This window comes from Stenotrophomonas sp. STEN038 (assembly GCF_056759895.1).
In genome coordinates this window covers 57672-111585 of record NZ_JBRRDW010000011.1, presented here as the reverse complement: position 1 = coordinate 111585, position 53914 = coordinate 57672, and the positions used below count along the sequence as shown (strand labels likewise).

The 53914-nt window shown below is 63.8% G+C and carries 57 protein-coding genes and 3 tRNA genes (1 of these 60 running past the window's edge); 18 read left to right on the top strand and 42 right to left on the bottom strand.

Annotation, left to right across the window (positions count from 1 at the left end; translation table 11 throughout):
* Positions 1-87: 87 nt before the first annotated feature.
* From ACVOLS_RS07005 to ispG, 3 genes are all read right to left on the bottom strand, one after another.
* Positions 88-741: a response regulator gene (locus ACVOLS_RS07005; RefSeq protein ID WP_481545005.1), complete on the bottom strand. Its 654-nt coding sequence runs from the start codon at positions 739-741 to the stop codon at positions 88-90.
* Between the two features lie 316 nt (positions 742-1057).
* On the bottom strand, positions 1058-1747 hold the full coding sequence (locus ACVOLS_RS07000; protein WP_481545004.1) for a phosphatase PAP2 family protein: 690 nt from the start codon (positions 1745-1747) through the stop codon (positions 1058-1060).
* The gene (gene ispG, locus ACVOLS_RS06995; RefSeq protein ID WP_481545003.1) at positions 1728-2993 is read right to left on the bottom strand and encodes a flavodoxin-dependent (E)-4-hydroxy-3-methylbut-2-enyl-diphosphate synthase; all 1266 of its coding nucleotides are present in this window, start codon (positions 2991-2993) and stop codon (positions 1728-1730) included. Before ispG ends, ACVOLS_RS07000 begins: the two co-directional genes overlap by 20 nt.
* Before the next feature lie 82 nt (positions 2994-3075).
* Here ispG and ACVOLS_RS06990 point away from each other — a divergent pair, with 82 nt between their 5' ends.
* Complete coding sequence (locus ACVOLS_RS06990; RefSeq protein ID WP_481529391.1) at positions 3076-4302, top strand: ATP-binding protein; 1227 nt, start codon at positions 3076-3078, stop codon at positions 4300-4302.
* A complete protein-coding gene (locus ACVOLS_RS06985; RefSeq protein ID WP_481545002.1) occupies positions 4299-4865 on the top strand; it encodes a response regulator transcription factor in 567 nt (188 codons plus the stop codon). The genes ACVOLS_RS06990 and ACVOLS_RS06985 overlap by 4 nt, the downstream gene beginning before the upstream one ends.
* Positions 4866-5025: 160 nt before the next feature.
* Here the strand turns inward: ACVOLS_RS06985 and pgi are convergent, their stop codons facing one another.
* The 6 genes from pgi to pcnB form a co-directional block, all read right to left on the bottom strand.
* On the bottom strand, positions 5026-6537 hold the full coding sequence (gene pgi, locus ACVOLS_RS06980; protein ID WP_481545001.1) for a glucose-6-phosphate isomerase: 1512 nt from the start codon (positions 6535-6537) through the stop codon (positions 5026-5028).
* Positions 6534-6914, bottom strand: a complete 381-nt coding sequence (gene panD, locus ACVOLS_RS06975) for an aspartate 1-decarboxylase (protein WP_282268181.1) — start codon at positions 6912-6914, stop codon at positions 6534-6536. Before panD ends, pgi begins: the two co-directional genes overlap by 4 nt.
* Positions 6915-7109: 195 nt before the next feature.
* Complete coding sequence (panC, locus tag ACVOLS_RS06970) at positions 7110-7952, bottom strand: pantoate--beta-alanine ligase (RefSeq protein WP_481534954.1); 843 nt, start codon at positions 7950-7952, stop codon at positions 7110-7112.
* Complete coding sequence (gene panB, locus ACVOLS_RS06965; protein WP_481545000.1) at positions 7949-8764, bottom strand: 3-methyl-2-oxobutanoate hydroxymethyltransferase; 816 nt, start codon at positions 8762-8764, stop codon at positions 7949-7951. Before panB ends, panC begins: the two co-directional genes overlap by 4 nt.
* 31 nt (positions 8765-8795) lie before the next feature.
* Positions 8796-9284, bottom strand: coding sequence for a 2-amino-4-hydroxy-6-hydroxymethyldihydropteridine diphosphokinase (folK, locus tag ACVOLS_RS06960; protein WP_481544999.1), 489 nt, complete (start codon positions 9282-9284; stop codon positions 8796-8798).
* Between the two features lie 6 nt (positions 9285-9290).
* Positions 9291-10673, bottom strand: a complete 1383-nt coding sequence (gene pcnB, locus ACVOLS_RS06955) for a polynucleotide adenylyltransferase PcnB (protein ID WP_481544998.1) — start codon at positions 10671-10673, stop codon at positions 9291-9293.
* Between the two features lie 41 nt (positions 10674-10714).
* Between pcnB and ACVOLS_RS06950 the strand changes: the two genes are divergently transcribed.
* Both ACVOLS_RS06950 and fdxA read left to right on the top strand, forming a co-directional pair.
* Positions 10715-10789, top strand: a tRNA-Glu gene (locus ACVOLS_RS06950).
* Positions 10790-10970: 181 nt separating this feature from the next.
* The gene (fdxA, locus tag ACVOLS_RS06945; RefSeq protein WP_481509654.1) at positions 10971-11294 is read left to right on the top strand and encodes a ferredoxin FdxA; all 324 of its coding nucleotides are present in this window, start codon (positions 10971-10973) and stop codon (positions 11292-11294) included.
* 87 nt (positions 11295-11381) lie between these two features.
* Here fdxA and ACVOLS_RS06940 read toward each other — a convergent pair whose 3' ends face one another.
* Both ACVOLS_RS06940 and dapA read right to left on the bottom strand, forming a co-directional pair.
* Complete coding sequence (locus ACVOLS_RS06940) at positions 11382-11897, bottom strand: hypothetical protein (RefSeq protein ID WP_481544997.1); 516 nt, start codon at positions 11895-11897, stop codon at positions 11382-11384.
* Positions 11898-11929: 32 nt separating this feature from the next.
* Positions 11930-12823 (bottom strand): 4-hydroxy-tetrahydrodipicolinate synthase, encoded by an 894-nt coding sequence (gene dapA / locus ACVOLS_RS06935; RefSeq protein WP_481544996.1) that lies wholly within the window; start codon positions 12821-12823, stop codon positions 11930-11932.
* Between the two features lie 95 nt (positions 12824-12918).
* Between dapA and ACVOLS_RS06930 the strand changes: the two genes are divergently transcribed.
* The 8 genes from ACVOLS_RS06930 (at position 12919) to ACVOLS_RS06895 (ending at position 18609) form a co-directional block, all read left to right on the top strand.
* The gene (locus ACVOLS_RS06930; RefSeq protein WP_481514875.1) at positions 12919-13545 is read left to right on the top strand and encodes a glycine cleavage system transcriptional repressor; all 627 of its coding nucleotides are present in this window, start codon (positions 12919-12921) and stop codon (positions 13543-13545) included.
* 77 nt (positions 13546-13622) lie between these two features.
* Positions 13623-14102, top strand: a complete 480-nt coding sequence (locus ACVOLS_RS06925) for a peroxiredoxin (RefSeq protein ID WP_481544995.1) — start codon at positions 13623-13625, stop codon at positions 14100-14102.
* 82 nt (positions 14103-14184) lie between these two features.
* Complete coding sequence (locus ACVOLS_RS06920; protein ID WP_282267591.1) at positions 14185-15585, top strand: PhoH family protein; 1401 nt, start codon at positions 14185-14187, stop codon at positions 15583-15585.
* Positions 15586-15590: 5 nt separating this feature from the next.
* Complete coding sequence (locus ACVOLS_RS06915) at positions 15591-16082, top strand: hypothetical protein (protein WP_282267607.1); 492 nt, start codon at positions 15591-15593, stop codon at positions 16080-16082.
* Positions 16083-16094: 12 nt separating this feature from the next.
* Positions 16095-16766 carry a YoaK family protein gene (locus tag ACVOLS_RS06910; RefSeq protein WP_481544994.1) on the top strand — a complete coding sequence of 224 codons (672 nt, stop codon included), beginning with the start codon at positions 16095-16097 and terminating at the stop codon, positions 16764-16766.
* A gap of 34 nt (positions 16767-16800) precedes the next feature.
* The gene (gene thiD / locus ACVOLS_RS06905) at positions 16801-17610 is read left to right on the top strand and encodes a bifunctional hydroxymethylpyrimidine kinase/phosphomethylpyrimidine kinase (RefSeq protein ID WP_481544993.1); all 810 of its coding nucleotides are present in this window, start codon (positions 16801-16803) and stop codon (positions 17608-17610) included.
* The gene (locus ACVOLS_RS06900; protein WP_481544992.1) at positions 17607-18467 is read left to right on the top strand and encodes an alpha/beta hydrolase family protein; all 861 of its coding nucleotides are present in this window, start codon (positions 17607-17609) and stop codon (positions 18465-18467) included. The genes thiD and ACVOLS_RS06900 overlap by 4 nt, the downstream gene beginning before the upstream one ends.
* A 65-nt stretch (positions 18468-18532) precedes the next feature.
* Positions 18533-18609: transfer RNA gene (locus tag ACVOLS_RS06895), tRNA-Arg, on the top strand.
* A 527-nt stretch (positions 18610-19136) separates the two neighbouring features.
* Here the strand turns inward: ACVOLS_RS06895 and ACVOLS_RS06890 are convergent.
* The 15 genes from ACVOLS_RS06890 to rlmE all read right to left on the bottom strand — a co-directional run bounded on the left by ACVOLS_RS06890 (position 19137) and on the right by rlmE (position 34098).
* Positions 19137-19229: transfer RNA gene (locus tag ACVOLS_RS06890), tRNA-Ser, on the bottom strand.
* 75 nt (positions 19230-19304) lie between these two features.
* On the bottom strand, positions 19305-19508 hold the full coding sequence (gene csrA, locus ACVOLS_RS06885; RefSeq protein ID WP_057628248.1) for a carbon storage regulator CsrA: 204 nt from the start codon (positions 19506-19508) through the stop codon (positions 19305-19307).
* A 139-nt stretch (positions 19509-19647) separates the two neighbouring features.
* The gene (gene alaS / locus ACVOLS_RS06880) at positions 19648-22299 is read right to left on the bottom strand and encodes an alanine--tRNA ligase (protein WP_481544991.1); all 2652 of its coding nucleotides are present in this window, start codon (positions 22297-22299) and stop codon (positions 19648-19650) included.
* A gap of 109 nt (positions 22300-22408) precedes the next feature.
* Positions 22409-22900: a recombination regulator RecX gene (gene recX, locus ACVOLS_RS06875; RefSeq protein ID WP_481544990.1), complete on the bottom strand. Its 492-nt coding sequence runs from the start codon at positions 22898-22900 to the stop codon at positions 22409-22411.
* A 203-nt stretch (positions 22901-23103) separates the two neighbouring features.
* Complete coding sequence (gene recA / locus ACVOLS_RS06870; protein ID WP_282271203.1) at positions 23104-24141, bottom strand: recombinase RecA; 1038 nt, start codon at positions 24139-24141, stop codon at positions 23104-23106.
* Positions 24142-24373: 232 nt separating this feature from the next.
* Positions 24374-25027 (bottom strand): transcriptional repressor LexA, encoded by a 654-nt coding sequence (gene lexA / locus ACVOLS_RS06865; RefSeq protein ID WP_481544989.1) that lies wholly within the window; start codon positions 25025-25027, stop codon positions 24374-24376.
* A gap of 51 nt (positions 25028-25078) precedes the next feature.
* Complete coding sequence (ubiB, locus tag ACVOLS_RS06860; RefSeq protein ID WP_481544988.1) at positions 25079-26758, bottom strand: 2-polyprenylphenol 6-hydroxylase; 1680 nt, start codon at positions 26756-26758, stop codon at positions 25079-25081.
* A gap of 35 nt (positions 26759-26793) precedes the next feature.
* Complete coding sequence (locus ACVOLS_RS06855; RefSeq protein ID WP_481544987.1) at positions 26794-27288, bottom strand: CinA family protein; 495 nt, start codon at positions 27286-27288, stop codon at positions 26794-26796.
* Between the two features lie 209 nt (positions 27289-27497).
* Positions 27498-28808: a ribosome rescue GTPase HflX gene (gene hflX / locus ACVOLS_RS06850; RefSeq protein WP_303749674.1), complete on the bottom strand. Its 1311-nt coding sequence runs from the start codon at positions 28806-28808 to the stop codon at positions 27498-27500.
* 14 nt (positions 28809-28822) lie between these two features.
* Complete coding sequence (hfq, locus tag ACVOLS_RS06845) at positions 28823-29110, bottom strand: RNA chaperone Hfq (protein ID WP_057628256.1); 288 nt, start codon at positions 29108-29110, stop codon at positions 28823-28825.
* A gap of 91 nt (positions 29111-29201) precedes the next feature.
* Positions 29202-30155 (bottom strand): tRNA (adenosine(37)-N6)-dimethylallyltransferase MiaA, encoded by a 954-nt coding sequence (gene miaA, locus ACVOLS_RS06840; RefSeq protein WP_481544986.1) that lies wholly within the window; start codon positions 30153-30155, stop codon positions 29202-29204.
* Complete coding sequence (gene folP / locus ACVOLS_RS06835; protein ID WP_481544985.1) at positions 30155-31051, bottom strand: dihydropteroate synthase; 897 nt, start codon at positions 31049-31051, stop codon at positions 30155-30157. Before folP ends, miaA begins: the two co-directional genes overlap by 1 nt.
* 125 nt (positions 31052-31176) lie before the next feature.
* The gene (locus tag ACVOLS_RS06830; RefSeq protein WP_481544984.1) at positions 31177-31368 is read right to left on the bottom strand and encodes a hypothetical protein; all 192 of its coding nucleotides are present in this window, start codon (positions 31366-31368) and stop codon (positions 31177-31179) included.
* Positions 31369-31481: 113 nt separating this feature from the next.
* Positions 31482-33407, bottom strand: a complete 1926-nt coding sequence (gene ftsH / locus ACVOLS_RS06825) for an ATP-dependent zinc metalloprotease FtsH (protein ID WP_481544983.1) — start codon at positions 33405-33407, stop codon at positions 31482-31484.
* A gap of 58 nt (positions 33408-33465) precedes the next feature.
* Positions 33466-34098 (bottom strand): 23S rRNA (uridine(2552)-2'-O)-methyltransferase RlmE, encoded by a 633-nt coding sequence (gene rlmE, locus ACVOLS_RS06820; RefSeq protein WP_481544982.1) that lies wholly within the window; start codon positions 34096-34098, stop codon positions 33466-33468.
* A gap of 64 nt (positions 34099-34162) precedes the next feature.
* Between rlmE and yhbY the strand changes: the two genes are divergently transcribed.
* Positions 34163-34468, top strand: coding sequence for a ribosome assembly RNA-binding protein YhbY (gene yhbY / locus ACVOLS_RS06815; RefSeq protein WP_481544981.1), 306 nt, complete (start codon positions 34163-34165; stop codon positions 34466-34468).
* 16 nt (positions 34469-34484) lie between these two features.
* Positions 34485-34865, top strand: a complete 381-nt coding sequence (locus ACVOLS_RS06810) for an Mth938-like domain-containing protein (RefSeq protein WP_481544980.1) — start codon at positions 34485-34487, stop codon at positions 34863-34865.
* 378 nt (positions 34866-35243) lie between these two features.
* Here the strand turns inward: ACVOLS_RS06810 and ACVOLS_RS06805 are convergent, their stop codons facing one another.
* The 5 genes from ACVOLS_RS06805 to surE all read right to left on the bottom strand — a co-directional run bounded on the left by ACVOLS_RS06805 (position 35244) and on the right by surE (position 38463).
* On the bottom strand, positions 35244-35474 hold the full coding sequence (locus ACVOLS_RS06805) for a hypothetical protein (RefSeq protein WP_481544979.1): 231 nt from the start codon (positions 35472-35474) through the stop codon (positions 35244-35246).
* Between the two features lie 125 nt (positions 35475-35599).
* A complete protein-coding gene (locus ACVOLS_RS06800; protein ID WP_481544978.1) occupies positions 35600-36379 on the bottom strand; it encodes a peptidoglycan DD-metalloendopeptidase family protein in 780 nt (259 codons plus the stop codon).
* A complete protein-coding gene (locus ACVOLS_RS06795) occupies positions 36376-36990 on the bottom strand; it encodes a YqaA family protein (protein ID WP_481544977.1) in 615 nt (204 codons plus the stop codon). The genes ACVOLS_RS06800 and ACVOLS_RS06795 overlap by 4 nt, the downstream gene beginning before the upstream one ends.
* A gap of 19 nt (positions 36991-37009) precedes the next feature.
* A complete protein-coding gene (locus tag ACVOLS_RS06790) occupies positions 37010-37687 on the bottom strand; it encodes a protein-L-isoaspartate(D-aspartate) O-methyltransferase (protein ID WP_481544976.1) in 678 nt (225 codons plus the stop codon).
* Positions 37684-38463 (bottom strand): 5'/3'-nucleotidase SurE, encoded by a 780-nt coding sequence (gene surE / locus ACVOLS_RS06785; RefSeq protein ID WP_481544975.1) that lies wholly within the window; start codon positions 38461-38463, stop codon positions 37684-37686. The genes ACVOLS_RS06790 and surE overlap by 4 nt, the downstream gene beginning before the upstream one ends.
* 181 nt (positions 38464-38644) lie before the next feature.
* Here surE and ACVOLS_RS06780 point away from each other — a divergent pair, with 181 nt between their 5' ends.
* Positions 38645-39184 (top strand): Smr/MutS family protein, encoded by a 540-nt coding sequence (locus ACVOLS_RS06780; protein ID WP_481544974.1) that lies wholly within the window; start codon positions 38645-38647, stop codon positions 39182-39184.
* Positions 39185-39302: 118 nt separating this feature from the next.
* Here the strand turns inward: ACVOLS_RS06780 and truD are convergent, their stop codons facing one another.
* The 7 genes from truD to ACVOLS_RS06745 all read right to left on the bottom strand — a co-directional run bounded on the left by truD (position 39303) and on the right by ACVOLS_RS06745 (position 45646).
* Positions 39303-40394, bottom strand: a complete 1092-nt coding sequence (gene truD, locus ACVOLS_RS06775; protein ID WP_481544973.1) for a tRNA pseudouridine(13) synthase TruD — start codon at positions 40392-40394, stop codon at positions 39303-39305.
* Positions 40391-40891 carry a 2-C-methyl-D-erythritol 2,4-cyclodiphosphate synthase gene (gene ispF, locus ACVOLS_RS06770; RefSeq protein ID WP_481544972.1) on the bottom strand — a complete coding sequence of 167 codons (501 nt, stop codon included), beginning with the start codon at positions 40889-40891 and terminating at the stop codon, positions 40391-40393. The genes truD and ispF overlap by 4 nt, the downstream gene beginning before the upstream one ends.
* Positions 40892-40936: 45 nt before the next feature.
* Positions 40937-41635: a 2-C-methyl-D-erythritol 4-phosphate cytidylyltransferase gene (gene ispD / locus ACVOLS_RS06765; protein WP_481544971.1), complete on the bottom strand. Its 699-nt coding sequence runs from the start codon at positions 41633-41635 to the stop codon at positions 40937-40939.
* Positions 41632-42009, bottom strand: coding sequence for a cell division protein FtsB (gene ftsB / locus ACVOLS_RS06760; protein ID WP_481544970.1), 378 nt, complete (start codon positions 42007-42009; stop codon positions 41632-41634). The genes ispD and ftsB overlap by 4 nt, the downstream gene beginning before the upstream one ends.
* A 5-nt stretch (positions 42010-42014) precedes the next feature.
* Positions 42015-43307: a phosphopyruvate hydratase gene (gene eno, locus ACVOLS_RS06755; RefSeq protein ID WP_481544969.1), complete on the bottom strand. Its 1293-nt coding sequence runs from the start codon at positions 43305-43307 to the stop codon at positions 42015-42017.
* A 292-nt stretch (positions 43308-43599) separates the two neighbouring features.
* Positions 43600-45264: a CTP synthase gene (locus tag ACVOLS_RS06750; protein ID WP_481544968.1), complete on the bottom strand. Its 1665-nt coding sequence runs from the start codon at positions 45262-45264 to the stop codon at positions 43600-43602.
* Between the two features lie 130 nt (positions 45265-45394).
* Positions 45395-45646, bottom strand: coding sequence for a hypothetical protein (locus ACVOLS_RS06745; RefSeq protein ID WP_282273021.1), 252 nt, complete (start codon positions 45644-45646; stop codon positions 45395-45397).
* A 158-nt stretch (positions 45647-45804) separates the two neighbouring features.
* Between ACVOLS_RS06745 and parE the strand changes: the two genes are divergently transcribed.
* On the top strand, positions 45805-47694 hold the full coding sequence (gene parE, locus ACVOLS_RS06740; protein ID WP_481544967.1) for a DNA topoisomerase IV subunit B: 1890 nt from the start codon (positions 45805-45807) through the stop codon (positions 47692-47694).
* Positions 47695-47937: 243 nt separating this feature from the next.
* On the opposite strand, the gene ACVOLS_RS06735 is transcribed toward parE, so the two are convergent.
* Both ACVOLS_RS06735 and ACVOLS_RS06730 read right to left on the bottom strand, forming a co-directional pair.
* On the bottom strand, positions 47938-49059 hold the full coding sequence (locus ACVOLS_RS06735; protein WP_481544966.1) for an inorganic phosphate transporter: 1122 nt from the start codon (positions 49057-49059) through the stop codon (positions 47938-47940).
* Between the two features lie 12 nt (positions 49060-49071).
* Entirely contained in the window at positions 49072-49698 is a 627-nt protein-coding gene (locus ACVOLS_RS06730; protein WP_057628278.1) for a DUF47 domain-containing protein, read from the bottom strand.
* A 276-nt stretch (positions 49699-49974) separates the two neighbouring features.
* Between ACVOLS_RS06730 and ACVOLS_RS06725 the strand changes: the two genes are divergently transcribed.
* Positions 49975-51318 carry a hemolysin family protein gene (locus tag ACVOLS_RS06725; RefSeq protein ID WP_481544965.1) on the top strand — a complete coding sequence of 448 codons (1344 nt, stop codon included), beginning with the start codon at positions 49975-49977 and terminating at the stop codon, positions 51316-51318.
* Positions 51302-51976 (top strand): exopolysaccharide biosynthesis protein, encoded by a 675-nt coding sequence (locus tag ACVOLS_RS06720; protein WP_481544964.1) that lies wholly within the window; start codon positions 51302-51304, stop codon positions 51974-51976. Before ACVOLS_RS06725 ends, ACVOLS_RS06720 begins: the two co-directional genes overlap by 17 nt.
* Positions 51977-52088: 112 nt before the next feature.
* Here the strand turns inward: ACVOLS_RS06720 and ACVOLS_RS06715 are convergent, their stop codons facing one another.
* Both ACVOLS_RS06715 and ACVOLS_RS06710 read right to left on the bottom strand, forming a co-directional pair.
* Positions 52089-53084 carry an LLM class flavin-dependent oxidoreductase gene (locus ACVOLS_RS06715; RefSeq protein WP_481544963.1) on the bottom strand — a complete coding sequence of 332 codons (996 nt, stop codon included), beginning with the start codon at positions 53082-53084 and terminating at the stop codon, positions 52089-52091.
* A gap of 128 nt (positions 53085-53212) precedes the next feature.
* Positions 53213-53914, bottom strand: partial view of a sulfurtransferase gene (locus ACVOLS_RS06710; RefSeq protein ID WP_481545007.1) — the 3' portion only. It continues 54 nt past the right edge of the window; 702 of the gene's 756 nt are visible here — the last part of the coding sequence; the start codon falls outside the window, past its right edge — the gene reads right to left on this strand; its stop codon occupies positions 53213-53215.

Genomic DNA, 53914 nt, shown 5'->3' with positions numbered 1-53914 from the left:
CCTTCGGCAGATCAATGGCCGGCGTGACCACCGGCGTCTTCTTCTTGCGTGGCATACATGCTCCTTGGCAGCATCATGGTATGCCTCTCACACAAAATTTCTGACACCCTCATCACCAACACCGTACTGAGCGGCCAACCGGGCCAAAGCAATGTTGTCCTGCACGCCGAGCTTCTGGAACAGCCGCGCTTTATGGGTATTCACCGTCTTTGCGCTGAGGCTCAGACGACGGGCGATCTCCTCCTGGCGGTGCCCCTGGATCAACAACAAGGCCACCTCCAGTTCGCGCGGCGAAAGCAGGTCGAACGGCGATTCGCCGCCTTCCAGATTGGACAGCGCCAGATTCTGCGCAATGCTGGTCGCCAGGTAGCGCTTGCCGATGGCAACGTCATGCACGGCACGAATCAGCTCTTTCGAATCCCCGCCCTTGCCCACATAGCCGGATGCTCCCGCCTCCAGCAAACGCTTGGGCATCGGCCCGTCTTCCAGCACGGAGACGATGATTACCTTGGTGCCGTGATCGCCTTTGACGATGCGCTCGGTGATCTCCAGGCCACTCAGGCCCGGCAGGTGCAGATCGCAAAGCACGACGTCTGGTTTCAGACGACGGATCTGCGGCAGCGCGACATCTCCGCTGTCCGCTTCACCGATGACTTCAATCCCGGTTTGCCCCGAAAGAATCATCCGAATGCCCGTGCGCACTAACGCGTGGTCATCGATAAGAAAAACGCTGATGGTCATGAAGGATTCCTCGCGGCGAGGTGACAGTTGAAGCCTTGGGCGCGGCAAAATCCGAGCATGCGAGGCGACGGCCCTCCCCCGTCCCTCATGGCAAGGCCATGTGTATTATCAAGCAGAAGTGGCCCAACTGGGCTGTATCGGACACCCGCTCGCAGGAAATGTGTCTGTAGTTTTGAGCATCAGGATGATGCGGTTTATGCGCCTGCGGCTGGCGAGCTCACTATGCCGTTGCAGCCAATACTGTATCCATCAGGTCAATTCGTCCAATGACTTAGGACTTCTCTTACCTTTTCGACAATCCCAATTGCAGTGCGCCTCATGGCGTCGGCAGCGACCAGCGGCGGCGGAACATCACCGTATAGACCCCTGTCACCCAGATCATTGCGGCACACCAGCCACCGAGAATGTCCGAGGGGTAATGCACCCCCAGGTAGACCCGGGACAAGCCTACCGAGACGACAAAACCGCTGACCAGCGCTACCACTGGCCAGCGCCAGCGCGTGCGCCAGGTCAAGAAAACCAGGGTCAGCGCCAGGGTCATCGACCCCATCGCGTGCCCGCTGGGGAAGCTGAACGTGCTCTCCGGCGCAATCGATTCCCACAAGCTCGGGCGTTCACGCTGGAAGATCTGCTTGCTGCCCAGGTTCAATAGCGCCGAACCGATGAAGGCCGTCGCCGCAAATGCGGCCTTGCGCCAATGCCGCCGCAACAGCAGCGCCGCCACGATCAGGATATCCAGGGGGATGACGCCCCATTGATAACCGAGCTTGGACATCAGCACGAAGAAGCCGTTCAGGCCTGGCGTGGCCATCGCATGCATGCGCAGCAACAGGGCTGCATCGAAGTGGAAAGCCTCGGCTTCGTGGATTTCGTCGGCCAGGGCCACGAAACCCGCCAACGGCAGCAGCACACCGATGAACAACACCACCAGCCGCCACGCATTGTGGGCGAGCCAGCGGCGCAGACCGGCAGCTTCGCTCCGGGAATCAACCGGAGCTTCGGGCATAGCGGGTCTCGACATAGTCATCAATCAAGGCGACGAACTCGTGGGCGATGTTGTCACCGCGCAGGGTGATCTTCTTCTCGCCGTCAACGAACACCGGCGCGGCCGGGGTTTCGCCGGTCCCCGGCAGCGAAATGCCGATATTGGCGTGACGCGATTCACCCGGGCCGTTGACGATGCATCCCATCACCGCAAGCGTCATGTTCTCCGCACCGGGATGGCTGACGCGCCATACCGGCATCTTTTCGCGCACGTGATTCTGCACCACCTTGGCCAGCTCCTGGAAGAACTCGGAGGTGGTACGACCGCAGCCGGGGCAAGCGGTGACCATCGGCGTGAAAGCGCGCTGACCGGTGGTCTGCAGCAGTTCCTGGGCGACGATGACTTCCTGCGTGCGCGACTGGCCTGGCTCGGGCGTCAACGAAATGCGGATGGTATCGCCGATGCCTTCCTGCATCAGTACTGCCAGCGCCGCCGACGAAGCGACGATGCCCTTGCTGCCGATGCCGGCTTCGGTCAGGCCCAGGTGCAGGGCGAAGTCCGAGCGCTGCGCCAGATCGCGGTACACCGCGATCAGTTCCTGCACGCCACTGACCTTGGCCGACAACACGATGCGATCGCGCGGCAGGCCCAGTTCAACCGCGGTCTCGGCCGAATCCAACGCCGAGCGGATCAAGGCCTCGCGCAGCACGCGCCCTGCATCCCAAGGCTGCGCACGCTGGCTGTTCTCATCCATCAACTTGGCCGCAAGTGCCTGGTCCAACGAGCCCCAGTTGGCACCGATACGCACCGGCTTGTTGTACTTGATGGCGAATTCGATCAGCTGCGCGAACTGGGTGTCTTTCTTCTTGCCGAAGCCGACGTTGCCCGGATTGATGCGGTACTTGGCCAGCGCCTCGGCGCAGGCCGGTTCAGCGGTCAACAGCTGGTGACCGTTGTAATGGAAGTCGCCGATCAGCGGCACATCGATGCCCATCATCGCCAGCTTCTCGACGATGCGCGGAATGGCCGCAGCCGATTCGGGATTATTGACGGTCAGTCGCACCATCTCCGAGCCCGCGCGCCAGAGTTCAGCCACCTGCTTGACGCTGGCAGCCACATCGGCGGTATCGGTATTGGTCATCGACTGCACCACCACGGGATTGCCTCCGCCCACCTTTACCCCGCCGATGGCGACGGATTGGGTGATACGGCGGGGCCACGCGGTAGCGTCGGTGGGCGGTGTTGGGCGGGTCACGGCGTCATGCATTGCCCATTTTAGCGCGCCAGCCGCCCCCACGGCATGAACCTTGGATTGCGTGGTAGCCACCGCGACAGCATACGATTGCGCCATGGAAACCCGAGATACCTCTTTTCTTCGCACCCTGTGCAGCCTGCGCTGGCTGGCCACCGCAGGCCAGGCCGCCACCATCCTTGTGGCCACCTGGCTGTTGGGCCTTGAACTGCCCCAGGAGCCGCTGTGGGCCGGCGTCGCTGTACTGGCCTTGTTCAACCTGTACGTGCAGCTGCGTGTGCATGACACCGACCCGGCACCGGTTACGGCTTTCGGCCATATCCTTGTCGATGTCACGGTATTGACCTGGATGGTGGGCTGGAGCGGCGGCATCGCCAATCCGTTCGGCTCGCTGTTCCTGATCCTGATCGCACTGGCTGCGCTGGCGCTGCCGCTGCGCTGGACACATGCGGTAGCTGCGGCCTGCGTCGGTGGGTATGCGCTGAGCGCGGTGTTCGGGCTGCCACTGAAGGGGGGCTACTTCGACACGATGAGCCTTCACCTGTGGGGGGCCGCAGCCAATTTCCTGTTGTCCAGCGTGGTGGTACTGGTGTTCTCGACCCGCTTGGCCGCGGCCTTGCGCGAGCGCGAGAACCAGCTGGCGATGTTGCGCGAGCGCTTCGTCCGCAACGAAGGCATTGTCGCCTTGGCCACGCATGCCGCCTCTGTCGCCCATGAACTCAACACGCCGCTGGCGACCATGACCCTGCTCACCGACGACATCGTCGAGCAAGGCGCCGCCACCCCGGAAATGCGCGACGATCTGGAAACCCTGCGTGAGTTGCTGGTGCAGTGCCGGGAGAAAGTGCTGGCATTGGCAGCACCAGCTGAAGGTGCCGGCAGCCGCGCACCGGTATCCATCGCCAGCGTGCTGGAACAATGGCGACTGGTGCGCCCCACCATCCAGTTGCGCCGCAACCCCGACGCCCCGCTGCATCTGAAGCTGGACCCCGGCATCGGCCATCTGCTGCAGGTACTGCTGAACAATGCCGCCGATGCCGGCGAACATGCTGGGCGTGCACAGATCGACTTGGACATCCGCATCCACGAAGGTCAGCTGTATGGCGAAGTACGCGACTACGGCCCCGGCTTCAACGCCAATGATGCCGCCCTGCCCGGCACCTTGTTCAACAGCGGCAAAAGCAATGGCATGGGTGTCGGTCTGGCACTGTCGCATGCCACCATTGAGCGTCTGCACGGCGAATTGTGGATGCGCCCGGCCGAAGGCCAGGGAGCACGCGTCGGCTTTCGCCTGCCGTTGAACAACATCGAGGTAAGTCCATGAATGCTGCTGCCACCCACGGCCTGCTGGTCGATGACGACCCGCTCTACCTGCGCACCTTGCAGCGCACCCTGGCCCGCCGTGGCATCGAAGCAATCACCGCCACCGACATCTCCAGCGCCATGCAACTGGCGACGCAGACACCACCGGCATTCGCACTGATCGACCTGAAGCTGGGCAGCGAATCGGGTTTGAATCTGATCCAGCCGCTGCGCGAGCTGCGCCAGGACATGCGCATTCTGCTGGTCACCGGCTATGCCTCCATCGCTACCGCGGTTGAAGCGATCAAGCTGGGTGCCGATGACTATCTGCCGAAACCGGCGACGGTGCAGATGATCCTGCGCGCGTTGGGCGAGGAAGACGAGGCCGGTGAGGAGCCCGAGGATATTGAACCGCCGGATGCGATGACACCGATCAGCCGCCTGCAGTGGGAGCACATCCAGCAGGCGCTGCATGAAACCGGCGGCAATGTGTCCGCCGCCGCGCGATTGCTCGGCATGCACCGGCGCTCATTGCAGCGCAAGCTGACCAAGCGACCAAGCCCGGAGCGGGACCCGAACAGGTAACCCCGCTTTCGGTAGTGCCGAGCCATGCTCGGCAACGGCCTTCACCGTAGTGCGAAGGGCTTACCCCTCCCCAACCCTCCCCTTGCCTACGGCAAAGGGAGGGAGCAAAAAAAAAGCCGCGCATCTCTGCGCGGCTTTTTCTTCAAACAACAACCCACTGTCAGCGCAGGCGCGCCAACAACTCCCGGGTCATCGGGTCGGCAATCTCCACTGCCTCGCCCTGCACCGCCGGCAACAACTGACTGGCCAGCTGCTTGCCCAGTTCAACACCGAACTGATCGAAGGCATTGATGTCCCAGATCAAGGACTGCACGTACACCGCATGTTCGTACATGGCGATCAAGACGCCCAGCGACTGCGGAGTCAGCGCATCCAGCAGGATCATCGTGCTGGGACGGCCACCCGGGTACTGGCGGTGCGGGTCTTCGCTGTCCTGACCGTTGGCCAAGGCTTCGGTCTGCGCCAGCAGGTTGGCCAGCAAGGCCTGGTGGTTGATCTCGTAGGGATCATCATTGCGCACGCAGCCGATGAAGTCGGCCGGCACGATGCTGGTGCCTTGGTGCAGGGCCTGGAAGAAGCTGTGCTGCACGTCGGTACCCGCACCACCCCACCACACCGACACCGTGTCGCCATCGACAGGGCTGCCATCGCGCTTGACCCGCTTGCCCAGGCTTTCCATCACCAGCTGCTGCAGATAGGCCGGCAACAGCGCCATGCGCTGGTCGTAGGTCATCACCGCATGCGTGGCATAACCCAGCACGTTGCGGTTCCAGATATCGGTCAGCGCGTGCAGCACCGGCAGGTTGCTTGCCAGCGGTGCGCTGGCCGCGTGCGCGTCCATCTGCGCAGCGCCTTCCAGCAGCTGGCCGAAGCGTTCAAAGCCGATTGCCAAGGCAATCGGGAAGCCCACCGCCGACCACAGCGAGTAACGGCCGCCTACCCAGTCCCACATCGGCAGCACGCGCTCGGCGGCGATGTCGAAGGCCTTGGCGGCACGCTCGGGGTTGGCACTGACGGCGTATAGACGCTCGCTGCCACCCAGCCAATCACAGAGGATGCGGCCGTTGAGCAGGGTTTCCTGGGTTCCGAAGGTCTTGGAGATCAGGATGCCGGCAGTGGTCGCCGGGTCCAGCGTCGCCAAAGTACGCTGCATCGCTGCACCGTCGACGTTGGAGACGAAATGCACACGGAAACGCGCACCCGATGCCGGACGCAGCGCATCGGCAACCAGACGCGGGCCCAGGTCCGAACCACCGATGCCGACACTGACGATATCGGTGACGTTGCTGGCTTCCAGCGCCTTGATCAAGGCACCCATCTGAGCCTGCACCGCCACCGCTTCCGCCCGTGCAGCCACTGCAACCGGCGCATCGCTGGCATCGCCGCGCAGCGCGCTGTGCAGCACCGCGCGATCTTCGGTGTGGTTGATCTTCTGGCCAGCGAACAGGCGCTGGAAGCCGCCGGCGACATCGCGCGCGGCGGCCAGTTCCAACAGGGCATCCAAGGCTGCGCGGTCGTACTTCTGCCGCGCGAAGTTCACATACAACGGACCGACTTTCAGCGCCAGGCGCTGCACCCGGTCAGGCTCTGCGGCCATCAGCGAGGGAATGCCGGTGCCCTGCAGACGCTGGGCGTGGGCGTGCAATACGTCGAATCCGTTGTTGGTGATCATGCGGCCTGTGTGGGGATGCTGTCGTTGGTGTGGGAAATGCGGTTGTCGCCGTCAACGTAGACAAGCTTGGGCTTGAAGGTGCTGGCTTCTTCTTCGCTCATGCCGGCGAAGGCAGCGATGATGATGATGTCGCCCACCTGCACGTGGCGCGCTGCGCCGCCGTTGAGCGAGATCACGCCGCTGCCGGCTTCTGCGCGCAGTGCGTAGGTGGTGAAACGGGCACCGTTGGTCACGTCCCAGATGTGCACCTGTTCGAATTCGCGGATGCCGGTCGCCTGCAGCAGGTTGTCGTCGATCGCGATGGAGCCTTCGTAGTTCAGCTCCGAATGGGTGACGGTGGCGCGGTGGATCTTGGTCTTGAGCAGGGAAAGTTGCATGACAATGCCGAAACTGCGTGAGAAAGGGCGCAGTCTAGCACCGGCGCGCGCCCTTGCCCGCACCGCAACATGACCTTTCCCGTGGCGTTTGCCCGGATACAGCAATGGCGCCACAAAGGCGCCATTGGCTGTCATACAGAGGCCTGGTAACGGACAAGCAAAGTCCGCCAAGTGCCCTATTCAGAACTCGCGGCTTCAGAACTCAATGTTGTCGATCAGGCGGGTCGTGCCCAGCTTGGCCGCCACCAGCGCCACGCGGGCACCTTCGTGGCTGGCACCGGGTTCGCTCAGGTCGGGCATGCGCACCACCGCGTAATCCACCAGGTAGCCGGCAGCTTCCAGCTGCGCCGCCGCCTGCTGCTCCACGGCCACACGCTCGGCGCCCCCCAGGTAGGCATCGCGCGCGGCCAGCAGCACCTTGCGGATAACCGTGGCCTGCGGCCGCACATCGGCGGTCAGGTACTGATTGCGCGAGCTCATCGCCAGACCATCGGTCTCGCGCACGATCTCGCCACCAAGGATCTGGATCGGGAACGCCAGGTCGGCCACCATCTGCTGGATCACTGCCAGCTGCTGGTAGTCCTTGCGCCCAAACGCCGCCACGTCCGGCTGCACCTGGTTGAACAGACGGCTCACCACCGTGCAGACACCGTCGAAGTGCCCTGGGCGGTGTGCGCCTTCCAGCAGCGAACTGACACCGGGCACATGCACGTTGGCAGCCAACTCCACGCCAAACGGGTACATCGACTCCACCGTGGGCAGCCACAGCACGTCACAGCCGGCCTTCTCCAAGCCACTGGTGTCGGCCTCGGGCGTGCGCGGGTAACGGGTGAAGTCCTCGTTCGGACCGAACTGGGTCGGGTTGACGAAGACGCTGGAGACCACCTTGTCGGCGTGCTCACGCGCCAGCTTCACCAACGAGTAGTGGCCAGCGTGCAGATTGCCCATGGTCGGCACCAGCGCGACGCGCAGGCCCTCGCGCTTCCAGCCGCTGACAATGGCGCGCAGCCGGGAAAGTTCGGTAACGGTTTCGATCATGATGCGTAAGCGTGTTCTGCGTCGGGGAAGATGCCAGCGCGCACGGCGTCGGCATAGGCACGGACCGCACCGGCCACCGAGCCGCCCTCGGCAAGGAAATCCTTGACGAACTTGGGACGCCGGTGACCGCTGTCCAGACCGAGGAAGTCATGCAGCACCAGCACCTGCCCGTCGCAATCGGGACCGGCGCCAATACCAATGGTGGGAATCGTGATTTCGGCAGTAACGCGGCCGGCGATCGGGGTCGGCACGCATTCCAGCACCAGCAGGCTGGCGCCCGCCTCGGCCACGGCCTTGGAGTCCTCGAGCAACTGCCTGGCAGCATCGCCACGTCCCTGCACGCGGTATCCGCCCAGGCGCAACACCGACTGCGGGGTCAGGCCCAGGTGCGAGCAGACCGGGATTTCGCGCTCGACCAGGTGACGGATGATGTCCAGCTTGAAGCCGGCACCTTCGATCTTGACCATCTCAGCGCCGGCCTGCAGCAGCTTGAGCGAGGCATCCAGCGCGCGCTCGGCGGTGGCGTCAGCGCCAAACGGCAGGTCAGAGATCAACAGCGCGCGCTCCAGCACGCCCGCTACTGCGCGGGTGTGATAGATCATGTCGTCAACGCTGACCGGCAGCGTCGAATCGTGCCCCTGCACCACCATGCCCAGCGAATCGCCGACCAGGATCAAATCCACGCCATTGGCGTCGAAGACACGGGCAAAGCCGGCGTCGTAAGCGGTCAACATGACCAGCTTCTGGCCATTGCGCTTGGCCTCGGCCAATGCGGGTACGGTCCAGGGCTTGCTATCTGCGTGTGTGCTCATGTGGTCATAACGGTGGCTTATGAGCCGACCATTATCCCCCTATCGGGTCGATACCGCAGGTATTGATGCCTACCAATACGTCCCGCACTGTTCCATGGCCCGGAATCAGGGCGTCTGGCGCCACGTCGGCCAGCGGCAGCAGGGCGAAACCGCGCTGGTGCAGGAAGGGGTGTGGCACCTGCAACTGCGGCAGGTCGATCACCTGCTCGGCATATAAGAGCAGGTCCAGATCCAACAGCCGTGGACCCCAATGCTGGCCCGGCTCGCGCACCCGCCCGAACTGCTGCTCGATCGCCAGCAGCTGCTCCAGCAGCTGCGGCGCCGGCAGATCAGTCTGCAGCGCAACGGCGGCATTGATGAAGTCAGGCTGCGCTTCGTTGCCCCAGGCCGGGGTGCGATACAGGCGCGAGCTGGCCAGCAGCTGCACACCCGGCAGCTGCGCCAGCACGTCGATTGCCGCACGCAAGGTGGCAGGCGCGTCCCCAAGGTTCGCGCCCAGCCCGATACACGCTACAACCATCGCTGCTTACTCGCCCGCAGTCGCGCTGCCACCACCGGGACGACGACGGCGACGGCGACGGCGCGGTGCCGTGCCCTCCTCCGCCTCGCCATCGGTATGCACCTGATCCAGTCCCGCCCCCAGGTCGTGCCCGGCCTCGGCCTGGGCGGCGCGCCAGAACGCGATGTCTTCCTGATGCTCGCTGGAAGCAGCCTGACGCAGGGCCAGGAAATCAAACGCAGCACGGAAGCGCGGGTGGCTCAGGGTGCGCAGCACGCGCTTGCGCTGACGGGTACTGAATCGCGATTGCAGCAGCCAGATTTCCTGCATCGGCAACGAGAAGCGACGCGGCAGGGCAATCGTGCTCAGCTGGTGCAGGGTCACCCGGTCGGCGGCACGGCGCTGCGCCTCTTCCGGCGCCAGGCCCTGCTTCTGCAGGCCGATCAGCGCGCGGCAGAAGGCCGGCCACAGCAGCAGCGCGAACAGGAAGGCCGGCGACACCGGCTCCTCGTTGGCGACACGCTCGTCGGTATTGCGCAGGCCTTCAATCAGGATGCGGCGCAGCGCACCAGTGCGGTTGCTCTTCAGCGCAGCGGCGCTTTCCGGGAACAGCACCGCCAGCAGGCCGTAACGCTCCAGCCCTTCGAAGCTGGCCACGCCATGCCCGGACAGGAACAGCTTGAGCACTTCCTCGAACAAGCGCGCCGGCGCGGCCTCGCTCAGCAACGAGGCCAGGCGCGGAATCGGCTCGGCGGTAGCCGCCTCGATCTCGAAGTTGAGCTTGGCCGCCAGACGCACCGCGCGCAGCATGCGCACGGGATCTTCGCGATAGCGCTGCTCCGGATCGCCGATCAGCTTCATCCGGCGTGCCATGACGTCTTCAAAGCCGCCGGTGTAGTCACGCACCGAGAAATCCTCGATGGCGTAATACAGGGCGTTGCAGGTGAAGTCGCGGCGGACTGCGTCGTCCTCGATGGTGCCGTAGACGTTGTCGCGCACCAGCATGCCGTTCTCGACCTCGCGGTCGCCGCTGCCGTCATCGCTGTTGGCGCGGAACGTGGCTACTTCGATGATTTCGCGACCGAACACCACGTGTGCGAGGCGGAAGCGGCGGCCGATCAGGCGGCAGTTGCGGAACAGCTGCTTGACCTGCTCCGGCGTGGCATCCGTGGCCACGTCGAAATCCTTGGGGCGTCCACCTACCAATAGGTCGCGCACCGCGCCACCTACCAGATAGGCGCCGAAGCCGGATTCGCGCAGACGGTAGAGCACCCGCAGCGCATTGGGACTGATATCCCGGCGCGAGATGGTGTGCTGGTCGCGCGGGATCACGCGGACGGTGAACGGCGTTGTAACTATGGAATTGATGTTGGCGCTTCCAGTTGGGTTTACGGGATTGCCGAGCGGCAACCAGATGCATATACTAGCGCGCTCGCCAGACGCGACCAAACGCTCCCTTCGTCTAGTGGTTAGGACGTGGCCCTCTCAAGGCTAAAACAGGGGTTCGAGTCCCCTAGGGAGCGCCAACTCCGTCTGCGAATGCAAAAGCCCCGCCCTGCGGGGTTTTTTGCTTTCTACACCTGCCAGTGCCCCACGGCGCTGGCTCCGGCACGTTTCTTTGCGTCTGCAGCCCTGGCCAATGAGAATGCCCCCGCCCAGCCCCTGCATCCTGATCTAGAATTGCAGGGTTCAAAGCCGGACCCCACCATGCCTTTTGTCGTTACCGAAAACTGCATCAAGTGCAAACACACCGATTGCGTTGAAGTCTGCCCCGTGGACTGCTTCCACGAAGGCCCCAACTTCCTTGTGATCGACCCTGATGAATGCATCGATTGCACGCTGTGCGAGCCCGAATGCCCGGTCAACGCGATCTTCCCGGAAGATGACGTGCCCGCCGGCCAGGAAGGTTTTGTCGCACTCAATGCCGAGCTGGCCAAGGCCTGGCCGGTGCTGACCATCCGTAAAGACCCGCCGGCCGATGCGGCCGAGTGGGACGGCAAGCCGGACAAGCTGAAGCTGCTGGAACGCTGAGCCGCCGCATAGCCAGCCCAACAGCCAGCCAATGAAAAGGGCGCCCGCTTACGCAGGCGCCCTTTTTTATTGCAGAACAGCCGCCTATCAGCCGACCAGCTTGGCCTTCAGCGTTGCGATCAGCTTGGTTGCAGCGGCATCAGTGGCCGGCATGCCGCGCGGATCCACCGCCGAGACATAGGCACCAGCGTCGGTTGCGACCACGCGCACCAGGAAGTTGCTGCCTTCGTAGGCGACATCGTAGGAGCCCAGCAGCTGCGCGCGACTGGCAATGGTCAGGCCTTCGACGCCGGCAAGCGCATCGCCGACCTTGCCGAACACGTCGTCTCGGCTGCCGCTGACGGTGAAACCACTCTGCGACGAGGCCACGGTAGCGGCCGAAGCAGCCGCCGGCTTGGCCGTCGAGGCCAATGCCGGGATCGGCGCCGAGCCCGAGGTGTTGGGCAGGTTCAGATCCGGCGGCACTTCCAGCGGGCGCGCTTCCGGGGCCAGCGCGTAATCGCCGCGCGCACCGCGCTTGAAGAAGCAGCCAGAGGTGGCCACGGCGGTGACTACGCCCAGCAGCACCAGCGAGAACACGCGAACGGTAGAGGTTTGACGCATGGGTGAATCTCCAGAGTTCAAAGGCCGCCGGATCAGCGGCTGGATAGTTCTTCCAACGCACCCACGTCAGCGGCCAGATGATCGGCATGTGCGTGGTATTGCGCGGAAAGCGGGAGCAGCGGCAAGCGCAGCCCATCTCCGATGCCGATGCGCTGCAGCAGCGCCTTGACCGGAATGGGGTTGGACTCGACACCGCAGAAATCGTGGTACGGCTCAAGGCGGGCATCCCAAGCCTCGGCGGCCTCGTGCTGACCGGCACGGGCCAGGTCACACAGGGTGCGGTAGGCGCCAGGCAGCACGTTGGAGCCGACCGAAATCAGGCCATCGGCGCCAGACAACATGGAACGGGCGGCTGAGCCGTCGTCACCACTGAGGATGGCGAAGCTGTCGCTGCGCAGCTCCAGCAGGGCTTTCAGGCGGGTGGTATCGCCCACCGCTTCCTTGATGCCGATGATGTTCGGGTGCGCGGCCAGTTCGGCGACGGTTTCCGGCAGCAGGTCGCAGCCGGTACGCCCGGGCACGTTGTACAGCAGCACCGGCAGGCCGCCCTGCTCGGCCACGGCCAGGTAATGCTGGCGCAGGCCTTCCTGGGTAGGCCGCACATACGGTGGGGTGACCACCAGCGCATGGGTGGCGCCATTGGCGGCCGCGCGTTTGGTCAGGGCAATGGTGCGGGCGGTGCCGGACAGGCCGGTACCGGCCAACACCGGTACCTTGCCGCCAAAGGCGGCAACGGCGCTGCGCAGCAGGCCATCGTATTCATCGTCGGACAGGGTCGAGGCCTCGCCGGTGGAGCCGGCTACCACGACACCCTGCACGCCGCCCTTGAGCTGCTGCGCCAACAGACGCTGCCAGCCGTCGGGATCGAGTGCGCCGTCGGCCTTGAAAGGCGTCGCCAGCGCGGTGATGAGGCCATATATGGACAAAGGGTCAGTCGCTCTTCGTGGGGGTAAAGAAGCCCGCCGAGCGGCGGGTTCGTGACCGAAGGCATGTTACTTGCCGGTCGAAAGCACGGGCAAGTATGCTGGACACCAGCGAACAACCCCCAAACGGTGTTGTTCAGACTCATCTAGCACCCGGAACCACCTTGACCGACACCACGCCGCGGCCGCTGCCGACCGAAAACCACCTCCTGATCAACGCCTATACGACGCATCCGGAGTCTCCCCTGCTGTCCGTCACCCGTCGAATTGCCGACAGCGGCTGCAACCTGGTCGATGCCCGCCTGTCCACGGTAGGCCGCGATGTCTCGGTGACCACCCTGGCCACCGGCTCCTGGGATGCCGTTGCCAAGCTCGAAGCCATGCTGACCCGGCTTGAGCGCGAAGAAAACCTGAAGCTGGTGTGGTACCGCACCGCTGCCAAGCAGGCGCAGTCCAACCTTCTGCCGTATATCGTGGAAGTCGTTGCCGCCGACAAGCCGGGCATCCTGTTCCAGCTGGCCGACTTCTTCGACCGCCAGGGCATCACCATCGAGAACCTGCAGAGCACCCGTTACCAGGCCATGCAGACCGGCGCGGAAATGTTCTCTGCGCAGATCACCATTGGCGTACCCTCCAACATGCACATCGCCGCCTTGCGCGACGATTTCCTCGAGTTCTGCGACCACCTCAACCTGGACGCGATCATGGACCCGATGAAGTTCTGAAATTCGCGCGCCCATCACAGGCGCGCAGCGTTTCATGTAATTGCAATCGAACTACCCCAGGCTCCGGAAAGAATCTGATGAACATCGGCGATACCCTGGACCGAAACACCCTAGCCCTGCCACTGGCCCTGTCCGGCGGCACCACTACCAGCCTCGGCGAACTCGCCGGCCAATGGTTGGTGTTGTACTTCTACCCAAAGGACAGCACCCCCGGCTGCACCACCGAAGGCCTGGATTTCAATGCGCTGCTGCCCAAGTTCAAACGTGCAGGCGCACAGGTGTTCGGCATCTCCCGCGACTCTGTGAAGTCGCACGACAACTTCTGCGCCAAGCAGGGTTTCAAGTTCCCACTGATCAGTGACACCGATGAAGCGCTATGCACCGCCTTCGACGTGATCAAGATGAAGAACATGTACGGCAAGCAGGTGCGTGGCATCGAACGCAGCACCTTCCTGATCTCTCCTGACAGCCAGCTCGTGCAGGAATGGCGCAAGGTCAAAGTCGCCGGCCATGCCGATGCCGTGCTTGAAGCACTGAAGGCCGCTCAAACCAAGTGACCCACATCCCGTTCCAACCCATGTCATCGCCCTGCTCTGCAGGTGCGATGGCGTGACCCTGTCCCGCCACCAGGAATCGACGATGACCCGAGGCAAGCGCATCTATGTACTGGATACCAACGTGCTGATGCACGATCCGACCGCGCTGTTCAAATTCGAGGAACATGATGTCTACCTGCCCATGCAGGTGATCGAGGAGCTGGACAACGGCAAGAAGGGCACCACCGAAGCGAGCCGCAACGCCCGCCAGGTGAGCCGCTTCCTCAATGAGCTGATCGAACAAGCCGGCATTGGCAGCGTGCAGAACGGCGTGCCACTGGCGCGACCCAAGGGCCTGCAGCTGCGCGGCGCGCAGAGCGCCGGCAACCTCTACTTCCAGACCAGCCACTTCGAGGCCGGCAAGAGCTTCGGCAAGGTGATCCCGGACAACGCCATCCTCGGCGCGATCCTGGCATTGAAGGAAGAACACCCGGAAACCCCGGTGGTGTTCATCTCCAAGGACATCAACCTGCGGATCAAGGCGGCGATTGCCGGCATCGATTCGGAAGATTACGAAAACGACCGCGCGCTGGACGATTTCAGCCTGCTCTACACCGGCGCCACCGTGCTGCCGGAAGATTTCTGGAAGAAGCACAGCGAAAGCCTGCGCAGCTGGAGCGACAAGGGCCGCACAAGCTACGAAATCCAGGCCGCCGACGACGAAGACTGGCATCCAAACCAGTACGCCTACCTGGCCGGCGATGACGAAGTAGAACTCAAGGTCAGCAAGGTCGAAGGCGACGGCCGCATCACCTTGTCGGTGGTCAACGACTTCCGCCATGGCTCTCATTCGGTCTGGGGCATCACCGCGCGCAACCGCGAGCAGAACTTCGCCCTCAATGCACTGATGGACCCGGAGATCGACTTCGTCACCCTGCTCGGCACTGCTGGCACCGGCAAAACCCTGCTCGCCCTGGCCGCCGGCCTGGCGCAGACCATGGACACGCAGCGTTACCGCGAGATCATCATGACCCGCGCCACCGTCAGCGTGGGCGAGGACATCGGCTTCCTGCCCGGCACCGAAGAAGAAAAGATGACGCCGTGGATGGGCGCACTTACCGACAACCTGGAAGTACTCACCCACAACCAGGACGGCGGCGCCTGGGGCCGCGCAGCCACCAATGACCTGCTCGCCAGCCGGATCAAGATCCGCTCGATGAACTTCATGCGCGGCCGCACCTTCCTGTCGCGCTACCTGATCCTGGACGAGGCGCAGAACCTCACCCCGAAGCAGATGAAGACGTTGATCACCCGCGCCGGCCCCGGCACCAAGATCGTCTGCCTGGGCAACGTCGAGCAGATCGACACGCCCTACCTCACCGAAACCACCTCCGGCCTCACCTATGCGGTGGACCGTTTCAAGAATTGGCCGCACAGTGCACACATCACACTGCGCCGGGGCGAACGCTCGCGTCTGGCCGATTACGCTTCGGAGGTTCTGTGAAACATCTGCACACGCTGTCCCTGCTGGCTGCGGCAACACTCACCCTGGCAGCCTGCACGCCGTCGAACACGCGCCCCGGCAGCGTGCCGACGGCGGTCAAGACGGGACAGTCCTGGGTCGTCACCCGCCCCGTGGTCGCCGCGCAGGTGCTGGACACCTGCTCGCGCGACAGCCCCGCCAAACACGCCGGTGAAGTCACCGGCTACTGGGCGCCCAGCCGCGCCGATATCGACGCACTGGAAAGCCAGCTGGCACAACTGCAACCCAGCATTGCCGAGCCAGCCCTGTCCGGCCGGCAGTACGTGGGCTTCGAGTCCAGCGGCAAACGCCTGATCTACATCAACGCCTTCACCCTGCCCGACCACAGCGACATCAACCCGGCCCGCGAAGCAATCCGCGTCTGCGATGGTGGCGCGCAGTTCTGGGGTGCTGTGTACGACCCGCAGGCCGGCACGTTCTCCAGCATCGAGCGCAACGGCGCGCTGTCCAAGCCCTGATCCGGCGTCGGCATGAAGGTCCGTCTGCCCACCTGGGTCTGGATTGGCGCCATCGTGCTGTCCTGCGTGGCCGGCATCGTCAACGTTGTCGGCTTCCTGGGGTTTGAACACCAGGCCGTCAGCCACCTCACCGGCAGCACCAGCCAGCTCGGCATTGCCCTTGCGCATGCCGACTGGCGCTCGGTCGGACACCTGTGGGGTCTGCTGATTGCCTTTGCGCTGGGCGCGATGCTCAGCGGGCTGATCATCCAGGACAGCACCCTGCAACTCGGCCGCCGCTACGGCATCGCACTGGCACTGGAATCGGTCTTGTTGTTGCTGGCGATCCCGCTGTTCAAGCAACAGCAGGTCTGGGGCGCACTGGCCGCCGCGATGGCCTGCGGGTTGCAGAACGCGCTGGCCACCACCTTCAGCGGCGCGGTAGTGCGCACCACCCACCTCAGCGGCATGTTCACCGACCTCGGCATCGGCCTGGGCCATCTGCTGCGCGGCCTGCCGGTGCCGATGCACCGGCTGACCTTGAGCGGCTTGATCATTGGCGGCTTTTTGGCCGGCGGCATAGTGGGCGCATGGCTGTTCGCGCGCTGGCAATACGACGCCCTGCTTGTCCCAGCCGTACTGACCGGACTCAGCGGCCTGGGTTATGTGCTGTACCGGCAATGGGCCATGCGCAGGCAAGCCTGAGGCAGGCCAGCGGCAAACCCTGCACAATCGGCGCATGAGTCCTTCCACGCCCGTTTCCGTCCTCACCATCGCCGGCTCCGATTCCGGCGGTGGTGCCGGCATCCAAGCCGACCTCAAGGCCTTTGCCGCCCACCGCGTGCACGGCCTGTCGGCGATAGCCGCCCTCACTGCACAGCACACCCGCGGCGTTACAGCCGTGCACGTGCCACCGCTGCCATTCCTGCAGGCGCAGCTTGATGCCTGCTTCGACGATTTCGACATCCATGCGGTCAAGCTCGGGATGCTTGCCAACGCCGATGTGATCCACCTGGTTGCCGATGTCCTTGAACAGCGATGCCCTACCCATATCGTGCTCGATCCGGTAATGGTCGCCACAAGCGGTGCCAAACTGCTTGAAGACAACGCCCTGCGCGCGATGCGCGAACGCCTGCTGCCACTGGCCACCCTGCTGACACCCAACACACCCGAAGCAGAACTCCTGCTTGGCCGCAGCATCAGCAACGGCGACGAGGCCGAAGATGCGGCTGCCGCGCTGATCGAGATGGGCGCTGGTGCAGTACTACTCAAAGGCGGCCACCTACGGGAAGGCAACCGCGTCGTTGATCGTTACTTCGACGGTGTCAGCCGCGAGGACTTCAGCCACGCCAGACTGCCGGTGGATGCGCATGGTACCGGCTGCACACTGGCCTCGGCCATCGCGGCGCAACTGTGCTGCGGGCTGTCGCTGGCCAATGCCTGCGAAGCCGCCATCGATTACGTCGCGCGCTGCTTGCAGGGCGGCTATCACCCCGGCCGCAGCGAAGTGATGGTGCTCGATCACTTCGGCGCGGCGCGACCGGCATGAACGCGGACATCGCAATCCATGAGACGCAGGCGCTGCAGGTCAGCAGCACCGATGGCCACCGCTTCGAACTGCTGACCTACCTGCCCGCGCAACCCCGCGCCTGCCTGCTATGGCTGCCAGCACTTGGCGTGGCAGCGCGCCACTACCAAGCGTATGCCGAAGCACTCGCCGCCAACAACATTGCCGTGTTCCTGCACGAATGGCGCGGCAATGGCAGCAGCAACCTGCGGCCTGACCGCAACCACGACTGGGGCTACAAGGAGCTGCTACAACTTGATCTGCCTGCGGCTGAAGCCGCCGTACATGCCGCCCTGCCCGGCCTGCCGTTCCGGCTTGGCGGACACAGCCTCGGCGGCCAGCTCAGCTGCTGCTATGCCGGCATGCGCGATGCCGAGCTTGATGCGCTGTGGCTGGTCGCCAGCGGCACGCCGTGGTGGCGAAGCTTTCCTGCGCCACGCGGCTGGCTGCTGCCCTTGGCCTATCGCTTCCTGCCATGGCTTGCGCAGCGTAACGGCTCCCTGCCCGGCCGCCGCGTCGGATTCGGCGGCACCGAAGCACGCGGACTGATACGCGACTGGGCGCGCGTGGGCCTCAGCAATCACTACGCCGCACAGGGAATGCCGATCGACCTTGAAGCTGGCATGCGCCACATCAGCGCAACGACGCGGGCGGTGGTACTGGAAAGCGATTGGTTGGCGCCGATCAGCTCGATGCAGCAGTTGCTGGCCAAGCTTCCGGCGTCGACACGCAGCTTGAAAGTACTCTCATCGCGCGAACTGGGCGTGCGCGCCGACCACTTTCAGTGGATGAAATCACCACAGAACGTGGCTGCGGCATTGATTCATCCCGAAGATTAAGAAATTTTCACAAAAGCGTTGACGCAAACGTCTCAAATCCGCATAATCTCGCTCCTGGCAACGAGGCGCTCGTAGCTCAGTTGGATAGAGTACCTGGCTACGAACCAGGTGGTCGGGAGTTCGAATCTCTCCGAGCGCACCAATACTAAAAACAGCAGGCATTGCCTGCTGTTTTTTTATGCGCGTTTTTTGACGGCAATTCAAACTGCCGGAATGTTGTGCCGAGCCATGCTCGGCAGAGGCAGTCCCGGTAATGCCCCATGCCGAGCATGGCTCGGCACTACAACCCACCACGAGCCGCTCAGCGCTGCAGGAGCGCAAACACTGTAGTGCCGAGCCATGCTCGGCAGAGGTGGTACCGGTAATGCCCCATGCCGAGCACGGCTCGGCACTAAAACCCACTACGCGCCGCCCAGCGCTACAGGAGCGCAAACACTGTAGTGCCGAACCATGCGCGGCTGAGGCCGCACAGGGAAAGCGCCAGCCGAGCATGGCTCGGCACTACGGTGAAAAATTTCCAGCGATACGACTGCACTCAACAATCGCGCACCACCATCTCGGTACGACACAACATCCGCCCGCGGCCGGCTGCGAAGAGAAACTCAAAGACACCGCCAATGAAAAAACTGCGGACACAAAAAAGCCCCTTTTCAGGGGCTTTTTTGAAACTGGCGGAGTGAGAGGGATTCGAACCCTCGATAGAGCTTTTAACCCTATACTCCCTTAGCAGGGGAGCCCCTTCAGCCACTCGGGCATCACTCCGTTTCTCTTGCCCCGCTGCGTGTATTCAGTAGCGGGGCGCGAAGAATAACGTTAAACGGGGTGAAAGGTAAACCCTTATTCGGAAGTTTCTTCACTTCCCGGGGTCGCGGGCTCATCACCACGCTGGATACGCTGGAAAATCTCCTCGCGATGGACAGCAACATCCTTCGGCGCGGTGATACCGATACGTACCTGGTTGCCCTTGACGCCGAGCACGGTCACGCTGACCGAGTCGCCGATCATCAAGGTTTCGCCTACTCGGCGAGTCAGGATCAACATTGTGTAAATCTCCATGGAACCGGTGGGTTTCCCACCGGCATTGGCGCGCTTCGAGCTATGCGCCCCACGACAAAGGGGAAAAGACTCCCAATGTTACCGTCAGGGCGCAAACACCTTCAAGGTGCGCGACTTGTCACATTCAGGCCAGATGCGGCTTGACCCATGCCACGACGCCCTCAAGGGCCGCCACCAGCTTGGGACCATCCTCACCGCCACCCTGGGCCATGTCCGGACGGCCACCGCCCTTGCCGCCGATCTGGGCCGCGACGTGGGCCAACAGCTCGCCCGCCTTCACCTTACCCAGCGCAGCGCCATTGACGCCAGCAACCAGCGCCGCCTTGCCGTCCTGCACGCCTGCCAGAACGATGATGGCGTCACCCAGCTGCTGCTTCAGACGGTCGATCGCATCGCGCAGCGCCTTGGCGTCGAAGCCTTCCAAGCGCACCGCCAGCACCTTCACACCGGCCACATCCACCGCCGAGCTGCCGAGGTCCGCAGTAGCGCCAGAGGCAACCTTGGCCTTCAGGGCTTCCAGCTCGCGCTCCAGCTTCTTCTGGCGCTGACCGAGCTGGCGGATCTTGTCGACCACGTCACCGGCACTTCCGCCGAGCAGCTGCGCCGCTTCGTGCAGGCGCGCCTCTTCGTCGGCCACATAGTCCAGCGCGCCCTGCCCGGTCACCGCCTCGATACGGCGCACACCCGAGGACACACCGCCCTCGGAGGTGATCTTGAACAGGCCGATGTCACCGGTACGCGAAACGTGGGTACCGCCGCACAGCTCGGTGGAGTATTCCCCCATCTTCAGCACGCGCACGTTCTCGCCGTACTTCTCACCGAACAGCGCCATCGCACCGAAGTCCAAAGCCTCCTGCATGCCCATGTTGTGCACTTCGGCAGCGTTGTTGGCACGCACCTGCTCATTGACCTTGCGCTCGATGACCGCCAGCTCCTCAGCGCTGATCGGCTGGAAGTGCGAGAAGTCGAAGCGCAGACGATCCGGCGCCACCAGCGAGCCCTTCTGCTGCACGTGGGTGCCCAGCACTTCGCGCAGGGCGGCGTGCAACAGATGGGTAGCGGAGTGGTTGAGGATGGTGGCGCTGCGGCGCGCGGCATCGACGGCACCGGCCAGCACGTCGCCAACCTTCAGGGCGCCCTGCTCCAGCTTGCCGACATGGCCGTGGAACTGGCCAGCGAACTTCTGCGTGTCGCTCACTGCCAGCTTGACGCCATTGGCCGACAGCACGCCGGTATCACCGACCTGGCCACCGGACTCAGCGTAGAACGGGGTCTGCGCGGTGAACACGATGACCTCGTCACCGGCCTGCACGGCATCGACCGGGCGACCATCCTTGATCAGCGCGACGACCTTCAGGCCATCGGCCTGCAAGCGGTCGTAACCGAGGAACACGGTCGGGCTGAGGCTGGCAACGAGCTCAGCGGAGAGCGTCACGCCACCACCGAACTTGCCGGCCGCACGCGCGGTTTCGCGCTGGTGCTCCATCGAGGCGTCAAAGCCCGCCATGTCCACCGTCATGCCGCGTTCGCGGGCGATGTCGGCAGTCAGGTCGACCGGGAAGCCGTAGGTGTCATACAGACGGAATGCGTCGACGCCCGGGATGATGCCATCGCTGACCTTGGCCGCGACGTCATCGAAAATCTTCATGCCCGAATCGAGGGTTTCAGCGAAACGCTCTTCTTCGGCCAGCAAAGCGCGCACCACGGTGTCAGCCTGTGCAGGCAGTTCCGGATAGGCCTCGCCCATCTGCTCAATCAGGGTGGGCACCAGCTTGTTGAAGAACGGCTGGCGCACGCCCAGCATCCAGCCATGGCGCAGGGCGCGGCGGATGATGCGGCGCAGGACATAGCCCCGACCTTCGTTGGACGGCAGCACGCCATCGACGATCAGGAACGAGCACGCGCGGATGTGATCGGCGATCACACGCAGCGACTTGTTCTCCAGGTCGGCCATGCCGGTCAGCTCGGACGCCTTGCGGATCAGCGCCTGGAACAGATCGATCTCATAGTTGGTGTGCACGTGCTGCAGGATCGCCGCCAGGCGCTCCAGGCCCATGCCGGTATCCACGCACGGAGCCGGCAGCGGCTGCAGCGAGCCATCGGGCTGGCGGTCGAACTGCATGAACACCAGGTTCCAGATCTCGATGAAGCGGTCGCCGTCTTCGTCCGGCGAGCCCGGCGGGCCACCGGCGATGTGGTCGCCATGGTCATAGAAGATCTCGGTGCAGGGACCGCAGGGACCGGTATCGGCCATCTGCCAGAAGTTGTCAGATGCGAACGGCGCGCCCTTGTTGTCGCCGATGCGCACGATGCGCGATTCCGGGATGCCGATCATGTCGCGCCACAGCGCGTAGGCCTCGTCATCGGTCTGGTAAACGGTGACCAGCAGGCGGTCGGCCGGCAGCTTCCAGACCTGGGTCAGCAGTTCCCATGCCCAGGCAATGGCGTCCTTTTTGAAGTAATCACCGAAGGACCAGTTACCCAGCATTTCGAAGAAGGTGTGGTGGCGGGCGGTATAGCCGACCTGGTCCAGATCGTTGTGCTTGCCACCGGCACGCAGGCAGCGCTGGACGTCGGCCGCGCGCACATAGCTGCGTTTTTCCGCGCCAAGGAACACGTCCTTGAACTGCACCATGCCGGAATTGGTGAACAGCAGGGTCGGGTCATTGCCCGGCACCAGGGGTGCCGACGGCACGATGGTGTGGCCTTTGCCCTTGAAGAATTCGAGGAAGTCAGCGCGGATCTGGGAGGTAGTAAATTTGGCAGGTGTATTCATGGGGACTGGCGGTAAGCTGGCAAGCGGGTCCCGGCAGCCTTTGCGGGCGCGGGAATTCGGGACAACCGAAACCCGGAAAGGGTATCAGGCCCAGCCCGCCCAGTCCTGTTCAGTCCTCTGGATCGTAGCGGCTGGCCTGGCGGATGCAGTTACCGTCAAAGCCACGCCGGGCCAATAGATCCGCGGCTTTGCGCCGTTGCGCCAGATCTTCCGGGCCACTGGCACCAAAACGGCGGCACACCAGCTCGCGCGCGTTTTCAGTCCAATCGCCCTCAAACGAGGCCATGGCGGCCTCGATCTGCTCGCTGTCCAGCCCATGGGTGCCCAGCTCCGCGCGGATATGCAGCGGCCCATAGCCGCCAGCTGCGCGGTTGCGGACCAACGATTGGGCAAAACGGGTGTCGTCCTGCCAGCCATCCTCGGCCAGCCTGGCCACCGCGGCATCCACCGCTTCCGGGTCCACACCGCGTGATTTGAGCTTGCGGCCGAGCTCCTTGCGCGAATGCTCGCGCCTGACCAGCAGACCCAGTGCGCGCTGCAACGGCGTCTGCTGGCGGCCACGTTTGGTTTTGCCCTCAGGCTGATCGTCGATCTCGGTCATCAGAACACCACCGCTTGGTTCCGCCAGGCTTGGTTCCGCCAGGCTTGGCTCGGCCAAGCTCAACTCCGGCCGGCTCTATTCCGCCACGCCAGAACCCGGCAACACCCAACCCCGCCCCATCCCTGGCGCGGGGTCTTCATGGACAAAATGCCGCAGGAGCGGACGACGTCACTGACGATGCGCCGCCCGCTCCCGCGGGAAAATCACTCCTCGCCGTCTTCGTCGTCGCCTTCTTCGCGCGCCGCTTCGGTGGGCTGGAATTTCTCGCGCAGCTCGGCCTCGAGGCGAGCTGCAACCTGCGGGTTGTCACGCAGATAGCCGCGGGCGTTGTCCTTGCCCTGGCCAATGCGCTCTTCACCGTAGCTGTACCAGGCACCGGCCTTGTCAACCAGCTTGGCATCCACACCCATGTCGATCAGCTCGCCTTCGCGGGAGATGCCTTCGCCATAGAGAATTTCGGTGATGACCTGCTTGAACGGAGGCGCCAACTTGTTCTTGACGACCTTGATCTTGGTCTGGTTACCGATGATCTCGTCGCCCTTCTTGATCGCACCGATACGGCGGATGTCCAGGCGCACCGAGGCGTAGAACTTCAGCGCGTTGCCACCGGTGGTGGTTTCCGGGCTCTGGCCCGGCATCATCACGCCGATCTTCATGCGCAACTGGTTGATGAAGATGACCAGCGTATTGGAGCGCTTGATGTTGCCGGTCAGCTTGCGCAGCGCCTGGCTCATCAGGCGGGCCTGCAGGCCAGGCAGCTGATCGCCCATTTCGCCTTCGATCTCAGCACGCGGGGTCAGCGCAGCGACCGAGTCGACCACCACGATGTCGACCGAGCCCGAACGCACCAGCATGTCGGCGATTTCCAGCGCCTGCTCGCCGGTATCCGGCTGCGACAGCAGCAGGTCGTCGACATTGACGCCCAGCTTGGCGGCGTAGATCGGGTCCAGTGCGTGCTCGGCGTCGATGAACGCAGCGGTGCCACCCAGCTTCTGGCATTCGGCAATGGCCTGCAGGGTCAGCGTGGTCTTGCCCGAGGATTCCGGGCCGTAGATCTCGACCACACGGCCCTTGGGCAGGCCGCCTATGCCAAGTGCGATGTCCAGCATCAACGAGCCCGTGGGGATGATCTCGACGGGTTCGACAACGCGGTCGCCCATACGCATCACCGAGCCTTTGCCGAACTGCTTTTCGATCTGACTCAGTGCAGCAGTAAGCGCGCGCTTCTTGTTCTCGTCCATCGCGTTCGTCCTCGGGGTTGATTTCGTTGATTTCGTCATGGGGTCCACTGTAGGGGAGTCGTATCGCACAGGCTGAGACTGCAGCCGAGACGACAAAATTATTGGGCCGACAAGGATACCGACAGCAGCCCAAACACCCGCCCTACGTAAGGGAAACAGACAGTTACGGCTGCGAAATGCGCAGATCCGGGTTCGGCAGGATGCAAATCCGCGAGCCTCGAATCTGTACGTGTCAGCGGTTTGGCCTCAGCAGGCCGCAATACAGCCCCTCGATGGAGAAATCCTGGTCGGGCAGGACTTCGATCGGCGCGTAGTCGGGGTTGCGTGGCAGCAGGCGGATCCGGTCCTTGGCGATCTTCAGCAGCTTGACCGTGATTTCATCATCGATACGCGCTACCACGATCTGCCCAGAGGTCGCATCGCGGGTGCGGTGTACCCCGATCAGATCGCCATTGAAAATGCCTTCGTCGATCATCGAATCGCCCTGCACTTTCAGCAGGTAATCCGGTGCCGGCGAGAAGAACACCTTGTCCAGCACCACGTAGTCATCCGAGCCGATGTCGGCGCCAATCGGCAGACCAGCAGCAACCCGGCCGAGGATCGGCAGGCGCAGCACATCGTCGTTGGCAGCCTGCGCCGGCAGCTGCGACTCCTGCTCCGCATCGCCCTCGCCATCCTGGCGTACCAGGCGGATGCCACGTGCACGGCCGGGGACGCGCTCGATGGCGCCGGCCGCCTCCAGTGCATCCAGGTGGTATTGGGCCGAACGCACACCCTTGAAACCAAAGGCGCGGGCGATCTCGGTCTGCGATGGCGGCATTCCCTCGGCCTCGATGCGCTCAGCGATCAAGTCGAGGATGGCCTGCTGGGTGTCGGTGAGGTTCATGGTTAGTAGTATTACTACTAACAAAAAGATCTGCAAGCCCCTCGGCGAAGATCAGTGATGGCGCCCACTGCGCAGGATCGAAAACAGGATCCACACCCCGCAGATGCCGGCGCCAACGAAGCCGCACAGCCCCAGCGCGAGGAACCAGCGGCTGGAAAGGCCGCCCACGCTGTGCATCACGATCGAGGAACCAATGATCAGCGCGGCGGTAATGACGCCGACCACCAACCGGTTGGCGGCCCGATTGACCTGGTCACCGAAGCCCTGCAAGGCGGTAGTTTCCACCCGCAGCTTCAACTGCCCGCGCCGCGCCGCCTGCACCAGCCGACGCAGATCACGCGGCAATTCCCCGGCGAAATCCAGCATTCCCAACAGACTGCGGCGGCCGCGCTTGAGCAGCGCCTTGGGCGCATAACGCTGCAGCACCACCTGCTCCAGGAACGGACGCGCGGCACTGGCCATGTCGAAGTCGGGGTCCAGCTGCCGGCCCATGCCTTCCAGAGTGAGGAAGGCCTTGATCATCAATGCCAGGTCGGCCGGCAAGGTCAGGCTGTAGCTGCGCAGCAACTGGGTGATGTCGCCCAGCATCAGGCCGATGCGCAGGTCTTTCAGCGGCACACCACGGTATTGATCGACGAATTGGCTGATGTCCTGTTGCAGGCGACCTTCGTCGACCTCCACGCCTCCGGCCCAGTCCAGCAACACATCGGCGACGGCTTGCGGCTCCTGCTCGACCAAGCCGTGCAGCAGCTGCGCGACCTGGAAGCGACGCGACTCGGACAGCGCACCGACCATACCGAAATCGATAACGCCGATACGCCCATCGCGCATGTAGAAAATGTTGCCGGGGTGTGGATCGGCATGGAAATAGCCGTCTTCCAGCACCATTTTCAGCACGATCTCCGCACCGCGACGGGCCAGCGCTGCGCGGTCCAGGCCAGCGTCGTCGACTGCTTCCAACTTGCGCCCAGGGATGCCATCAACGAAGTCCTGCACGTTGAGGCTTTCGCAGGTCCACTGCCAATGCACGGCTGGAATCAGGATGTCGTCGCGACCATCGAAGTTACGCGCGATGCGCTCGGAATTGCGGCACTCGGCGGCGAAATCCATCTCGCTGCGCAGCGACACGGTGAATTGCTGCACCACTTCCGCTGGCCGATAGCGGCGCAGGTCCGGCAGGCGCGCCTCGACGATTTCAGCCAGCCGCGCCAGCAGGCGAAGGTCTGCTTCAACCACATCGCGGATGCCAGGCCTGCGTATTTTCAGCACCACTTCGCGGCCATCATGCAGACGCGCGCGATGTGCCTGCGCCAACGAGGCGGCGGCCATCGGGGTTTCATCAAGGAAGGCGAATACCTGCGCTGGCGGCGCGCCAAGATCGGTCTCCAGCTGCTCGCGGATGGCGGCATAAGGCAATGCAGGCACCGCGTTCTGCAGTTCGGACAGCTCGGCGATCCACTCCGGCGGCAACAGGTCCACGCGCGTGGCCAGCACCTGCCCAAGCTTGACGAAGGTTGGCCCCAATTCCTGCATCGCGCTGCGTACGCGAACCGGCGCGGTCATCCGCAACATCTGCTGGCTGTCATTCCAGCGCACCAGCCGGCCTGCGCGCTCAAGCACCGACGCCAACCCGGTCCGGCGCACCACGTCGCCGAAACCATAGCGGATCAGAACCGCTGCTATTTCCTGCAATCGGCCCAGATCACGGACCGTGCCCAGTGTTTCCCACATCGCGACTTATCCCGGTTGCTGGCCGGGCCAGCATGTCATAGATGCTCGTCGATGCCGCGCAATGCAGCGTCCACGGTTTGCCGGCGTACGGCATCGCGGTCGCCATCGAACTGGAACAGCTGCGCCCGCGCATAGCCGCCGCGCCGCTTCCAGCCGATCCAGACGCTGCCGACCGGCTTGTCCGGGCTGCCGCCGCCGGGGCCGGCAATGCCGGTCACCGCCACGGCGATGCCCGCGCCGGAATTGATCAGTGCACCGGCAACCATTTCCAGCACGGTCTCGCGGCTGACCGCACCGAACTGCTCCAAGGTCTGCGCGCGGACGCCGAGCAGTCGCTGTTTGGCTTCGTAGCTGTAGACCACCATGCCGCAGTCGAAGAAGGCAGAGGAACCGGCGATATCGGTCATGCTCTTGGCGATCCAGCCGCCGCTGCAGCTTTCCGCGGTTACCAGCTGCAGCGAGGACTGCTGCAAGCGTTCGCCGAGCGCGGCGGCCAGGGCATTGAGATCGGCATCGGTTGGATTGGACATTGCGGCAAAGGGGGCTGGAAGGAGAACCTTTACGTTTTACCGCAGATGACGCCCGCATGGGAGTTGTAGGAGCGGCGTTAGCCGCGAAACCGACACATCATAAGATTGCACGGGTGCTACCAGCTTCGGGAACCCTTGCTTCGCGGCTTACGCCGCTCCTACAAAACAAAACAGCCGGCACGAGGCCGGCTGTCTCTTCCCGCCCGGAATCACCATTCGGGCAATTTTTCCGGCAGCAGCGGTCGGATCACCGCGCCATCCTCGCTCGCCGCCAGCTTTTCGGCTTCGGCAATCGGGATATCGACCTCGATCAACCAGCCCTCTTCATCGGCCTGCTCGCTGCGGATGACTTCCAACTGGTGCAGGCGCGCGCGCAGGCGGCCAGCACTTGGCGGCAGGCGAACCTGGCCGGTGACATGCTGCAGGCCCAAGCGCTTGCCCAGCACCGATTGCAGCAGTTCCAGCCCACGGCCATCGCGTGCGGAAACCCAGACACGCTCACGGCGCGATTCGTCCGGAACGCCATCCTGTGCGTCGTGACGGACTTCGGCACCTTCGATGCGATCGATCTTGTTGAACACCAGTAGCTGCGGCAGATCGCCCGCGCCTACTGCTTCCAACACTTCGTCGACCTGGGCAATGCGCTCTTCGCGCAGCGGATCGGCGGCATCGACCAGATGCAGCAGGAAATCCGCTTCGCGCGCTTCGGAGAGCGTGGAACGGAACGCCGCTACCAGGTCATGCGGCAGGTTGCGCACGAAGCCGACCGTGTCAGCCAGCATCGCGTTGCCGCCCGGCAGGTTGATGCGTCGAACGGTGGGGTCCAGCGTCGCAAACAACAGATCGGCCGCATAGGCACCGGCGCCGGTCAGCGCATTGAACAGCGTGGACTTGCCGGCATTGGTATAGCCAACCAGCGCGATACGCGGCATTTCGCTGCGCACGCGCGCGCGGCGCATCTGGGTGCGCTGCACCTCGACCTTTTCCAGCCGCTTCTGCAGCTGTTCCACCCGCTTCTGCAGCAGGCGGCGGTCGGTTTCCAGCTGGGTTTCACCCGGGCCGCGCAGGCCGATGGAACCACCGCGCTGACGCTCAAGGTGGGTCCAGCCGCGGACCAGACGCGTGGCCATATGCCGCAACTGAGCCAGCTCAACCTGCAGCTTGCCTTCGTGGCTGTGCGCACGCTGGGCAAAGATATCCAGAATCAGACCGGTACGATCAATCACCCGGCGCTCCAGGTAGCGCTCAAGGTTGCGCTCCTGTACCGGGCTGAGTTGATGGTTGACCAGCACCAGATCGGCACCGGTCGCGTCGGCGGCAGCCTTCACTTCTTCCAGCTTGCCACTGCCGATCAGGGTGGAAGGATTGGGCCTGTCCATGCGCGCACTGATGGTCGCGGCAATGCTTGCCCCGGCCGAGCGCGCCAGATCGGTGAACTCCTCCACTACATCTTCTTCCAGCCGGCCAACATGCGGCTGGATCAACAGCGCATGTTCGCCCTTTTTAGAGCGGTCAAACATGCGCCGCCACCTGCTTATTCGTTGTCGTTGTCAATTTCGTCATCAGCTGCCTGACTTCCATCACCCGATTGCACATAGCCACCACCCGGCCCCACGCGCACGTTGCGCGCCGGCACCACGGTGGAAATGGCGTGCTTGTAGACCATCTGGCTGACGGTATTGCGCAGGAGCACCACGAACTGGTCAAACGACTCAATCGTGCCCTGCAATTTGATGCCATTTACCAGGTAGACCGAAACCGGCACGCGCTCACGGCGCAACGCATTCAGAAACGGATCCTGCAAAGACTGCCCCTTGGACATCGTCTACTCCTCGTTATTGTTTTTATGGACCGGACTGATGGCGGCGTCCCCTGCCCGTCCGGAACCTGATGGTACACCGCCCGGCGGGCGCTCAGCCTTGCAGAAAGCGGGAAACCGCGTTCTGCACACCAGACATGTCCCGAACCGGGTCGAACCAGCGTGCATCCAGCTCGCTGCGCAGCCAGGTGATCTGCCGCTTGGCCAGCTGACGGGTGGCAAAAACACCCTTGTCACGGAATTCGGTGGCAGTGCCCTGCCCATCGAGGAACTGCCAGGCCTGGCGATACCCCACCGCCCGCACCGCGGGCAGGTCCAGAGGCGCTGGTACCGCCGCCATCTGTGGCAACGCCCGCAGCGCCCGCACTTCATCCAGGAAGCCACGCTCCAGCATCAGGTCGAAACGGCGCTCGATGCGCTGATGCAGCACCGCGCGATCGGCCGGGGCCAACACCAGTTTCAGCACTCGCGCTGGCAAGCGCGCGATCCCGGGCAAGCCGTGCCAGTAGCTGATAGGTTTGCCGGTCAGGCGGTAAACCTCCAGCGCCCGCTGGATACGCTGCGGGTCGGTGGCATGGATGCGTGCTGCGGCAACCGGATCGAGCTCCGCCAGCTGTGCATGCAGCGCCGGCCAGCCACAAACTTCAGCCTCGGCAGCAATAAGCGCGCGCATCGCCGGGTCGGCCTCCGGCATTGGCGACAGCCCCTGTAGCAAGGCGCGGAAGTACAGACCGGTACCGCCGGCCAGAATCGGCAATTTGCCGCGCGCAACGATGTCGTGCACCGCCGCCGTTGCGTCAGCGGAAAACTCGGCGGCCGAATAGGTCTGCCAGGGGTCGCGCAGATCCAGCAGGTGATGGCGGATGCCGTCCTGCTCGGCCGCGTCAGGCTTGGCCGCACCAATCTCCAGGCCGCGGTAGACCAACGCCGAATCGACGCTGACGATCTCACCGTCATAGGCCTTGGCCAAGGCGATGGCCGCGGCGGTCTTGCCCGAGGCGGTCGGCCCCATCAGGGCGATGGCCAGGGGGCGTTGATCGACGCCCATCAATCCTCGTCCGGCCAGCGCGGCATGGCCGGCTTGGCGGCGCGCGGCGCTGGCACTGCGTCGAACGCAGCCAGCACCTTGAGCGCATCCACCGTCGCGGCCACATCGTGTACGCGCACCATCATCGCGCCTTTCTGTACCGCCAGCAGATGCGCGGCCAGCGAACCGGCCAGCCGCTCGGCAGCCACAGCCCTGCCGGTGACATCACCAATGCAACGCTTGCGCGAGAAGCCCGCCAGCACCGGCGCGCCCAGATCGTTCAACCGATCCTGCGCGGCCAGCAAGGCGAAGTTCTGCGCGGTGTCCTTGTTGAAGCCGTAGCCGGGGTCCAGCAGCAGCCGCTTGCGACCGATGCCAGCCATCTCGGCGGAGAAAATCCGCTCGGCGAGGAAGCGCTGCACATCACCCGCGATATCGACGTAGGCGTGGGCGACGCCTGCATCGTAGGGGCCGCCGACCGCATGCATCAGCACCACCGCCGCCTTCGACGCAGCAACTACTTCCAGCGCGCCGGGCTGCTGCAGCGCCTGCACGTCGTTGATCATGTGCGCGCCAGCTGCCAGCGCAGCACGCATAACCTCCGGCTTGAAGGTATCCACGCTTAGCGGCACTGCTACCTGCGGGAGCAAGGCTTCGATTACCGGAACGACACGGTCGATCTCCTCCTGCACCGAGACCGGGCTTGCGCCGGGACGGGTGGATTCGCCGCCGATATCGAGCACGTCGGCCCCCTGATCGACCAGCACCAGGGCATGCGCGACGGCAGCGGCGGTATAGGCATGCTGGCCACCATCGGAAAACGAATCCGGAGTGACATTGACGATACCCATCACCTGCGGCCGATCCAGCCGCAGCGCACGATCGCCACATTCCAGGGTCGGGAAAACATCAAACATGCGTGCTCCGGCGGACTGCAACAGCGCCTAGTTTAAGCCGCCACGGGCTGGGCTCAAACGCCAGCAGATCACCCCCGGGCGCCGTCAGTGACTCGTCTTCGACGACTGCGCGGCCACTGGACCAATCATCGGTCCTTGTTGCGGGCGCGGATTCGGCTGCCGATCAGGCTCAGGATCACGCCCAGCACCACACCGATGAAGATGCCGGCCAGGAAGTTGTTCGTCTTCACGCCGAAGCCAACACCGGCCACGGTGGCGATGATCATCTCCGGCACGTTCGCGGAGGGTGCCTTGGGCGGCGGCGGAGCATCATTCATGGGGCGGAACCTGAGAAAACCAAAGTGACGTCATTGTCGCCCAGCACATGGTTTGGCGCATAAAAAAACGGGCCGGAAAACCGGCCCGTTCCTGTTGCATCGACGCTACTGGCTCAGTGCTGGCCGGCAGGGTCGGTGATCGGCGTCACCGGCCGCGGGGCGTCGCCACCCTTGCCATCGTCCGCGCGGTCATTGTTACCGCCCTTGTCCACCCAACCCGCAGGCGGCGACGGCTTGCGGCCTTCCATGATCGCCTTGACCTGGTCGGCGTCGATGGTTTCCCAGTCCAGCAGCGCAGCAGTCATCGCTTCGACGATGTCGCGCTTCTCGCCCAGGATCCGGTAGGCAACGTTGTATTGCTCGTCGAGGATGCGACGGATCTCCGCGTCCACCTTCTGCTGGGTGGCCTCGGAAATGGTCTTGCTGTGCATGCCATAGCCGCCTTCTTCATCGGCGTAGACCATGATGCCCAGCACATCGGACATGCCGTACTTGGTGACCATGCCACGGGCCAGCTTGGTAGCGCGCTCGAAGTCGTTGGAGGCACCGGTCGACATCTCGCCGACGAAGATCTCCTCGGCGATACGGCCACCGAACAGGATCGCCAGCTCTTCCAGCATGCGCTCCTTGTACTTGCTGATGTGGTCGTGCTCCGGCAGCTGCCAGGTCAGGCCGAGGGCCCAACCGCGCGGCATGATGGTGACCTTGTGCACCGGGTCGGCCTTGGGCAGCGACATGGCGACAACGGCGTGGCCGGACTCGTGATAAGCGGTATTACGACGCTCTTCCTCACGCATGACCATGCTGCGGCGCTCAGGACCCATATAGATCTTGTCCTTGGCGTCCTCGAAGTCCTTCATGTCGACTTCCTGCTTGTTGCGACGAGCCGCAAACAGGGCGCCTTCATTGATCAGGTTGGCCAGATCGGCACCGGAGAAACCCGGGGTACCGCGTGCCAGCACTTCCGGACGCACGTCATCGGCGGCCGGCACCTTGCGCAGGTGCACGCGCAGGATCTGCTCGCGGCCCTTGATGTCCGGCAAGCCGACCATGACCTGGCGGTCGAAACGGCCCGGACGCAACAGCGCCTTGTCCAGCACGTCAGGACGGTTGGTGGCAGCGATCACGATCACGCCTTCGCCGCCTTCAAAGCCGTCCATCTCAACCAGCATCTGGTTCAGGGTCTGCTCGCGCTCATCGTGGCCACCGCCGGTGCCCGAGCCGCGGTGACGGCCGACGGCATCGATTTCGTCGATGAAGATGATGCACGGCGCGTGCTTCTTGGCCTGCTCGAACATGTCGCGCACGCGGCTGGCGCCGACGCCGACGAACATCTCGACGAAGTCCGAACCGGAGATCGCGAAGAACGGGACCTTGGCCTCGCCCGCAATGGCACGGGCCAGCAGAGTTTTACCGGTACCCGGCGGACCCACCATCAGCACGCCACGCGGGATCTTGCCGCCGAGCTTGGTGAACCTGGACGGGTCACGCAGGAACTCGACCAGTTCGCCGACTTCCTCCTTGGCTTCGTCACAACCGGCAACGTCAGCAAAAGTGACCTTGATCTGGTCTTCGCCCTGCAGCTTGGCGCGGGATTTACCGAAGGACATCGCGCCCTTGGCACCGCCGCCACCGCCCTGCATCTGGCGCATCATGAAGATCCAGAAGCCGATCAGCAGCAGTATCGGCAGGAACTGCAGCACGATGCCCCAGAAACTCGGGCCAGCCGGTTCCTGGCGGGCAACTTCAACGTTCTTGGAATACAGCTGATCCAGCAGCTTCGGGTCGGCCGGTGCGTACAGCGCACCGTCGGAGCCGTCAGCGCGCTTGAAGCGCAGGTGATTGGTGGTCAGCGTGGTCTTGTCGGTGTATTCGACCGACTTGATCCGGCCAGCGTCCACTTCCTGCAGGAACTGCGTGTAATTGCGTGCATCGCCAGCGGCGGCTGCCCCACTGCGCGGGGCAAAACTCTGGAACACCACCATCAGCACGACGGCGACAACCACCCATAACAGGAGGTTCTTGGTCAGGTCGTTCATCCTCATCGGCTCCGGTGTCCCTCTAGATACTAAATGCTGAAAAGTCGTATGGCTGAGCTTACTTTATCTGGGTACGCTTGCCCTGCCCCAAGGCATAAACCTCGGATGAACGCTTGCGTGAAGCGTCCGGTTTGCGAATGGCGACCTTGTCATAACGACGGCGCATTTCACGCACGTAGTCATCAAAGCCGACGCCCTGGAACAACTTGATCAGGAACGCCCCGCCCGGCTTGAGATGGTTATCGGCAAAATCCATCGCCAACTCCGCCAGGTGCATCATCCGCGGCTGGTCAACCGCATCCATACCACTCTTATTGGGGGCCATATCCGACAGCACAAGGTCTACCGGCTGGTCGCCAACCATGGCTTCGAACTGCGATAGGACCGTTTCTTCCCTGAAGTCCCCGTGAAGGAACTCCACGCCAGCCAAAGGCGGCATCTCCAGGATATCCAGCGCCAAGACACGGCCGGTGTCGCCCATCTGCCTGCGCACCTGCTGCGACCAGCCACCCGGCGCGGCGCCCAGATCGACCACCACCATATGCGGCTTCAGCAGGCGGTCACGCTCCAGCAGCTCCTCCAGTTTGTAGGCCGCGCGCGAGCGCATGCCCTCCTTCTGGGCCTTTTTCACAAAAGGATCGGAGAAGTGTTCTTTCAGCCAGCGCTGGCTACTTTTGCTACGGGAAGGCATTGGCAATGGGGCTCACAGGGGTGGTCATGATACCCTGAACCCCCTTGATTACCTGTAGTCCTGCATGTCCATCGTCCTGACCTCGGCCCAGAACCGATTCCTGCGCGGCATCGCGCACGACCTGAAAGCACTGCTGCAGATCGGTGGCAAAGGGGTCACTCCGGCCTTTTTGGCCGAGCTGGAAGAGGTGCTGGAGCGCCACGAACTGGTCAAGGTGAAGGTAGCTGCAGAAGACCGTGAAGCCCGTGACGCGCTGATCGACGAACTGATCCAGGCCAGCGGTGCCGCCCTGGTCCAGCGCATCGGCCACGTCGCCGTGCTGTACCGCCCGGCCAAGGAAAAGCGCCAGATCGTGCTGCCGCGCGGCTGATAGCCGAGGAACACCCATGCAGTTCAGTCGCGAACTTCCCGATTACATCTATTCACTGCGCTCGGCCGATGGCCACCATGCGCAGGTAAACGACCGCGCACTGAGCCGCAGTTTCATCCTGGCACCGAACAGCTTGATTGAAGACTGGCCGGTTGCCTCGGTGGCCGAGTTGCGTGCCGAAGATCTGGACGCAGCACTGGAACTGAATCCGGCACTGGTGATCCTTGGCACGGGTGAAAAGCAGATTTTCCCGCCCGCGGCGATCATGGCGGCCTGCCTGACCCGCGGCATCGGCATCGAGGTGATGAACAACGCCTCGGCCGCACGCACCTACAACGTGCTGGCCGGCGAGAACCGCCGCGTGGTGATGGCCATCATCCTGGAAAGCGCCCCGTAGCGCGCAGCCATGCTGCGTCGGGGCATTTTTGCAGGAGCGGCGTAAGCCGCGAAGCTGACGGTTTAGCAGCCCGCAGACATGCCGGCAATCCCAACGACACCTGACCCGCAGTCCGTGCCAGCAAAGCTGGATGCCGCACTGTAGTGCCGAGCCATGCTCGGCAGGGGCCTTGCTGCCAAGGCATCAGCTAGTTCATCAGCCTCGCGGCTTACGCCGCTCCCACAAGTGCGGTGCGCATTGACGCATCACCGGGAAAGCCGTTGCCGAGCATGGCCCAGCACTACAGGTAAAGCTGCAACGCCGGAAACGCCGGCCGAATCTCCTGCCAGACCTGCAGATATCGAAAACCCGGTGATACCGGATTCTTCATGTCGCTATCTAACGAGTCAGCGGCTCTCCCTTCAGCCAACACACCAGCAGCATCGACAGTGCCACGCAAGCATGAAAACCGGCGAACGCGACCGGCTTGATCGTTGGCGGAAACAGCAGAAAAGCCGCCGGCAACAGCACCGCCACCAGCGCATATACAACCCAGCCCTGCCAAGCCAGCGGCCAACTCCAACCCTGCCTGTGACTTGCGGCCTGGAACCAGTACTTCGGCTTCTGCATCCCCCCTCCTTCTCAAACCGTGGATGCCGTCGCGACACCCCGGCAATCCTGTCACCACCACGATTCGTGGGCGCAACATATCTGCTGCAGGTCCCGCCCAATGATCAGGGCGGGACCGCGAACACTCAGCGGTTCGGCAGGTAAACCAGCGGATCTACCGGCTTGCCGTTGTAGCGGATCTCGAAGTGCAGCATGTCGCGTGAGGTGCCGGTGCGGCCCATCTCGGCAATCTGGTCGCCCGCTTTGACGCTCTGACCTTCGTTGACCAGGCGCTTGCGGTTATGACCGTAGGCCGACAGCCATTGGTCGTTGTGCTTGATGATGATCAGCTCACCATAACCAACCAGGCCGGCGCCGGAGTACACCACCACGCCTGGGCCCGCGGCACGTACCGCCTGACCACTGCTGCCGGCGATGTCCACGCCCTGCTTGGTCGCCTCACCAGCCACGAAACGGCCGACCAGCGCACCCTCTGCCGGCCAACGCCAGGCAATGCCGCTGTTGACCGGCGTAGGTGTCGCTGCCGGCGGCGGGGTCGCCGGGCGCGTAGCCGTCGTCGTTGAACCACTGCTTGCCGGCGGCCGGCTGGCCGTCGCGCCACCCGGATACAGACGCAGCGCCTGCCCCGGGTAGATGGTGTACGGCTCGGACAGGCCATTCCAGGCTGCGAGATCACGCGGCGTGATGTTGTTGATCCGGGCGATGCCGAACAACGTGTCGCCACGGCGAACGATTGCGGTCTGCCCGGGCTTGGCCACCGAGGTGCGCGGCGTGGTCGAGGTGGATGAACCCGAGCTGCCGCCCGAGGGTTTCACCACCGTGGCGGTACCACACGCCGCCAACGAGACCACCGCCAGAACGGCCAGCGTCCTGCCCAAGCCCTTGCCCAACATCAATGCATTCATGCGAATTTAGCCCTCCAGACCAGCCACGCCACCAGGCCCACCACCAATGCGGTGGCAATCCAGCCCAACGGCTCAATCCAGCGCCGCAACCGCTCAGCCGCCTGTGCGCCACCGAAGCGGATTACCGCCGCCAACAAATAAACCCGCTTGCCGCGCCCGACCAGCATGCTCAACACATACTGAGGCATCGGCACGCCGACGATACCCGAGGCCCATGTGAAGACCTTCATCGGGATGGGCATGAAGCCGCCCAGCACCAGGAAGGTGAACACTGCCCACGGCGACTCCGCCATCTTGGCCTGCAAGGTAGCGATGCCGCCTTCAATCGCCGGCAGCATGCCCATTGCCTCGAACAGCGGCTTGAGCACCTCGAAGGCGTAATGGCCCAGCGCGTAACCCACCATCGCGCCGACCATGGAGCCAGCCAGGCTCAGGGTCGCGAAACGCCAGCCCTTGCGCGGCTGTGCCACGCACATCGGCATCAGCATCACTTCCGGCATCACCGGGAAGATGATGGCTTCGATGAAACTCAGCACGGTCAAATAGGTGGGCGCACGCTCATTGGCAGCCCAGACCATGGCGCGGTCGTACAACGGCCCGAAAATCTTCATTCAGTGAGTAGTCCTGTTCTCAGTCCAGCATGCCCGGCAACAACGGCACGAAGCTCACCGGCGCCAGCTCTTCCTGGGTAATGGTGCCATCGGCCTGTCGGGTCAGTTGCAACAGCACCTGTCCGCCGGGCCCGCCAACCGGCGCGACCAGTCGGCCACCGACGGCCAACTGATCGATCAATGCCTCCACCAGCGCCGGCGCGGCGGCCGTCACCACGATGGCGTCATATGGGCCGTGCTCGGGCCAGCCGATGCGGCCGTCGTCATGCTTGGTGCGGATGTTCATGCCCAGGTGGCGGAAGCGCTTGCGCGCCTGTCGCAGCAGGTCGCCGATGCGTTCGACGGTAAACACCTCTAGACCCAGCGCGCCAAGGATGGCGGCCTGGTAACCCGAGCCGGTGCCGACTTCCAACACTTTCTTGGGCGCGACAGCCAGCACCACCTCGGTCATCCGCGCCACGACCCAGGGCTGGGAGATGGTCTGGCCATGGCCGATGGGCAACGCGGTGTCTTCGTAGGCGCGGGATGCCAGCGCCTCGTCGATGAACAGATGCCGCGGCACTACGCGTACGGCGTTGAGCGTGGCCTCGTCGGCAATACCCACTTCGCGCAGGCGATCCACCAGACGGTCGCGCACCCGCTGCGAGGTCATGCCGATACCCACAGCCTCCGGCTGCAGGCGCATGCGCGGCGTCATTCAGGCTTCCCCAGGGTTTCGGTCAACCCACCTACCCAGCTGGCAACCTTTTCCAGGGCCGAATAGCGGGTCAGGTCGACCTGGATCGGGGTGATCGAAATATGCCCGGTACGCACCGCGTGGAAGTCGGTGCCGGGACCGGCGTCCTGCTCACTGCCGGCCGGGCCGATCCAGTACACGGTATTGCCGCGCGGATCAGTCGCCGGAACACAGGCTTCGGCGCGATGGCGGTTGCCAAGCCGGGTGACCTCGAAGCCGCGGACCTCGTCCCAGGGCAGGTCCGGCACGTTGACGTTGAGGATGGTGTCGGCTGGCAATGGATCAGCGATGAGCCTGGACACGATCTCCACCGCGGCGCGTGCTGCGGTAACGAAGTTCTTGGCTTCATGCTTGTGCGTGACCAGCGACACCGCCACCGAGGGCAGGCCGAGGTGGCGCCCTTCCATCGCCGCCGATACCGTGCCCGAATAGATCACGTCATCGCCGAGGTTGGCGGCATTGTTGATGCCCGACACCACGATGTCCGGCTCGAATTCGAGCATGCCGGTCAGCGCCAGATGCACGCAGTCGGTCGGCGTACCCGCCACCGCACAGGTGTAGTGGTCAATGCGGCGCAGACGCACCGGTTGATCCAGCGTGAGTGAGTTGGAAGCACCCGACCGGTCACGATCCGGCGCCACCACGGTGACTTCGTGTCCGGCGTTGCGAAGCTCCTCGGCCAACATCTTGATGCCGGGGGCGTCCACACCATCGTCATTTGATACAAGTACGCGCATTAAAGGCCTGGGTTACTGGATCAACACGCGACGCTCCCACTCGGCGCCGCAATCGCCGGAACGTCCGGTTAGTACATCACCGTGACGGACCGACCTGAGCGGCCATGATACCGGAATGCGCCGCGGCACTTTCCACCTCCGCGGGGCTTGCCTGCGACTGTGCGCACGTTACGCTGTACAAATGTCGCACCCAGATGAAGAAGATGACGCCGCACTGTTCCGCTCGGCCATTGGCGAAGTAACGCCGATGCGCCCCGTGGAGGCAGCGCCTATAGGCAAGCCACGCCCCAAACCGCGCGCGCGCATGGCAGAACAGGATGAATCCGAGGCCTTGGGCGAATTCGCCCGTCTGTTACGCTCCAGCAAGCCACTGGAAGCCGGCGACAGCGCCAGCTACCGGCGCGACAACCTGCCGCCGCAGATGTTCCAGCGGCTCAAGCGTGGCCAGTATTCAGTACAGGACGAACTGGACCTGCACGGCGCCACCGCCGCCCAGGCCGAGAACCTGCTGCGCCAGTTCCTGCTGGAGGCACGCGCGCATGAACACGGCTGCGTTCGCATCATCCACGGCAAGGGCCTGCAATCAGATGGCGGTGCGCCGGTGCTGAAGAACCTGGTCGACCGCATGCTGCGCCAGCGCAATGACGTACTGGCATTTCATTCTGCGCCGCCCACCCAGGGCGGTACCGGCGCGGTTCTGGTGTTGTTGGCCAATCGCTGAGCGAGCTGACCAGCCGCCCACCCAGTCAACATGACCCACTTGAACGAGGCTACGCATCGCATCCGTTTTTGTAGCCCGGGTAAGCGCAGCGCACCCGGGTTACAGCTTGGCCAACCACTTACTCGACGGCGTTTTCTTCGCTCGACGCTTCGGCTTCGACTGCCAGGCTCCCCGCAATTTCATTGCGACTGGCGTCGGTCACTTCACCCAGTTCATGCAGTACCGCGGTGGCATAACAACCCGGCGGCAACGCGAACGACACTTCGAGAACGTCATCGGCCAGCCACTGGTGCTGCATCAGCGACGGCTTGAGCCGCAGCGAGCGACGCTCCTGCTTGAGGCCGGCCTGTTCCAGTCCGGCACGCAGCGCCAAGGCCTGCTCATCACCCAGCGCCTGATCTTCCAGCGCCCGTGCGGCATCGGTCGCGCGCAGCTCACCAACGCCCCACAACGGCGCGCTGGGGTGGATATCGAAACGCGCCAAGCGCTCGGCCAGCACCTCGCTCATCGGCTCAGGGCCGAACACCGAACGGCTGCCGTCCAGCATCCACACCTCGCCTTCCAGCGCCGTGTCCCAGTTGCTCGCCTCAACGCGCGCAGCGAGCACACGGTTGAACAAGGCCGAACGGGCAGCGGATAGCAGCATCGAACGCTGATCCTTGCGCACCCGGCGGCCGGCAAACATCTGCAATGCTGCCGGCACGTTGCCGCCATCACGGCCAAAGCGCTGTTCGCCAAACCAGTTGGGCAGGCCGCGCGCCGCAACGATCTGCAAGCGTTCTTCGATTGCCCCCTTGTCGCCTTGCACGCCACGCAGCACCAGCTTGAAGCGGTTGCCCGCCAATGCGCCGCGCTGCAGCTTGCGGTTGTGCCAGGTCGAAGCGAGCACATGCAACTCATCCGACTCCAGCAGCGCCAGATCCGGCGCCACGCGCTTGGGCAGGTGCACGCTGAAGCGCTGCGTGGTCACCGCATGCCGATCTTTCTGCCCGGCATAGCTGACGCCCATTTCCGGCACGCCCGCCCATTGCGCCAACTGCTTGGCAATGGCCACGGTATTGGCGCCGCGCTTGCGGATGTCGAGCAGCAGGTGCTCGCCCTCGCCGGTCGCTTCGAACGCGGGAATTTCATCAACCTGGAAGTCTTCCGGCACGCTGCGGATCGCCGCAGTCAGCACCGGTTCGCCAAAGGCCAACGGCAGCGCGATCATGCGGCCACCAACAAGGCCACGGCCTGCGCGGCAATGCCTTCTTCGCGACCGGTGAAGCCCAGCTTTTCGCTGGTCGTGGCCTTGATACTGACCCGATCCAGATCGATCTGCAGCAGCTGCGCCACCTTCTCGCGCATCGCCAACGCATGCGGGCCCACCTTGGGCCGCTCGCAGATCACGGTGATGTCCACATTGCCAACCTGCCAACCGCGCTCACGCAGCAGTTCATTGCAATGGCTGACGAAGCGACTGCTGTCCGCGCCCTTCCAGCGGTCATCCGAGGGCGGGAAATGCACGCCGATGTCACCCAGCGCCAGCGCACCAAGCATGGCGTCGCACAGCGCATGCAGGGCCACATCGCCATCGCTGTGCGCGAGCACGCCACGGCTGTGCGGCACGCGCACGCCGGCCAGCATGATGTGGTCGCCCTCACCGAAGGCATGCACGTCATAGCCTTGGCCGATACGGATGGGAGGGAAGGAAACGGAAGAGTTCATGGCATTACTTCTAGACAGAGCCGACGCCAACGCACCGGCAAGGGATCAGCTGCCGCGCCGCGACAGCTCGAATTCGAACCGGGCCAGATCGGCCGGGGTGGTGACCTTGAAATTGCTTTCGGCGCCTTCGACCAGCAACGGGCGCACGCCCTGCCGCTCCATTGCCATCGCCTCGTCGGTGACGTCAACACCAGCAGCTGCCGCGTCCAGGAGCGCGCGGGTCAATTGATGGCGACGGAACAACTGCGGGGTCAACGCGCGCCACAGGCGCTCACGCGGCTCCGTGCCGTCAATGCCACCATCATCACCAGCACGCTTGAGCGTGTCGCGCACCGGTGCGGCAAGAATGCCGCCGACCGGATCAGCGCGCCCTACTTCCAGCAATCGACTCAGATCAGCCGCCGCCAGATTTGGCCGAGCGGCGTCGTGGACCAGCACGAAGTCATCGGCACGCACGCTGTCCGGCAGAGCCTGCAAACCAGCCAATACCGACGCCGCACGGGTCTCTCCTCCCACGCAGGTCAGCACCGGTTTGTCGGCAAAGGAGGTCCAGCCCGGCCAATCGGCATCGTTCTCGGCAATGGCCACCATCACCCCGGCCACGCCGGGATGGGCAAGCAAGGACTGCAGGGCATGGGCGAGCAAGGGCTCACCATCGGCCAGCAGGTACTGCTTGGGCACCGGCCCGCCGAAGCGCGCACCGCGCCCAGCTGCGGGAACCACGGCCCAGGTCTGCACGATCAAGGGATGTTCTCCGGTGGCGACTGCTGATTACCCTGCCCGGCCGGCGGTTCCGTTGCCGCTGCAGGCGCAGGCACCACGGGAGCTGCTACCGGCGCGTCTTCGACGACCCGGTAGAACTTTTCACCCGGCTTGATCATGCCCAGTTCGCTGCGCGCACGCTCTTCGATGGCAGCCTCGCCATCCTTGAGATCCTGGACTTCGGCGGCCAGTGAATCATTGCGCTGCTGCAGACCGTCGTTGTCACGCTTCTGGTTGGCCACCTGCGCCTCGAGCATCATCACTTCGCCCGAGTTGCCTTGGCCAAACCAGAAGCGGTACTGCAGCAAACCCAGCAGTACCGCCAGCACCAGCAGCAGCCAGCGCCAATTACGCATGACGATCAGCGCTTGAGCGAGACAAACGCATCACGACCGGCATAGCGTGCGCCGCTGCCGAGGGCTTCCTCGATGCGCAGCAGCTGGTTGTACTTGGCCACGCGATCGCTGCGGCACAGCGAGCCGGTCTTGATCTGGGTGGCGGTGGTGGCCACGGCGATGTCGGCAATGGTGGTGTCTTCGGTTTCGCCCGAGCGATGCGAGACGATGGCCGCGTAACCGGCCTTGTCGGCCATGGAGATGGCTTCCAGGGTCTCGGTCAGGGTGCCGATCTGGTTGACCTTGATCAGGATGGCGTTGGCGGTGCCCGACTCGATGCCTTCGGCGAAGATCTTCGGGTTGGTGACGAACAGGTCGTCGCCGACCAGCTGCACCTTGTTGCCAACGCGCTGGGTCAGCAGCTTCCAGCCAGCCCAGTCGTTCTCGGCCAGACCGTCTTCGATGCTGATGATCGGGTACTGCGCGCTCCAGTCGGCCAGGAAGTCGACGAACTGCTCGGAGGTCAGGCGCTTGTTCTCGCCGACCAGATTGTACTTGCCGTTCTCGTAGAACTCGCTGGAAGCGACGTCCAGGCCCAGCAGGATGTCTTCGCCAGCCGTGTAACCGGCCTTGCCGATGGCTTCCAGAATGGTGTCCAGGGCCTCGACGTTGCTGCGGAAGTCCGGCGCGAAGCCGCCCTCGTCGCCGACTGCCGTGCTCAGGCCGTGGCCCTTCAGCACCGACTTCAGCGCGTGGAAGATTTCAGTGCCAGCGCGCAGCGATTCGCTGAACGAGCTGAAGCCGACCGGCAACACCATGAACTCCTGGAAGTCGACGTTGTTATCGGCATGTGCGCCACCGTTGATGATGTTCATCATCGGCACCGGCAGCGACGGGGTGGCGCCGGTCTTGGCGGCCAGGTACTGCCACAGCGCCTGCTTCTTGGAAGCGGCGACGGCGTGGGCGGCGGCCATGGAAACACCGAGCAGCGCATTGGCGCCCAGGCGGCCCTTGTTCTCGGTGCCGTCCAGATCGATCAGGCGGCGATCCAGGCCTTCCTGGTCTTCGGCATTGAAGCCGGCCAGTGCGGTGGCGATCGCACCATTGATGTTGCCCACGGCATTGCGCACGCCCTTGCCCAGGTAACGGGTCTTGTCGCCATCGCGCAGCTCCACGGCCTCCTTGGTGCCGGTCGAAGCGCCGGACGGGACGGCGGCGCGGCCGAACGAGCCGTCGGCCAGGGTGACTTCGGCTTCCAGCGTGGGGTTGCCACGGCTGTCGAGGATTTCACGGGCGTGGATCTTGGCGATGTTGGTCATGTCTGGGGGCTAGGCTCGTTCAGGAGAGTCTGTTATCGACGGGAAACACAAATACCAGCCGGGAGTTTAAACGAAGCGCAGGCTGGCGCGGCCGTTGCTTTCGCCTGAAAGCGGCGCACGCGGCTGAAACGGACAAGGCCCGCGCTGGGCGGGCCTTGTCTGATGCCTCCTGTAGTGCCGAGCCATGCTCGGCATGGGGCACTACCGGTAAAGCCTCTCCCGAGCATCGCTCGGCACTACCTGTTCATTACCCTGGGAAGGCCTCTGCCGAGCATGGCTCGGCACTACCTTTTCAGGCGCGGGCTTCCTGCAGCAGCTTGCCGCCGGCCTTCTTCTCGCGCGCGGCGCGGATGAAGCCGATGAACAGCGGGTGGCCGCCACGCGGGGTGGACAGGAACTCCGGGTGTGCCTGGCAGGCCAGGAACCACGGGTGCTGGTCACGCGGCAGTTCAACCACTTCCACCAGCGTGTCATCCATCGACTTGCCGGCGATCACCAGACCCGCGTCTTCCAACTGGGTGCGGTAGCGGTTGTTGAACTCGTAACGGTGGCGGTGGCGCTCGGACACCACGTCCTTGCCGTACAGCTCACGGGCAAGGGTGCCCGGCTTCAGCCGCTGCTCCTGCAGACCCAGGCGCATGGTGCCACCCAGATCGGACTTCTCGTCACGCTTCTCGACTTCACCGGTGGCGGTACGCCATTCGGTGATCAAGCCGATCACCGGGTTCGGCGACTGGCGGTCGTTCTCGGTGCTGTTGGCGCCTTCCAGACCGGCCACATGGCGGGCGAAATCGACCACCGCCGCCTGCATGCCGTAGCAGATACCGAAGTACGGCACCTTCTGCTCACGGGCGTATTGCGAGGTCAGCACCTTGCCTTCGAAACCACGGTCGCCGAAGCCGCCCGGCACCAGGATGCCGTCCACGCCGTCCAGCGCGGACAGGCCGGCTTCTTCCAGCTCCTGCGCTTCCAGCCACTTCAGGTTGACCTTGGTGCGCTGGCGCAGACCGCCGTGCTTGAGCGCCTCACCCACCGACTTGTATGCATCCTGATGATCGACGTACTTGCCGACCACTGCGATGGTGACTTCGTCCAGCGGGTGCAGCGCTGCATCCAGCACGGCCTCCCACTCGGAAAGGTCGGCCGGACCGGCCTTGTCACCCAGCTTGAGCTGGTTGACCACGATCTCGTCCAGGCCCTGCGCATGCAGGCCCATCGGCACGCGGTACAGCACCTCAACGTCAGGCACGCTGATCACGGCGCGCTCGGAAACGTTGGTGAACAGCGAAATCTTGCGGCGCTCCGAATCCGGAATCGCCTGCTCGGAACGGCACAGCAGCACGTCCGGCTGGATGCCGATCGAGCGCAGTTCCTTGACCGAGTGCTGGGTCGGCTTGGTCTTCAGCTCACCGGCGGCAGCGATGTACGGCACCAGGGTGAGATGCATGAACAGTGCCTTCTCCGGGCCACGCTCGGTGCGCACCTGGCGGATGGCCTCCAGGAACGGCAGCGACTCGATGTCGCCAACGGTGCCGCCGATTTCCACCAGTGCCACATCGAAGCCAGCAGTGGCCTCGTCGATGCAGCGACGGATTTCGTCGGTGATATGCGGAATGACCTGCACGGTTGCGCCCAGGTAATCACCACGACGCTCCTTGCGGATCACGTTCTCGTAGATACGCCCGGTGGTCACCGAGTTCTTGCGACTCAGGCGGTTATGGACGAAACGTTCGTAATGACCCAGGTCCAGGTCGGTCTCGGCACCGTCGTCGGTGACATAGACCTCGCCATGCTGGAAGGGGCTCATCGTGCCTGGATCGACGTTGATGTACGGATCCAGCTTCATCATGGTGACCTTCAGGCCACGCGCCTCGAGAATCGAGGCCAGAGACGCGGCTGCAATGCCCTTGCCAAGCGAGGACACCACACCACCGGTAACAAAAATAAGGGGGGTCACGGCTCACTGCCTCCCGGAAAGCCCTAGTTTAAAGGTTGTCGCCAAAACACCCAAGCACTGGATGTGGCGGATTAAAAAAAAGACGCCCCGACCTGCGCCGGGGCGTCCTTGAAACCTGGGAAAAACCGCGTCAGCGACGGCGACGGGCTTCCTCTTCCTCTTCTTCACGCGGCGCCGGCTGGTCAGCCTTGGCCTTGTCCTGGGCAGCGGCGGCAGCGCGACGCTTGGCCTTCTGCTCGGCTTCGCTCTGCGCCTTGTCCACCGGGGCAGCCTGTGCAGCCTCGGCGGCCTTGCCCTTGTCAGCGCTTTGCGCCATCACGAAGGGAACGGCGGCAACCGCAGCGACAACAACACCCAGAGCCAGCAATTTTGACGTTTTCATCCAAAACCTCCTCGGCTTGCCCAGCCAGACACGGCGGGCCTGTTTAGGAACCGTGTACAGCATAACCCGTGACAGCTGCCCCGGCCCTGAATGCCCTGCGTGCAAAAATCGCCGCCAGACCGCACACTCCCACGTCGATTTGCGCCCTACCGAGATCCATGAACGCCCGTTACAACGCCGCTGACATCGAAGTCCTCTCTGGCCTGGACCCGGTCAAACGCCGTCCTGGCATGTACACCGACACCGCCCGCCCGAACCACCTGGCGCAGGAAGTGATCGACAACTCGGTTGACGAGGCCCTGGCCGGCCACGCCAAGACCGTGGAAGTCACCCTGTTCAAGGATGGCAGCTGCGAGGTCAGCGATGACGGCCGCGGCATGCCGGTGGACATCCACCCAGAAGAAAAGATCCCGGGCGTCGAACTGATCCTGACCAGGCTGCATGCCGGCGGCAAGTTCAACAACCGCAACTACACCTTCTCCGGCGGTCTGCACGGCGTCGGTGTATCGGTGGTCAACGCCCTGTCCACGCTGGTGGAGATCCACATCCGCCGCGACGGCAGCGAGCATCGCATCACCTTCCGCGATGGCGACCGCGCCAGCCCACTGGAAGTGGTCGGCAGCGTCGGCAAGAAGAACACCGGTACCCGCGTGCGCTTCTGGGCCGACCCCAAATACTTCGACACGCCCAAGTTCAACGTGCGCGCCCTGCGTCACCTGCTGCGCGCCAAGGCCGTGCTGTGCCCGGGCCTGACCGTCAAACTGACCGACGAAGCCACCGGTGAAGTCGACACCTGGTATTACGAGGACGGCCTGCGCGACTACCTGAAGGCCGAGCTGGGCGAGCGTGAAATGCTGCCGGCCGACCTGTTTACCGGCTCGCTGAAGAAGGAAACCGAGATCGTTGACTGGGCCGTGGCCTGGCTGCCGGAAGGCGAGCTGGTGCAGGAAAGCTACGTCAACCTGATCCCGACCGCCCAGCACGGCACCCATGCCAACGGCCTGCGCACCGGCCTGACCGAGGCGCTGCGCGAGTTCTGCGACTTCCGCAACCTGCTGCCGCGCGGCGTCAAGCTGGCCCCGGAAGATGTATGGGACCGCGTCTCCTTCGTGCTGTCGCTGAAGATGACCGATCCGCAGTTCAGCGGCCAGACCAAGGAACGCCTGTCCTCCCGCCAGGCCGCCGGCTTCGTTGAAGGCGCTGCCCATGACGCCTTCAGCCTGTTGTTGAACCAGAACGTGGAACTGGGCGAGAAGATCGCGCAGATCGCCATCGAGCGTGCCAGCGCGCGCCTGAAGACCGAAAAGCTCGTCACCCGCAAGAAAGTCACCCAGGGCCCCGCCCTGCCCGGCAAGCTGGCTGACTGCATCAGCCAGGACCTGTCGCGCACCGAGCTGTTCCTGGTGGAGGGTGATTCGGCAGGCGGCAGCGCCAAGCAGGCCCGCGACAAGGACTTCCAGGCCATCTTGCCGCTGCGCGGCAAGATCCTGAACACCTGGGAAGTCGCCTCCGGCAGCGTGCTGGCGTCGGAAGAAGTGCATAACCTGGCCATCGCCATCGGCTGCGACCCGGGCAAGGACGACCTGTCCGGCCTGCGCTACGGCAAGATCGTGATCCTGGCCGACGCCGACTCCGACGGCCTGCACATCGCCACCTTGCTGACCGCCCTGTTCCTGCGTCACTTCCCGTCACTGGTGGATGCCGGCCATGTGTTCGTGGCAATGCCGCCGCTGTTCCGCGTCGACGTGGGCAAGCAGGTGTTCTATGCGCTGGACGAGGAAGAGAAGCGCTCGTTGCTGGACAAGATCGAGCGCGAGAAGATCCGCGGCCAGGTCAGCGTCACCCGCTTCAAGGGCCTGGGCGAGATGAACCCCTCGCAGCTGCGCGAATCCACCATCCACCCGGATACGCGCCGCCTGGTGCAGCTGACCGTGGACGACAGCGAGCAGACCTCGGCGCTGATGGACATGCTGCTGGCCAAGAAGCGCGCCCCGGACCGCAAGGGCTGGCTGGAAAGCAAGGGCGACCTGGCCTCACTGGAAGCCTGATCCCAAGCAATCTAGTTGCACCGAAAGCCCGCCCTCACCGGCGGGCTTTTTGTTGCCCGCGCGCCGCTTTTGTAGGAGCGGCGTAAGCCGCGAAGCAAGCACATCATCAGATGGCAAAAGCTGCTGACCCGCCAGCAGCACCAGCTTCGCGGCTAACGCCGCTCCTACAAAAGCAGCCTGCGCCGCAAAAAAAAACCCGCCATCACTGGCGGGTTTCTGTTTGCAGACTACGAACCAGATACCTCAGTTCCAGCCCACCATTTCGAACAGGCGCAGGATCAGGTAAGCACAACCACCTGCCGCAGGGATCGTCAGGATCCAAGCCCACAGGATGCGCTCGATCACGCCCAGACGCAGCGACTTGGGGTTCTTGGCAAAGCCAACGCCCATGATCGCGGTGGAGATGCTGTGGGTGGTCGAGACCGGCATGCCGAAATGCGCAGCCAGGGTCAGGATGGTGGCCGAGCTGGTCTCCGCGGCGAAGCCGTGGATCGGGTGCAGCTTGACCATCTTGTGACCCAGGGTCTTGATGATCTTCCAGCCGCCAGAAGCAGTACCGGCAGCCATCACCACCGCACAGGTCAGCACGATCCACATGGCGATGCCGTTGCCAGCATTGGCATCCGGGTGCATGAAGGCCAGCCACGAGGGCAGATCGTTCAGCGCACCGGTTGCCTCGGCACCGACCAGGGTCATCGCGATGATGCCCATGGTCTTCTGCGCATCGTTATGGCCGTGGGCAAAGCCCATGTACGCCGCCGACACGATCTGCGCCTTGCCGAAGAAAGCATTGACCCAGCGCGGACGGGCCAGACGACCAAGCACGCCACCAACCCGGGCCATGCCGGCGATGATTGCCCACAACAGGCACATCACCACCACGCCGAGCAGGAAGCCGGCGATCGGCGAAGTGATCATCGGCACGAACACCTTCCACAACAGGCCCTTGTTCTGCGCCCAGTTGCCGACGTTCTGCGACCAGATCAGCGCATCCCAGTTGTTATGCGCAGCGGCCAGACCGGCGCCACACAGACCACCGATCAGGGCGTGCGACGACGAGGACGGCAGGCCTTTCCACCAGGTGATCAGGTTCCAGACGATGCCGCCAAGCAGCGCGCACAGGATCACCTGCGGGGTCACATCGACCACGTCGGTGTTGAGCAGGCCATTGGCGATGGTCAACGCGACGGCAGTGCCGGTCAGCGCGCCGATCAGGTTCATGAAAGCGGCCAACATCACCGCCCAACCGGGCGACAGGACCTTGGTTGCCACCACGGTGGCAATGGAATTGGCGGTGTCGTGGAAGCCGTTGATGAACTCGAAGACGAGCGCGGCCAGAATCACCACCAGGACGAGGGTGAGCATAGAGCGTCCCCGTCAGCTGTTCTTGAGCACGATCTGGTAGGCCACCACGCCGGCTTCGCGGCAACGGTCGATGGCCTTTTCCAGGATCTCGAAGAATTCCTTGAGCAGGAACATCTGCAGGTTGTCCAAGCGACCGGAGTAGATGTCGCGGTACAGCTCAAGCATCAGACGGTCAGCCTCGTTCTCCAGCGAACGCAGCTTCTCGTTGAGCGCGGTCATGCGGTCCAGGTTCATGTGGCGCAGGTCGTTGACCATTTCCACCACCACGCCTGCGGCCTGCTCCAGCATCGCCGCACGCGGGGCGAAGTCGATCTGGTCCAGGTGCTGCACGGCCAGCGAGTAGCGGTCCGCGAACTTCTCGATCTGCTTGGGGATCTTGTACAGCGCCGAACCCAGCGCTTCGATGTCCTCGCGCTCGATCGGGGTCATGAAACTGTCAACCAGCGCCTGGCTGATCTTGTCCGAGGCAGCGCGTTCGCGCAGACGGGCGAGCTTGAATGCATCCAGCGCCGGCTGACGATCGGCCTCGCGCATCATGCTGTGCAGTGCTTTGGCACCGTCATAGGCAGCCTGCGCGGCCTCATCGAGATAGGTATAGAACTGCTTGCCGGAGCCAAAGATGGTCTGCAACGAAAACATGGGGAGCCTATTCGCCGTCGCGGGAGGGACGGCATCAGGGGCGAATTATGACGGCTAGATGGCATTCAGGGTATTCCCGGCGAGTTTTTTAGCCCTGAAATGTGAACGGGCGGCCGCACCTGAGCCCTGACGGTTTGCTAATATCGCCCAGCGCCCTCGCGGTGCACCCTATGGAAGACGACCCTTATCCCCCGCCACAGCGCCGGATCCCGCCCCTGAGCGCCCGCCGCAGCCGCAAGCACCCGCCCTCCCTGTCACCAACCCGGGGAGAGACCCGTGTTTGAATTTTTTATCGTCCTGGCCCTGATTCTGCTGAATGGGTTCTTTGCCATGTCCGAGATGTCGGTCATGACCTCGCGCAAGAGCCGCCTCAAGCAGTTGGCCGGTTCGAGCAAGCGCGCAGCGCGCGCCCTGGCCCTGTCCGAAAAACCCGAGAACTTCCTGTCCACGGTGCAGATCGGCATCACCCTGATCGGCATCCTGACCGGTGTTTACGGCGGCGACGCGATTGGCGGCGCTATCGCCCAGCACCTGCAAGCCTTCTTCCCTGCCCTGTCAGCCAACTTCTCGCTGTTCGGTGCGGTGCAGCCGTGGTCCGAGTTCCTCGGCAAGACCCTGGCAGTCGCACTTATCACCTATCTGACGCTGATTTTCGGTGAACTGGTGCCAAAACGCGTCGCGTTGACCCGTTCCGAGGACATCGCCGGCATTGTCGCGGTGCCGATGAGCTGGCTGGCACGCATCGCCGCTCCCGGCGTCTGGCTGCTGTCGCACTCCACTCGACTGGTGCTACGCCTGCTTGGCCTGGGCAACACCGAGTCCGCCTCGGTCAGTGAAGAGGAGATCCGCATGCTGGTGGCCGAAAGCCATGAGCAGGGTGTGATCGACACCCATGAGCGCGACATGATGAACCGGGTCATGCGCCTGGGCGACCGTACCGCCGACAGCCTGATGACCCCGCGCAACCGCATCGCCTGGCTGGATACCAACGCCGACCCGGAAAAGAACCTGCTGGCCATGCGCGACCATTCGTTCTCGCGCTACCCGGTGTATCGCGGCAACGACCAGGACATCGCCGGCATCCTCGAGGTGAAGAGTCTGGTCACCCGCCTCAGCGGCGGCAGCCACAACCTGTTCGAGAACCTGCGCGAGACGCTGTACGTCTCCGAATCCACCCACGCGATGAAGCTGCTGGAGATCTTCCGTGAAGAGCACCAGTCGATGGCGCTGGTGGTCGACGAATACGGCGAGATCCAAGGTCTGGTGACCATCTCCGACCTGATGGGCGCTGTGGTCGGCCGCCTGCAGGCCACGGAGAATACCGACGATGACGCACTGGTTGTCACCCGCGAAGACGGCTCATTGCTGGTCGACGGCTCGCTACCGGTGGACGACCTGCAGGAACTGATGAACGGCGCCGAGCTGCCGGATGCAGAGGAAGGCGATTACTACACCATCGCCGGTATGTGCATGCATTACTTCGGCCGCATCCCGCACGCAGGCGAATACTTCGACTGGGCCGGCTGGCGCATCGAGATCGTCGATCTGGACGGCGCCCGTATCGACAAGCTGCTGCTGCGCAAGCTGCCGGAAGAAGACGCTGATGACACCACCGGTTGACCCGGACGGCACCTCGCCGGACGCGAGCAGGACAGAGACCGGCGGTTATCGCAACGAAGGCATCCGCACCCTGCTGGCGATGTTTGAACGCGGCGACCCGGATGAGCACCTGCCGCTGGGCAAGGTTCTACAAGGCTTGGAACAGAGCGCCTTCGGCGTATTCCTGTTCATCGCCATCCTGCCCGCTTTCATCCCGATTCCGGGCATCGGCGGCGCGGTCAGCAGTCCACTGGTATTCCTGATCGGCAGCCAATTATTGTTTGGCATGTCGCGGCCGTGGCTACCGGGCTTCATTGCCCGCCGCGGCCCCAAGCGCAGCACCGTGCACAAGTTCCTCAGCAAGATCAGCCGACCGCTGCAACGCCTGGACCGGATGCTCAAGCCACGGCTGGGCGTGCTGATCGTGCCACTGCCTGCGCGCATGCTCACCGGCGTGCTGTTGTTGCTGGTCGGCCTGCTGCTATCGCTGCCGATTCCGTTCACTAATTATCTGTTTGGCTTCCAGCTGCTGCTGTTCGCACTGGCACTCATCGAGCGCGATGGCGCACTGATGCTGTTCAACTGGCTGGCAGCGATTGCCGCTGGCCTGTTCTTCGGATTTGGGTCAGGCCAGCTGATAAGCGAGAGCATCGCACTGTTCGAGCGCCTGACCAGCTGACGCCCTCCGGTCCACGGTAGTGCCGAGCCATGCTCGGCAGGAGCTTTACCGGCAAAAATCACCCCTCCCCAGCCCTCCCCTTGGCTACGCCAAAGGGAGGGAGCAGAACGGCTTACGCCGCTGCCACCCGCTGCCAGGCCTGCATCGCCAGGTCGAACGAACGCAGGCGCGCCGCAGGATCATAGATATTGGCGGCCAACATCATTTCATCCGGGCGATGGCGCTCAACGAAGGCCAGCAAGCCCTCGGCCACCTGAGCCGAATCGCCGACGATACTGCACGCCAAGGCGCGCTCGACACCGGCCTTTTCATGCGGCGCCCAGAACGATTCGATGTCATCCACCGGCGCCGGGATACGCCCAGGCGTGCCGCGTCGCAGATTGACGAAGGCCTGCTGCTGACTGGTGAACAATCGCTTCGACTCGGCCTCCGAATCACTGGCCACCACATTCAATGCCAGAATCGCGTATGGCGCCTGCAGGTGCTCGGAAGGACGGAAGTCGCGGCGATACAGCGCCAGCGCCTCGTCCATGGAGTCCGGGGCAAAATGCGAGGCAAATGCAAACGGCAGGCCCATCGTTGCGGCCAAGCGCGCACTGAACAGACTCGACCCCAGCAACCATACCGGCACCGGAATGCCACCACCGGGCACGGCCTGCACCGTCTGTCCGGGCTGTACCGGCGCGAAGTAATGCAGCAGCTCGGTAACGTCCTGGGGGAACTGGTCTGCGCTGTCGAAATAGCGGCGCAAGGCGCGCGCGGTCGGTTGATCGGTGCCGGGCGCGCGGCCAAGGCCCAGATCGATGCGGTCCGGATACAACGAGGCCAGCGTGCCGAACTGCTCGGCCACCTGCAGCGGCGAATGGTTGGGCAGCATCACCCCACCGGAGCCCACGCGGATACGCGAGGTACCACCGGCCACATGCCCGATCAGCACCGAGGTCGCGGCGCTGGCGATACCGGGCATGTTGTGGTGCTCGGCCAGCCAATAGCGGTGATAGCCCCAGCGGTCAGCGTGCTGGGCCAGTTCCAGCATGTTGGCGAAGGCCTGCTGCGGGGTTGAGCCCTCGCAGACCGGGGCCAGGTCAAGAATGGACAGCGGGATCATTCGGCGGTCTCCATGGACGATGCAGAGGACATGGGGTTTGTCCTTGCATTCTCCATGCAGTCACGGCGACTTCCACCGGGACACTGTTTCCCACGCCCTGCCTGTGCAGGCTTGAAACCCGTGCCTTCTCAGGCTTGGACTTCGTCCTGCCGGTCCACCAGCGGCTGCAGTTGTGCATCCAGCGCCACGCGCTCATCAAACACGAAGCAGCGGCCGTCATAGCCTTCGCCGCCCACTTCCTCGAAGTAGCCGAGGATGCCGCCTTCCAGCTGCAGCACGTTGTGCATGCCATCGTTCTGCATCCACAGCGCGGCTTTTTCACAGCGGATGCCGCCGGTGCAGAAGCTGACCACGGTGGCATCGGCCAGCGCCTCGCGGTGCGGCTCCAGCGCGGCTGGCAGATCGGTGAACTTGGCGATTGGCAGGGTCAGCGCACCTTCGAAGGTGCCGTGGGCGAATTCCTGCCAGTTGCGCGTGTCCAGCATCACCACCCGCTTGCCGTCGTCATCGTGGCCCTGCCGCAGCCAGCGCTGCACGGTGGCCGGGGCAACGCTGGGCGCGCGCGGGTAATCCAGCGGCTGGCCGTCATCGCGGCGGAAACTGATGATTTCCGACTTGAACTTGGCCTTCAGCTTCGCGAACGGCTGCATCTGGCTGTGGCTGTACTTGATGCGCATGTCGGCGAAGCGTGCATCGGTCTTGAGCTGGCTGTAGAAGCCATCAATGCCTTCGCTGCTGCCGGCGAGGAACAGGTTGATGCCCTCCTCCGCGATCAGGATGGTGCCGCGCAGCTCCAGCGCCTTTGCGCGTTCATGCAAGGTGGCGGTCAA

Coding starts and splice junctions, on each gene's coding strand:
- ACVOLS_RS06810 (WP_481544980.1), top strand. CDS start 34,485: ATGCAGTTCAGTCGCGAACTTCCCGATTACATCTATTCACTGCGCTCG.
- alaS (WP_481544991.1), bottom strand. CDS start 22,299: ATGAATACACCTGCCAAATTTACTACCTCCCAGATCCGCGCTGACTTC.
- ispF (WP_481544972.1), bottom strand. CDS start 40,891: ATGAACTCTTCCGTTTCCTTCCCTCCCATCCGTATCGGCCAAGGCTAT.
- pgi (WP_481545001.1), bottom strand. CDS start 6,537: ATGATCACCAACAACGGATTCGACGTATTGCACGCCCACGCCCAGCGT.
- hflX (WP_303749674.1), bottom strand. CDS start 28,808: ATGTTTGACCGCTCTAAAAAGGGCGAACATGCGCTGTTGATCCAGCCG.
- ACVOLS_RS06720 (WP_481544964.1), top strand. CDS start 51,302: ATGACACCACCGGTTGACCCGGACGGCACCTCGCCGGACGCGAGCAGG.
- ACVOLS_RS06730 (WP_057628278.1), bottom strand. CDS start 49,698: ATGTTTTCGTTGCAGACCATCTTTGGCTCCGGCAAGCAGTTCTATACC.
- recX (WP_481544990.1), bottom strand. CDS start 22,900: ATGACCGAGATCGACGATCAGCCTGAGGGCAAAACCAAACGTGGCCGC.
- ftsB (WP_481544970.1), bottom strand. CDS start 42,009: ATGCGTAATTGGCGCTGGCTGCTGCTGGTGCTGGCGGTACTGCTGGGT.
- ACVOLS_RS07000 (WP_481545004.1), bottom strand. CDS start 1,747: ATGCCCGAAGCTCCGGTTGATTCCCGGAGCGAAGCTGCCGGTCTGCGC.
- ACVOLS_RS06790 (WP_481544976.1), bottom strand. CDS start 37,687: ATGACGCCGCGCATGCGCCTGCAGCCGGAGGCTGTGGGTATCGGCATG.
- eno (WP_481544969.1), bottom strand. CDS start 43,307: ATGACCAACATCGCCAAGATCCACGCCCGTGAAATCCTCGACAGCCGT.
- ftsH (WP_481544983.1), bottom strand. CDS start 33,407: ATGAACGACCTGACCAAGAACCTCCTGTTATGGGTGGTTGTCGCCGTC.
- lexA (WP_481544989.1), bottom strand. CDS start 25,027: ATGAACCTCACCGACACCCAGCAGGCCATCCTCGACTTGATCGCTGAG.
- ACVOLS_RS06940 (WP_481544997.1), bottom strand. CDS start 11,897: ATGCGTCAAACCTCTACCGTTCGCGTGTTCTCGCTGGTGCTGCTGGGC.
- ACVOLS_RS06925 (WP_481544995.1), top strand. CDS start 13,623: ATGAACATCGGCGATACCCTGGACCGAAACACCCTAGCCCTGCCACTG.
- folK (WP_481544999.1), bottom strand. CDS start 9,284: ATGGTTGTAGCGTGTATCGGGCTGGGCGCGAACCTTGGGGACGCGCCT.
- ACVOLS_RS06930 (WP_481514875.1), top strand. CDS start 12,919: ATGCTGGACACCAGCGAACAACCCCCAAACGGTGTTGTTCAGACTCAT.
- ACVOLS_RS06795 (WP_481544977.1), bottom strand. CDS start 36,990: ATGAAGATTTTCGGGCCGTTGTACGACCGCGCCATGGTCTGGGCTGCC.
- panB (WP_481545000.1), bottom strand. CDS start 8,764: ATGAGCACACACGCAGATAGCAAGCCCTGGACCGTACCCGCATTGGCC.
- ACVOLS_RS06780 (WP_481544974.1), top strand. CDS start 38,645: ATGTCGCACCCAGATGAAGAAGATGACGCCGCACTGTTCCGCTCGGCC.
- ACVOLS_RS06715 (WP_481544963.1), bottom strand. CDS start 53,084: ATGATCCCGCTGTCCATTCTTGACCTGGCCCCGGTCTGCGAGGGCTCA.
- ACVOLS_RS06805 (WP_481544979.1), bottom strand. CDS start 35,474: ATGCAGAAGCCGAAGTACTGGTTCCAGGCCGCAAGTCACAGGCAGGGT.
- panC (WP_481534954.1), bottom strand. CDS start 7,952: ATGATCGAAACCGTTACCGAACTTTCCCGGCTGCGCGCCATTGTCAGC.
- ACVOLS_RS06910 (WP_481544994.1), top strand. CDS start 16,095: ATGAAGGTCCGTCTGCCCACCTGGGTCTGGATTGGCGCCATCGTGCTG.
- hfq (WP_057628256.1), bottom strand. CDS start 29,110: ATGTCCAAGGGGCAGTCTTTGCAGGATCCGTTTCTGAATGCGTTGCGC.
- ACVOLS_RS06920 (WP_282267591.1), top strand. CDS start 14,185: ATGACCCGAGGCAAGCGCATCTATGTACTGGATACCAACGTGCTGATG.
- ACVOLS_RS06985 (WP_481545002.1), top strand. CDS start 4,299: ATGAATGCTGCTGCCACCCACGGCCTGCTGGTCGATGACGACCCGCTC.
- truD (WP_481544973.1), bottom strand. CDS start 40,394: ATGATCGCGCTGCCGTTGGCCTTTGGCGAACCGGTGCTGACTGCGGCG.
- thiD (WP_481544993.1), top strand. CDS start 16,801: ATGAGTCCTTCCACGCCCGTTTCCGTCCTCACCATCGCCGGCTCCGAT.
- csrA (WP_057628248.1), bottom strand. CDS start 19,508: ATGTTGATCCTGACTCGCCGAGTAGGCGAAACCTTGATGATCGGCGAC.
- rlmE (WP_481544982.1), bottom strand. CDS start 34,098: ATGCCTTCCCGTAGCAAAAGTAGCCAGCGCTGGCTGAAAGAACACTTC.
- ispG (WP_481545003.1), bottom strand. CDS start 2,993: ATGCATGACGCCGTGACCCGCCCAACACCGCCCACCGACGCTACCGCG.
- miaA (WP_481544986.1), bottom strand. CDS start 30,155: ATGGGCGTCGATCAACGCCCCCTGGCCATCGCCCTGATGGGGCCGACC.
- ACVOLS_RS06745 (WP_282273021.1), bottom strand. CDS start 45,646: ATGAAAACGTCAAAATTGCTGGCTCTGGGTGTTGTTGTCGCTGCGGTT.
- folP (WP_481544985.1), bottom strand. CDS start 31,051: ATGTTTGATGTTTTCCCGACCCTGGAATGTGGCGATCGTGCGCTGCGG.
- recA (WP_282271203.1), bottom strand. CDS start 24,141: ATGGACGAGAACAAGAAGCGCGCGCTTACTGCTGCACTGAGTCAGATC.
- ACVOLS_RS06800 (WP_481544978.1), bottom strand. CDS start 36,379: ATGAATGCATTGATGTTGGGCAAGGGCTTGGGCAGGACGCTGGCCGTT.
- ACVOLS_RS06855 (WP_481544987.1), bottom strand. CDS start 27,288: ATGTCCAATCCAACCGATGCCGATCTCAATGCCCTGGCCGCCGCGCTC.
- ACVOLS_RS06735 (WP_481544966.1), bottom strand. CDS start 49,059: ATGCTCACCCTCGTCCTGGTGGTGATTCTGGCCGCGCTCGTCTTCGAG.
- surE (WP_481544975.1), bottom strand. CDS start 38,463: ATGCGCGTACTTGTATCAAATGACGATGGTGTGGACGCCCCCGGCATC.
- panD (WP_282268181.1), bottom strand. CDS start 6,914: ATGCAACTTTCCCTGCTCAAGACCAAGATCCACCGCGCCACCGTCACC.
- ACVOLS_RS06900 (WP_481544992.1), top strand. CDS start 17,607: ATGAACGCGGACATCGCAATCCATGAGACGCAGGCGCTGCAGGTCAGC.
- ubiB (WP_481544988.1), bottom strand. CDS start 26,758: ATGTGGGAAACACTGGGCACGGTCCGTGATCTGGGCCGATTGCAGGAA.
- parE (WP_481544967.1), top strand. CDS start 45,805: ATGAACGCCCGTTACAACGCCGCTGACATCGAAGTCCTCTCTGGCCTG.
- ACVOLS_RS06990 (WP_481529391.1), top strand. CDS start 3,076: ATGGAAACCCGAGATACCTCTTTTCTTCGCACCCTGTGCAGCCTGCGC.
- yhbY (WP_481544981.1), top strand. CDS start 34,163: ATGTCCATCGTCCTGACCTCGGCCCAGAACCGATTCCTGCGCGGCATC.
- ACVOLS_RS07005 (WP_481545005.1), bottom strand. CDS start 741: ATGACCATCAGCGTTTTTCTTATCGATGACCACGCGTTAGTGCGCACG.
- ACVOLS_RS06830 (WP_481544984.1), bottom strand. CDS start 31,368: ATGAATGATGCTCCGCCGCCGCCCAAGGCACCCTCCGCGAACGTGCCG.
- fdxA (WP_481509654.1), top strand. CDS start 10,971: ATGCCTTTTGTCGTTACCGAAAACTGCATCAAGTGCAAACACACCGAT.